The following is a 56,375-nucleotide window of genomic DNA, read 5'->3' on the forward strand; positions in this document are numbered from 1 at the left end:
GCGGGACTCCGCGACGACGACCGCGATCAGGTCGAGGCGGTGCTGGCCCGCGCTGCTGGTGCGGCCGCGTGTCATGGCATACGGACGGACGACGGGCCCGGCCTCGTCGTCGAACCAGTGTGTCTCCTGCGTCCCCTCACCGTCTGCGCTCATGCCGACCCACTACCCTCCGGCGGGATGTTCCGTGCGCGGAGCCGTCCCCAGATGTGCGCCCACCCGCTTGACCAGCAGAGTCATCTCGTAGGCGACGAGGCCGACATCGGAGTCCGCGTCCGCCAGGACGGCGAGACAGCTGCCGTCGCCGGCCGCGGTGACGAAGAGGAAGGCCTCGTCGAGTTCGACGATGGTCTGGCGGACCCCGCCCGCATCGAAGTGGCGCCCGACCCCCTTGGCGAGGCTGTGGAAGCCGGAGGCGACGGCGGCGAGGTGCTCGCTGTCCTCCCGGCTGAGGTCTTTGGAGACCCCTGTCGGCAGCCCGTCCCCGGAGAGCACGAGCGCCTTGTGGATGCTGGCGACACGCTCGACCAGGTCGTCGAGGAGCCAGTTGAGCTCCCGCGAACCACCGTTCGTGGTGTGCGCGGTGGTCTTCGGTGCGGTCATCGACCGTCCCCCTCAGAAGTCGTTCCCTGTGCTGTGCCGTCAGCGCTGTCTTCGCTCGCGGCGTTCTCCTCGCGGCCGCGCCGCCAGCCACGCTGGAGCGAGGCCATCCGGCTGCGTACCTCGTCGGCGTCCCGGTCGGCGGGCGTCGGGGAGAGGGTCTCGTCACGGGCCGTCGCGCGGTCGGCGCGCAGGTCGGGCCCGTCCTTCAACTGCGGTGCCAGGTTGGCCTGGCGTACCCGTCGGGGCAGGCCGCCGGCCGTGGCGTCGGGCTGTCCCGCGCCCGCGGGTTCGACGGCGTCGGGCGCGGCGGCCCGCGCGCGCCTGCGCGGCAGGTCGGTCAGGGGCGTCGGCGGGAGGTCGCGCACTGCGTCGCCGCCGCCCCGGTCGTGCCGCTCCCCCGGGTCCTGGGCGCCGCGGTCGAGCGCGGCGGGCCGGGTCCGGGTGACGGGCTTGCCGTGCGAGCTGACGAGTTTGGGGGCGCGGCGGCGCGGCAGCGGCACGAGGCCGTCCGGCAGCCCGTCGCGCTCCGTACCGTGGCCGCCGGCGGTGGGCTCGTCGGCCTGCTGGTGCTGTTCGCCGGGGAGGCCGGCGACCGGGCGGCGCGGACGGAACAGGGCCCCGCGCTCGCTGTCCTCGTCGCCCAGGGCGCCCGGGAAGTCGGTCAGGGTCATGTCGGCCGTGGCCAGCGGGGCCTCCAGCTCGATCGGCCCGTCGAGGACCGAGGCCGGCAGGCCGGGCAGGCCGTCGGAGGTGCCGAGCCCGGGGACGGCCGGGCGGCGCGCCGGGTCGGGCCGGTCGAGGCGGAACCCGGCGCCTTCCGTGTCGGGCGCGTCGGTGAGCAGCGCGTCCGGGATGAAGACGACCGCGGTCGTGCCGCCGTACGGGGACGGTTGCAGGGAGACGCGGACGTTCTGGCGCTGGGCGAGGCGGCTGACGACGAAGAGGCCGAGCCGGTCGGTGTCGGAGAGTTCGAACTCGGGGGTCTCGGCGAGCCGCAGATTGGCGTCGAGGAGGCCGTCGGGGGCCATGCCGAGCCCGCGGTCGTGGATCTCCAGGGTGAAGCCGTTCGCGACGCGTTCCCCAAGGACCTGGACGGCCGTGTGCGGCGGGGAGAACACCGTGGCGTTCTCCAGGAGTTCGGCGATCAGGTGGGTGAGGTCGGCGACGGCGGGGCCGGTCACCGCGATGCGGGGCAGGCGGCGGACCTCGATGCGCTCGTAGTCCTCGACCTCGGCCACGGAGGCGCGCACGATGTCCATGAGCTGCACGGGCTTGCGCCACTGCCGGGACGGGGCGGAGCCGGAGAGGATCACCAGGCCCTCGGCGTGGCGGCGCATGCGCGTGGTCAGGTGGTCGAGGCGGAACAGGTCGGCGAGTTCGTCGGTGTCGTCGGTCCTGCGCTCCATGGCGTCCAGCAGGGTCAGCTGCTTGTGCAGCAGGACCTGGCTGCGCCGGGCGAGGTTGACGAAGACCTCGGAGACACCGCGCCGCAGCTCGGCCTGTTTGACGGCCGCCTCGACGGCCGAGCGCTGCAGGGTGTTGAGCGCCTGGCCGACCTGCCCGATCTCGTCCTTGCCGTATTCGAGCCGCGGGGCCTCGGTCTCCACGTCGACCACCTCGCCGGCGGCGAGACGGCGCATCACGCCCGGCAGCCGGACACCGGAGGCCTCGTGGGCCTCCAGGCGCAGCCGGCGCAGGTCGCGGACGAGGCCGCGGCCGATGCGGACCGAGAGGAAGAGGGAGACGAGCAGGGCGAGAAGGCCGAGGACGCCGGCGACGCCGGCCCGCAGGAACACCTGGAGGGCGATCGGGCGGGCCCGGTCCTGGTAACGCTCGGCGGCCGCGGTGTCCCGGTCGGCCAGTGCGTCGAGGACCTGCTGTGAGGACCGGTCCCAGGCGGCCGCGGTGACGCCCTTGGGCGCGCCCGGTGTCCCGGTCACGACGGCCTTCTCGGCGGTGCGCAGCGGGTTGGTGTCGGGGCCGCTCCAGTACCGCTGGTAGCGGGCCCGTTCGTCGGCGGGCAGCATCGCGAGGTGTGTGTCGTACAGCAGGGTGCGCTGCGCGACCAGGTCGGAGATCTGGCGCAGCTCCTCCTGGCCGAGTCGGCCGGCGACGAGGCCCGAGCCGACCAGCGCGTCTTCCTGGGAGAGCAGTTCGCGGGCCTCGATGAGCCCGGCGACGGCCCGGCCCTGGCGTTCCACCGCGGAGTCGTCGAGGGCGGTGAGGCCGAGGAGGAAGTCGCCGGTGGGCGCGATCAGGCGGTTGTAGAAGTCCAGGGCCTGGGTCCGGGTGACGGTTCCTTCGTCGACGTTCCGGCGCAGCGACTCGATGCCTTCGAAGCCCTCGACGGCGGCGTCCAGGGCGCCGCGCGCGTCGCCGTTCAGGTCGGCGCGCAGGTCCGTGTCGGCGGCCCGCTGCCGGATGCGGGACATCTGTTCGTCGGCGGCCGAGCGCCGGGTGCGCAGGTCGGACTGGGCCTCGGAGGCACGGGGGTCGGCCAGGTAGACCAAAGTCTGGCGGCGTTCGGCCTGGAGGGCGCGGGCGGTGGAGACCAGCGGGTAGCCGAGCGCGTCGGCCGCCTTGCCCGCCGAGAGCAGCTGCATCGCGTCGCGCCCCGTGATCACCGAGGCGAAGGCCCAGATCGCCGTCAGCGACAGGAGCGGCACCAGCAGCAACGCCACGATCTTCCGGCGGATGGACTTCCCGCGAAAGCGCATGGCCTCCCCCAGATCGGCCCCGTGTGGTCAGGGGCACACATGTACGGCAACAAACGGCGCGAGCCTACTACTGAGACAGGAGCAACTCGAAGGCCTGTCCGGATGCTGTTTCCCCCCGCGCGGCCATGGGCGTCCCGAGTTGTCCGGGCATTGCGGGAGATTGCATCCCGGGATCGCCGCGCGGAACGTCGATCATTATCGGACGACTCACCACGGCAGTTGGCCGGAAACCTCTGCTTCCTGCCGCTACATCAGGGCAGTTGTCCGAATTCGGGAATCTTTCCGGGGCGCCGTCCGTCTTCCTCTCAGGATGTACGTGCAGCGCGGCGCCGGCACCGACAGGTGACATCAAGCGGAGCAAACCGGGCAGTCACTGTGCAGGCCGGTGCGGGGGCACCGGGTCGAGGGCCTGGGAGCGGCGGGGAGTGACGTGATGAGTGAGACGGCGGAGCGGCGGCAGCTGTGGGTCGAGGAGCCGGCCGAGCGGCGCCGGATGCCCGATCCGGTGCGTACGGCGGCGGTGCGGGCCGTCCTGATCAGCGCGATCACGCTGATCCAGGCGATGGTCGCCTTCCTGTGCACGCTCGCCGATTCCTGGCTGGCGTTCCCCATGGTGCTCAGCAGTGTGGCAAGCACGGTGGTGGCCACGTGGAGCGTGCTCGACGTCTGGGTCACGCGCCAGGTGTGGAACCAGCGGCATGGAGTCATCTCGGCCCCGGCCAGCACCGCGCGGCAGCTGCGCAAGGAGCGCCGCCGGGCCCGCCGGTCGGCGCGGCGGGCCCCGGAGGGGATACGGGGGCGCGGTGGGGCGGGGCAGCTGACGCATACGTGAGCCAGGTGGCGGGGGCGCGGCCGTCACGGCCCCCGCGCGCACCGGGGGCCTTCTCGCGTGGCTCCGGGGGCGGCCTCGTGCCGCCCGGCGGCCGGTCAGGCGTCCTGCGCGGCCGTTCCGGTCCGGGCGGCGGGCACCGTGGGCTCGGCGGGCTCGGTGGGGCGCTTGAACATCCGGGTCGCCGTGATCTCGCCGTGCACCGTCTCCCCGTCCGGATCCTGCTGCGGCAGCCCCGGGCGCAAGTGCTCTTCCACGCTGATGTACTTCAGTCCGGCCCGCAGGTCCGCGTCGTTGCGCAGCCGGATCACGAGCGGGAACTCGGCGAGCGCGGTCGTGTCGAACAGGCCCGTGGTGTACAGGAGTTGCACGCCGAGCGCGTCGGACACGGCGCGCTGCAACTCCAGGAGGTAGGTGGCGTTGGCGCGGCCGATGGGGTTGTCGAGGAAGAGCGTGCCCGCGTGGCGGTGCTTGTCGCGGCCCCGGTCGTTCGAGCGCAGCGCCGCCATCGTGCAGTACAGGGCGATGGCCGCGGTGAGCAGCTGGCCGCCGGAGAACACGTCGCCCATCTGTCCGACGGGCACCCGCTCGGCGCGCAGCACCGCGTCCGGTTTGAGGATCTCGACGGCGACGCCCTTGGGTTCCAGGGCGGCGGCGACCCCGCGCAGCAGCAGGGACATGCCGTCGCGGCGCAGGTCGGAGTTCTTCTTCACGGCCGCGCGGGTCGCCTCGTCGATGACCTCGCCGAGCCGCTCGGTGAGGGTGGCCTGGTCGGGCTCCTCGAAGCGGATGCGCAGGAACTCCTGCCCCGACCACTCCCCGAGCCCTTCGGGCAGGCGGGACAGGCGCTGGGCGGAGCGGAGCGTGGCCAGTGAGGACTCGACGAGGCCGCGCAGCCGGTCCACGATCGAGTCGCGGTTGCGCTCCAGCTGCGCCAGCTCGTCGGTGAGGACCCGCAGCCGGGGCGCGAAGGCGTCCGCCCAGCGCTGGGCGTGCTCCGGCAGCGCGGCGGCGGGCAGCTCGCGGATCTGCTGGCGGGCGGGTGTGCGGACCTGCTCGTAGCGGGTGGAGTTCGCGTGCCGGACGAGGATGTCGCTCGCCTCGCGGACGGCGGCCTCGGCAGCGGACAGGTCGGCCGCGCAGCCACGCAGCGAGCGGCGGGTCTCGGCGGCGGCGGTGCGGGCCTCCTCCAGCGTGCCCGGGTAGGGCTCCGGCTCCTCCTGCTCGTCGTCGGCGTGGTCGCGCAGCAGGTCGCGCAGGAGCGCGGCCGTCTCGTCGAAACCGCCGGTGCCGTCCTCGGCGGCACGGTGGGCGTCGAGGAGCTCGCCGTGGGCGGCGCGGGCGGTGCGCAACGCCTCGGTGCGCGCGGCGAGCTCGGTGGTGACGGTGCGCAGCAGGGTGCTCGCGTGCTCGGTGTCGGCGGGGACGAGGTCCTCGGGCAGCTCGGTGTGGGCCGTGCCGTCCTCGGGCGCGTGCCGCTCGGCCTCGCCGCGCAGCCGGCCGAGATGCTCGCTGGCGGTGGAGGCGCGGGTCTCCAGGAGCTGGACGAGTTCCTCGGCGCGGGCGGCGGCGGCCTGCCGGGACGGTCCGTCGGCCCCGTCGGACGATTCGAGCAGGGTGGCGGCGCGGGTGCGCACCTTGTTGCTGAGCCGGCCCAGTTCGGTGAGGGCGGCCGACTCGTCGCTCTCGGCGCGGGCCTGCTCGGCTCGCAGGTCGGCGCCGACGCCGACCTTCTCGTACAGCTGGGACGCGGCGCGGTAGGCCTCGCGCAGGGCGGGCAGCGACGCCTTGGGCGTCTCTCCTTCGGGTACGTCGTCGGGGGCGCCGGCGATCTCGGCGCGCTCGGCGCGCAGCGCGCGGACGGTGCGGCGGGTGTCGTCGGCGGAGCGCTGGGCGGAGCGGCGGTCCTCGTCGGCGGCGCGAGCGTGTTCCAGGCAGGTCTGGGCGCGGGCCTCCGAGGCGACCGCCTCGTCGGCGAGTTCGCGCACCTTGGCCTGCCAGGCGGCGCGTTCGCGCAGCCGGTAGGCGAGTCCGGCGAGGGCGTCGGCGGCGCGGCGGGCGCGCTGGGCGGCCTCCTGGCGCTCGTCCCGTACCCGGAGCGCCTCGGCGGCGGCCTCGTCGGCCTCCGCGCGGACGGTGCGGGCCTCGGCCAGTTCGGCCTCGGCCTCCTCGGCGAAGGCCCGGGCCTGCCGGGCGGCCTCGGCGAGTTCGGTGAGGCGGCCGGCCGGGCACCCGGCGCGCCAGGAGGTGAGGCGGGCGGCCAGCTCGCGGTCCTTGGCGAGCCGTCCGACGAGGGTGCGGATGGCTTCGTCGCGCTGGGCGGCGCGGACGCGCAGGGCCTGCCGTTCCTCGTCGGCGGCGTGCTCGTCGTGCATGGCCGGGTTCGGCGGGACGAGGAAGACGCCGTCGTCCGAGGCGTCCTGTGCCGGTGTCGGGGCGAGGAGCGCGGCCGCGGTGCCGACGGCGACGGTGGAGCGCGGCAGCAGGGCGGCGCCGGCGAGGACCTCCCGGGCCCGGGCGTGGGAGGCCGGGTCGGTGATGATGACGCCGTCGACCAGCTCGGGGCGGGCGGCGAGCACGCGCGCGTGGTCGACGGGGTCGACGGACTGGGCGAGGTAGCGCCAGCCGGGCAGGGCGGGGATGCCTTGTTCGCCGAGGTGCTCGACGGTGGCGAGCACGTCCGGTCCGGGCGGCAGCAGCCCGCCGTCGCCGAGCGCGCCGAGGATGCGGGCGTCGTCGGCGGCGGCGGTACGCAGTTCGAACAGCTGTCGCTCGGCGGCGGTGACGGAGTTGTCGAGCAGGGTGGCCAGGTCGTCGGCGGCCCGGTCGAGGTCCTCGGCGGTCAGCGGGGCGACGGGCCCGTCGGCCTCGGCCGGCCGGTCCGACGGGCCGTCCACGCCCAGCAGTTCGGCGAGGCGCTCCTCCCCCGCCAGGGCCGCGGCGGCCCGCTCCTCGCCCTGGTACGCCTGCTCCGCCGCGCCCGCGGCGTCGGCGGCGCGGGCCGCGGTCAGCTCGGCGCGGGCCTCCACGCCGGTGGCTTCGCGCGCGTGCTCGGTGGCGCGGTGGGCGGCTTCGCGGGCGGTGTCCCAGGCGGCTACGGCCGTCTTCTCCGCGTCGCTCGCGGCGAGGGCGGCGCGGGCCGGGTCGGCGTCGGGCGCGCTGTCGTCGAGCCAGCCGGCGCGGACGGCCTCGGCGGTCTCCTGCTCGACCTCGGTGAGGCGCTGACGCAGATGGCCGAGTTCGCTGCGGGCGCGCTGCGCCTCGGTGGCGGCGACGGTCGCGTCGCGGTGCGCGGTCTCGCCCGTCTCCTGGAGGACGGCGGAGCGTTCCTCCTCCTCGTTGGCGTGGCTCTCGGCCTTCTCGGCGGCGCTGTGCAGGGCCCGGACCAGTTCGGCCGCGGCCTGGGAGCGGGCGGCGAGCGCGGGCGCCGCGTCGCGCTCGGCCTCGCGGATGGCGGCGGCCACGCGCGCGGTGCGGTCGGCGGCGGCGCGGTGGCGCAGCACGGCCTCGGCGGCCTGCCACGCGGAGTGCAGGGTACGGGCGTCGGCCAGTTCGCGCTTCTGCGCGGCGGCGGCCTTCTCGGCGCCGGCGAGCGCCAGCGAGGCGTGCCGGTAGGCGAGTTCGGCCGCGATGAGGGCGCTGCGCTCGCGGGCGGACTCGGCCTCGGTGACGGTGTGCGCGGCGGCGGTGACCTGGTGGGCGAGGTCTCCGGCGCGCTCGCGCTCGACGCCCGCCCGGGCGGCCAGGCGCCGGGCGAGCGTGCGGGTGCGGCGCTCGGCGGCGGCATGGATGTCACGCGCGCGGGCCCGCGTGTGGGAGGCGTCGACGATCCGGGTGAGCAGATCGACGGAGCCGGCGGTGAAGTCGCGTTCGGCGATCAGCTCGGCCCGCCGCCCCAGCTTGTTGCCGAACCCGCCGACCAGGTCGGCCAGGCCGTCGGTGTCGCGGGTGTCGGTGACGGCGCGCAGCAGCAGGTCGGTGAAGTCGGAGTCCTTCTTGACCGCGAAGAGACCGGCGGCCTCCCCCTCGTCCGCGTTCATCTCGCGCTGGTAGCGGAAGAGTTCGGGGTCGAGTCCGAGGTCACCGAGGTGTTCGTTCCACCGGTCGTGGATCTCTTCCCAGTGGACTTCGAGGTGGGGGTAGGCCTTACCGGCCTCGGTCAGCGCGTCCCGGAAGCCCTTCATGGTGCGCCGGCGCCCCTGCGCGCCCGAGGCGCCCTCGGTGGTGGAGCGGACGGCCGTCGACTCGGCGACGGGCAGCGAGTCGAGGCTCATCCCGGGGCCCGGCCGGAACGAGTACCAGGCCTCCGCGAACTTCCGCGGGTCGTTCGAGACCTGCCGGCCGCGCCACTCGCTGGCCTTGCCGACGACGACGCACTCACCGGTGCGCGTGTGCTGCCATTCCAGGGCGACGTGTCCGCAGTCGTCGGCGAGGAGGAACTTGCGCAGCACACCGGAGCTGGCGCCGCCCAGGGTGTTGCGGTGGCCGGGCAGCATCACGGAGAAGATCAGTTTGAGCAGGACCGACTTGCCGCCGCCGTTCTCCAGGAAGAGCACACCGGCCGGCGCCGGGCGGCGCGGCGGGCCGACGGGCTCGTCCGCGAAGAACTCCGCCTGGGCGGGCGCGGGGTCGGGGACGGGCGCGCCGACGCCTCGCAGGTCGAGCACGGTGTCGGCGTAGCGCGCACCGGCCGGCCCGATGGAGTAGAGGCGAACCCGGGACAGCTCGTACATGGCGGACTCTCGTGGTAGGTGCGGACGTTCGAAGGGGCGGTCGGCGGCGGAGCGGCGGTCGGTCGGAGCAGTCGGGGAGATCGGGAGGATCGAGGAGTTCAGGAGTGGAAGGGCAGGCCCGCGTCGGCGAGTTCCACCGCGTCCTCGTCCATCGGCGGGACCAGGCTCGCGGAACCGTCGGTCACCGGTACCACCCCGAGCTCCAGGAGTTCGGCCATGGCGGCGGTGCCGGCCATGTCCCGGACCTGCAACTGATAGCGGGCGGTGGTGCGGTACGTGCCGCCGCCGTCGTCGCCGGTTCTCTGCAGGAACCCGGAGTCGGTCAGGAACGTGACGGCCTTGGCGACGATCCCGGTCGTCGAACCGGCCAGGCGGCGCGCGTCCTTGGTGGCGCCGGTGGCACTGCGCCGCGCCCAGATCCGCCAGGCCGCTTCGAGGCCGGGCGCGTCGGTGGCCGGGTCGGTGTTCTCGCCCTGCTCGTCGGCCCGCTCCTCCAGCTTGCGGCAGGCCTGGCGGACGAATCCGTCCACGCCGTTGACGCTGACGCGGCCGATGTAGCCGTCGTCGGCGAGGTCCTCGGGGCGGGGAAAGGCGAGCGCGGCGACAGCGAGGTGGGCGAGGCCGTGCAGGAACCGGTCGGTGGAGTCGGCGGCGGTGCGCCGCGCGTAGTCGCCCATGCGGACGGCGAAGACGGAGTCCTCGGCGGCGGTCACGGCCATGCCCGCGCGCGGGGAGACCTCCAGGACGACGAGTCCGAGGCCGGTGGCGACGGCGTCGGCGAGGCGCGCGAAGGGCGGGTCCTCGCGGTAGCGCCGCAGCAGTTCGCCGTACTCCTGGTCGCGCGAGGGGGCCAGCTTCGGCTGCAGGCCGAAGGAGACGAGCCGGGCCGCGTCGGCCGCGTCCGCGGGGGTGACCGGCGCCGGGGCCTTCGTGATGCCCGCCCCGGCGGCCTCGGGCTCGCCCCGTTCGGCGTGCTCTTCGGGGTACTCGGTCACGGGCGGTGCTCCTTGGTCGCTTCTCGGTGTGTCATGCGGCGCCCTCCGGGTCCGCCGCCCGTCCCTGGTACGTCACGCGGCCTCCGTCCGGCCGGCCGCCATCCCGGCGGCGTCGAGGAGGGCCGTGCCCACGATGAGGTCGGCGCCGCCGAACTCCGGGTCGTCGAGCTCGGTGCCGTCGTCGACGGCGAACAGCAGGGTGCCCTCGCCCTGACGGTAGGCGGTGCCGACCGGTGGACTGGCCGCGTGCACCGCCAACAGGGCGACCAGGTAAGGCAGTTCGCTGTCGCGCCGCCGCGCCTCGGCCAGCAGCCCCGACAGCCGGCGCGGCGCGTCCGCGGGCAGGTCGAGCAGCTCCTTGGCACTCGCGAGCTGCTCCTCGCTGAACCGGCTGTCGTCCGGGGTGGCGACGAGGTCCGGCTCGGGCATCTCCGCGCCGAGGTGCTCCCGCTCCAGGGGCGGGGTCAGCAGTATGTCGACGAGGTCGCCGACCCGTACGGAGACGGGGGTGCGCAGTCCGGTGCCGTGCGCGAAGAACGCGTCGGTCACCTTGCGGGCGCGCTCCACCGGCAGCGGCAGCAGGGGCGCGACGAGCTGTCCGTACAGGTCGAGGCCGGCGCGCGCGGACGGCGTGGCGAAGGCCTGCCGGTCCTGCTCGGCGCGGAACAGGGGGCCCGCTTCGAGGAGGCGGGACTGCAGCTGCGTATGGCGGCGGATGCAGTCCTTGACGATGTCGACCAGCTCGGCGGCGCGCCGCTTCTGCTCGGGGTCCTCGGACTCGTCCCTGGCCTTGCGGATGTTCGTCAGGATCGCGTTCTCGTGGCGGTAGCGGTCGGCGACGTGGTCGAGCGCCTCGGCGATCATGTCCGGGACGGCCCGCAGCCAGTCCACGGCGCGGACATTGCGCCGCGTGGCGTCCAGGGCCTTGCGCAGCGTCTCCGAGTACTGCACGGTCCGGTACCGGGCCTGCTCGGCGGCGAGTTGCGCGTCCGCGAGGCGCCCGCGGCTGATCAGGACCTCCAGCTTCACCTCGGCGGCGATCTGGGCGCTGGTGACGTCGGTGTCGAGGGCGCCCACCAGTACGTTGACCGCTTCGTCGGTCGTGCGCAGGTAGACGCTGCCGCCGGGCCCGGGGACTTCCTCGATCAGCTTGAAGTCGTAGTCGCGCCGCACGTAGGAGCCGTCCGTCGCGAACGTGCCGTACACGGCGCGGAAACCGCGGTCCACCGTGCCGACGTTGATCAGGTTCTCCAGGACCCAGCGGGCGACGCGCTCGTGCTCGGCGGCGGGCCGCTGCGGCGCCTGCGCGGCGATGCGCGGCTCCAGGCGGGCCACTATCTGCTCGTGGTCGGCGCCGGTGTCGAAGTCCATGTTCAGGGTGACGAGGTCGATCGCGGAGAGTGCCACCTCGGCCATGCCGTACGTCGAGTACTCGCCCGCGAGGTTGGCCTTGCGCACGTCGAGGTCGTGCAGCGGGGCGGTGCAGGCGAGCGCGCGCAGCCGCCGCGCGAGCCCTTCGTCGGCGGCCGGCCCCGGCGCGGGGCGCGGCCCCGCGCTGAGCTGGGGCGGAACGGATTCCGTGGTGGCAGGCGAAGTCACGGAGCACAGACTAGGCGCTGGGTCTGACACCGGTCGAAACGACGCAGATGCGACGGGGGCGCCGGGCGGTCACCGGCCGGCCGGGACCCGCCGCCCGTACGCCTCGACGAGCCCGTCGCGGGAGTCGTCGAGGTAGTCGGCGAGCAGCGTCTCGGCGGCGTCCTTGTGCCCTTGGCGCAGCATCTCGACGATCCGCAGGTTACGGGCGAGGTAGGGCTCGTGAAGGCCGCGCGGGTCGTCCACGACGTGGAAGGCGAGCCGCAGCTCGGCCAGGACGCTGCGCATCAGCTCGTCGGTGCGCTCGCTGCGGGCGAGGGCGACGAGCTCGCGGTGGAAGTGGATGTTGGCGGTCGACACGCCCTTCCACTCCCCGGCCGCGGCGGCGCGCTCGCCGTCGGCGACGGCCTCCGCGACCGTGTCGAGCGCGTAAGGGGGTTCGCCGAGCGAGCGGACGACGGAGCATTCGATCATGCGCCGGATCCGGTAGATGTCCTCGACGTCGTCGACGCTCAGAACGCGGACGAAGACACCGCGGTTGAGCCGGTGTTCGAGCAGCCGTTCGTGGGTGAGGAGCCGGAAGGCCTCGCGCAGGGTGTTGCGCGAGACGCCGAGGGCGCCTCCGATGCTGTCCTCCGACAGGCGCGTCCCGGGAGGGAAGAAGCCGTCGGCGATCCGGCTCCTGAGGATGTCCGCGACGCGCTCGGCGGTGCTGGTGCGCCCCAGGAGGGGGCGGTCGTCGGCGAGTGCGTGCAGTTCTTCCGTGGCCACGGCCGCATTCAAGCGCACATGGAGGGACGAAACAACATGGGTATCGCGGGATCGTTCAACGATATGTGTCGATAGGTACCTCGCTCACCGCGCACCGCGGGGCCGTCACACCGCACCCCTCCCGGGTGTGCGCGCCGGTGCTTCGTGGGAGGCCAGGAAGGCCCGGACCGCGGTGTCCCAGCCGAAGCAGGCGGCACGCGCGCGTGCCGCCTGGCGGCGCCGGCGCACCGGCCGGCCCAGGACCTCCTGGACGGCGGTCGCGAACGAGGCGCCGCTGTCCCCCGCCACGGCGCCCGCCGCCCCGACGACCTCGGGCAGCGGCCCCCGGCAGGGTCGGGACGCGGCCCTGGGGGCTCTCCACGTCGGAGAAGCGGTGCCCTGGCACGATCAGCACGGGAACGTGGCCGGCCGCCGCGTATCCGGCCCCCAACTCGCGCAGCGCGGTGCGCAGTCCGCCGGAGGGGGCCGCCACGAAGTTCGCGAGCCGGACGATGCACAGGCCCCCGCTCATGCCGCGACCACCGTCCTGGCCCGCAGCACGTCTGCGTAGTGCTCCACGAGCTGGTCCCCGACGGCCTCCCAGCTCCGTCCGGCGACAGCCGCGCGGCCGGCGGCTCCGTAGGCGGCCCGCAGCGCCGGGTCGGCGGCCAGCGACCACACGGCGTCCCGTACGGCGTCCGCGTCGCCCGGCGGCACCAGCAGCCCGGTCCTGCCGTGGGCGACGAGGTCCAGGGGCCCGCCGACGGCGGGGGCGACCACGGGCACCCCGCTGGCCATGGCCTCCTGCACGGTCTGGCAGAACGTCTCGAGCGGGCCCGTGTGCACGAAGACGTCCAAGGAGGCGAAGATCCGGGCGAGTTCGTCGCCGGTCCGGCGGCCGAGGAAGACGGCGCCGGGCAGCGCGCCCTCCAGTGTGTCGCGGCTCGGCCCGTCCCCCACGACGACGACCCGCGCGCCGGGCAGGCCGCAGGTGCGGGCCAGCAGTTCCACGTGTTTCTCGGGCGCGAGCCGCCCCACGTAGCCGACGAGCAGCTCCCCGGCGGGCGCCAGCTTCGCGCGCAGCGCCGGATCGCGCCGCCCGGGCCGGAACCGGTCGCCGTCCACGCCACGCGGCCACAGCCGGACCCGGGGCACCCCGTGTGCCTCCAGGTCGCGCCGGGCGGCGCTGGACGGCGCCAGGGTCAGGTCGGCCGCGGTGTGCACGCTGCGGATGCGGCGCCAGGCCGCGGCCTGGCCCGTCCCCAGGTACGTACGCGCGTAGCCGGCCAGGTCGGTCTGGTGGACGGCGACGGCGGGGATGCCGCGCCGGGCCGCGGCCGCCACGCCGCGAGCGCCGAGGACGAACGGGCCGGCCAGGTGGACGACGTGGGCCCGGTGCGCGGCCACGGCCCGCAGGACGCGGCGGGTGGGCAGCGCGACCCGGACCTGCGGGTAGCCGGGCAGCGGCAGGGAGGGCACCCGGACCACCGGGCAGGGCGCGCCGGCGTCCGCCTCGGGTCCGTCGGCGGTGGCCGGAGCGACGACGAGGGGTTCGTGGCCGCGGGCGGCCAGATGCCGCGCGGTCTGCAGGGCGCAGTGCGCCACCCCGTTGATGTCGGGAGGGAAGGACTCGCTCACGATGACGACACGCATACCCGTGTTGTCGCCCTGCCGGACGTGCCCACGCCACCGTGGATCTTTCCTGCCGGGGAACGTCCCGTGAGCGTTGCGCCGCCCGGCGAAGGGCGGGCGACCGGCGCGAACAGCGGGCGACGGGAGGCGGCCGGACGGCCACCTCCCGTCCGTCAGCCGGTCACAGGGCCGGGGCGTCGGGGCCGATCCTGGCGCGGACGGCGGTCTGTACCTCGGCCTCCTCGGCGGGGTCCGCGGCGAGGCGGCGCAACTGGTCGACGACGCGGCTGTCACCGGTCTCGGCGTGGCGGGCGGCGACCTCGCGGGTGGATTCCTCGCAGTCCCACAGGCATTCGACGGCGAACCCGGCGGCGAAGGAGGGGTCGGTGGCGGCGAGGGCGCGGGCGGCGCGCCCGCGCAGATGGGAGGAGGCCGTCTCGCGGTAGACGTGGCGCAGGACGGGGGCGGCGCAGGCGATGCCGAGCCGTCCCGCCCCGTCGACGAGGGGCCACAGAGTGGGGGCGTCGGGGCCGTCGCCGCGCACCGCCTCACGCAGGGCCCAGAGCACCAGCTCGCTGTCCTCGGCGCCGCCCCGGCAGGCGAGCACGCGGCCGGCGGCGGCGCCGAGCACGTCCGGCCGGCGGGCCCAGCGGCGGGCCCGCTCCACGGCGGCGAGACTGCGCATCCGTTCGAAGGAGTCGAGGGCCGCGTCCACCACCACGCGCGCGGGTGACGCGACGGCGGCCTCGATGAGGTCCAGCACCGCGGGGTCGTGGGTGTCGGCGAGGTAGCGCAGCGCGGTGCAGCGCGCGCCGTCCGAGCCGTCCCGGGCGGCCCGCACGATCTGCGCGCGGTCCTCGGATCCGGCGACCGCGGTGAGGCAGCGCGCGGCGGGCACGTACAGGACGGCGCCGCGCTCGAAGCCTTCCTGGGCCCAGTCGAAGACGGCCTGCACGCTCCATTCGGGGCGGGGCCCCGCGGGGGTCAGCTGCCGCTGCCAGCGGTCGAAGGACCCCGCTTCCTGGGCCGCACGCACGCGTGCCGCCACATGAGGACGGGGGTCCTCGGCCCACAGCCGCCACGGCCGCGGCTCGAAGGCGTCGCGGACGGCGGCGGCGAGTTCGGCCTCGTCCTGCACCGGGAAGCGGGCGAGGACCGGCTCGGCGAGGGCACGCAGTCCCGCGTCGTCGTCGCGCAGGGCCAGCTCGTCCAGGGCCCAGGCCCAGTTGCCGCCGAAGGCCGCGTACCTGCGCAGCAGTTCGAGGGCGTCCCGCCTGCCGTACGAGGCGAGGTGGCCGAGGACCGCGAGCGCGAGCCCGGTCCGGGTCTCGTCGGTGTCGACGAGGTCCTCGGGATCGAAGAGGTGCCGCTCGATCTCCCCGAGCCCTCCGTGGAGGTCGAGGTAGAGGCGGGCGTAGTACAGCGAGCGGTTCTCCACCTGCCAGTCGTGGCGGGGGTCGCTCAGCACACAGTGATCGAGAGCCGCGAGCGCCTCGTCCCGCGGTGCCGTCAGCGCGTGCAGGGTGCCGTCGCCGCGGCCCCGCTGCAGCAGGCCGAGCAGCGTACCGCTGGGCGCTATGACCGGTTCGAACATGGGAAACAGCCTCACATCAAGCGTCGACGCAACCGGGAATCCGCTACTACCTGGCCACGCGACAACACGTCGGAGCGCCCGCCGTCTTCTGCTTGCTGTAGACCATCTCTCTGCCTCTCGTCCAAGGCCCGGTGCGGGCCGTTCACGGACCGCACGGCACGTGGGCACCACCTGCCCCACCGTCGCGTCCGTAAATCACGCCGTCATCATGACCCAGCGGTTCCGCCCGCCGCGACCACATTTCCGGCACCCCCGTCATGCCTGGTCAGAGCGGGTGCTTCAGAAAGCACCGAAGAGTTCGACGAGCTCCAGCTTGCCGAACATGCGGGCGGTGTCGACGGCCGACGGCGTCCCCGCCGAGGGGTCCGCGCCCCCGTCCAGGAGCGCCCGGATCACGCCCTCCTCGCCCTTGAAGACGGCCCCCGCGAGCGGGGTCTGCCCCTTGTCGTTGGCGCGGTTGGCGTCGGCCCCGCGCGCGAGCAGCGCGCGGACCGCCTCCGCGTGGCCGTGGTAGGCGGCGAGCATGACGAGCGTGTCGCCCCGGTCGTTGGTGAGGTTCGCCGGAACGCCCGCGTCCACATAGCCCACGAGCGCCTCGGTCTCGCCCCTGCGGGCCAGATCGAAGATCTTGGTGGCCAGCTCCACGACCTCCGGGTCGGGGGCTTCGCTCATCGGACGGACCGCCTTTCACCTACGTACGGGTACGGCCCGTGCGGCCGTACGAGTGAATCGACAGAGTACTGCCCGCCGGTGCACATGAGCCGACCCGGCCGCGGCAAAGATCACCCCCGATGCGGAGCGGCGTCCCGGACGACGGGGCGAGGCGGCGCGGCTCACCAGCCGCCCGTCAAATGGGTGAAAACCACAAAATGCCACCCATTTGCACCTTTTGTCGTATGGATACATGCTGTGAGCCTGGAAGAACTCATGGTGACTGTCCCCGCATCAACCAGGAGAACCTCATGATCCTGTCCATCTCGGGCGTCGTGCTGCTCGGCATCATCGTCTTCTTGTTCTTCCGCAAGGACGGCCTCAAGGCCTCGCACGCACTCGTCTGCGCCCTCCTCGGCTTCTACCTGGCGGGTACGGCCATCGCCCCGAGCATCAAGGCGGGCGGCGCGAGCCTCGCCAGCCTGCTCGGCGGGATCAAGTTCTGACGGCCCACCCACCCGCACCCATCCTCAGGAGACCGACGTGGCCAGGCGCCCCCTCCCCCGCATTCTGAGCAACGGCAGCGCCTCGATCGCCCGAAGCCGGGAACTGGCGCGGACGGCCGCCGACAGCGCCACCGACGTCCTCCATCCGCTCATCACGATCACCCGTGGACTGCGCCGCCTGGTCGCCGCCGGGCGGCGCAGGTGGGTGGAGACCCCCAAGGAGCGGCGCGGGCCGCTGCTCTTCCTGGTGGGCGCCGTGGTCCTGGTCATGGTGTTCCTCCCGTACGGGCCGTTGCTGGCGTTCGTCACCCTGATGGCGGCGGCCGCCTGGAAGGGGCGCGACCCCAAGCCCGAGGAGCCGAGCGGTCCCGACGAGTCACAGGTCCAGCGGCTGTCCTCGCTCTACGAAGCGCTTGTCCCGTACTTCTCCGTCCCGGAGGACCCCAGCCCCCTGTACGCCCACGGCGGCGAGTGGGAGAAGGCATTCGAGGCCTACGACTTCGACGGCGACGGCCGTTTCGGGCGGCTGTCGATCCGCTACCCCGCCTACTTCACCGATGGCGAGGCCGAGTCCCGGGCCCGCATCGAGCAGCTGCTCAACGCCAAGCTGGGCCGGGGCCGCGAGTACCACTTCGGGTGGGACGAGGAGGCCAACCACCTGACGGTGACCGTCCTCGCTCCGCTGCCCACGGACATCGCCGCCCAGCGGTTCGTCACGTCCCCCGGCGAGACCGTCCTCGGCTTCACCGACGAGACCGGTGTGCAGCGCACCCTGCCCGTCATGGACGGCGAGGAGCAGCGCGACGTGCCCCCGGTCGTGTGGCGCACCGGCATCCGCTCCACCGAGCCCCACCTGCTGGTCGTCGGCCAGCCCGGCAGCGGCACCAGTTCGCTGCTGCGCTCGATCGCGCTCCAGGCCCTGCAGCACGGTGACGTCCTGGTCATCGAGGGCAGCGGGACCGGCGACTACGCGTGCCTCGTCGGACGCGCCGGTGTCCTCACGGTGGAGTCCGGCCTCGGCGGCGCCCTCGCCAGCCTCGAATGGGCCGCCCACGAGACCGAGCGCAGGCTGATCGCGGCGAACCGGGCACGTCAGTCCGGGCACCCCGCCCCGGACGACATCAAGCGGCCCCTGTGGATCCTGCTCGACCGGCCCACCGCCCTCGGCCACCTCGCGGCGGCGGACGGCCGCACCGACCCGCAGACCCTGCTCCAGGTCCCGCTGCGGCACGGGCGCGCGGCGGGCGTGACGGTCGCCGTCGCCGAGCAGTTCGACGCGCTCCCCGCCCTCGACGAGGCGGTCGGCCAGCACACCCGCGCGCGCGTGGTGCTCGGTCCGGCCTCGCCCGCGGAGCTGCGGGACGTCCTGGGCGCCCTGCCCCGCACGACCCCCACCTCGGATGTCCCGCCCGGCCGCGGCTACGCCCGCCTGGGCACCGGAGAGGTCCACCGGCTCCAGGTGCCGGCCACCCCGGACCCGTACGACGAGGCGACGAGCGAGGCCCACCGGCAGGCGGTCATCGCCCTACTGCCGGACCGGGCGACCCCGGACGCCGCCGCGCCCGCCCCCGCCGCTCAGACACCGCCCCCAGCGGCAGCGCCGCCCGTCGCCGCACCCGTACGGGCCGACGCGGCGAACGACAGCCCTGAGCCGCTCCCCCGGGAGGCCCAGACGCGGGAGCCGGCCCCGGCAGGGCCCCAGCCACAGGAAGCCACTCCGGAGGCGGCGGCCCGCACACCGGAGACCGCGACTCCCGCAGAGGCCCGCGCGCCCGAGTCGGTCCCCGCGGACGCCCTCACCCAGGGAACGGCCCCGACAGCGGACCGGACACCGCAGGCAGCCCGGGCCGCCACCCACACACCGCAGAGGGCCCGTGCGGAGGCCCACACACCCGAGACAACCCCGGCGGAAGCCCTCACACCGGAGCCAGCCCCGACGGAAGCCCCCCTGCGAGAGACCTCCCCGACAGGAGTCCGTGCGCCCGAGGTGGCCCCGGAAGCGGCCCGCACGCCGCAGACCGTCCCGGCGGAGGCTCGCACCGCGGCGACGGCAGAGGCCGCCGCACCCGATGCGCCCCCAGTCGACACCCGTACGCCCGAGACCGTCCCCGCGGACACCCGCACCCCGGAACCCGTCCCGCACGGCGCCGAAGCGCTCGCCGAGCGGTAGGGCGGTGGGTGTCAGGCGATCAGGGTGCGGGGGACGTCCCCGCCCGCGCTCTGGCCCTCGCTGACCAGTCGGACCGCCGTCGCCAGGCGCGTGGCCGCCTCGTCGGCCACCGCGCCGCCGACCGTGAACGGCAGCCGCACGTAGCCCTCGAAGGCGCCGTCGACCCCGAACCGCGGTCCGGACGGCACCCGCACCCCCACCCGTTCGCCCACCTCCGCGAGCCGTGAGCCCGACAGACCGCCCGCCTTCACCCACAGGGTCAGCCCGCCGTCCGGCACGTCGAACTCCCAGGAGGGCAGCTCCCGCCGGACCGCCGTGACCAGCGCGTCCCGGTTCTCCCGGGCCTGGTCGCGGCGGAGCTGCACGGCCGCCTCCCAGCCCCCGGTGCTCAGCAGCCAGTTCACGGCCAGCTGTTCCAGCACCGGCGTACCCAGATCCGCGTAGGCGCGCGCGGCGACCAGGCTGCGGATGACGTCCGGGGCGGCCCGCACCCAGCCGATCCGCATGCCCGCCCAGAACGCCTTGCTCGCCGAGCCGACGGTGATGACGGTCGAGCCGCCGGGGTCGAAGGCGCAGACCCGGCGCGGCATTACGTGGTCCGGGTCGAAGTGCAGCTCGGTCATGGTCTCGTCGACGACGAGCACCGTGCCGGCCGACCGCGCGGCGTCCACCAGCGAACGGCGCTGGTCCTCGTCGGCGAGGGCCCCGGTCGGGTTGTGGAAGTCGGCGACCACGTAGGCGAGCCGGGGCGAGGCGTCGCGCAGGACCTGCCGCCACCGGTCGAGGTCCCAGCCGGTCAGGCCGTCCGCCATGGCGACGGGGACGAGCCGCAGCCCGGCCTCGCGCATCAGCTGGAGGATGTTGGCGTAGCTGGGAGACTCCACGGCGACCCGTTCGCCGCGGCCCGCGAAGAGGTGGCAGATGGCGTCGATGGCCCCCATCGCGCCGGTCGTGACCATGATCTGTTCGGGCATCGTGGCGATCCCGTGCGCGGTGTAGCGCTCGGCGATCATCGCGCGGAGCGCGGGCAGGCCGGCCGGGTAGTCGCCGTGCGTGTGGGCGTACGGCGCGAGCTCCTCCAGGGCGCCCTGGACGGCCCGGGTCAGCCAGGGTTCGGGCGCGGGCAGGGCCGCCGTGCCGAGGTCGATCATCGAACCGAGCGCTTCCGGCGGCAGGGGTTCGAGGCCGCGAGCCGGGAGCGGGTTGCCCGCGGGGACGGCGGTCCAGCTGCCCGCCCCTCTGCGGGACTCCAGGAACCCCTCGCCGCGCAGCGCCTCGTAGGCCGCGGCGACCGTCGTCCGGCTCACCGAGAGCGCCTGCGCCAGTTCGCGTTCGGCCGGGAGCCGGGCGGCGACCGGGACGCGGCCCTCCAGGACGAGGAGCCGGACACCGTCGGCGAGCGCACGATAGGCGGGCGGACGGCGCCCCGAGGAGCCCGCCGGACGCGGCTGCTGCTGCGAGGTGAGCAGCCGGGCGAGCTGCGCCGACCCCATCGCCGAAGTCCACTGCGCCATGCGAATCAGTCCACCTATCCGGAATTGGCCATGGTTGACGTCTGCGTCGGAGCCACAGAGTGTCATGGGCCAGGCCACTACCACCACAGGGGGATCCCGTGTCCGCTTCGCCGCCCACACCGTCCGGCGGCCGTGCCGTGCGCCGGCTCGTCCAGCTGTACGTGGGGCTCGCGCTGTACGGCGCCAGTTCGGCGCTGCTCGTGGAGGCCGGGCTCGGCCTGGAGCCGTGGGGTGTCCTGCATCAGGGGCTCGCCGAGCTGACGGGCATCTCCATCGGCGTCGTGTCGATCATCGTGGGCGCGATCGTGCTGCTCCTGTGGATCCCGCTGCGGCAGCGCCCGGGGCTCGGCACGGTCTCGAACGTCTTCGTGGTCGGGCTCGCCATGGACGCCACCCTTGCGGTGGTGCCGTCCGTGCACGCCTACGGGGTGCGCGTTCCGCTGCTGGCCGCGGCGATCGTGCTCAACGGGATCGCGACCGGCCTCTACATAGCGGCCCGGTTCGGCCCGGGTCCGCGCGACGGCCTCATGACCGGCCTGCACCGGCGCACCGGCCGCTCGATCCGCCTGATGCGCACCGCCGTCGAGGTCACGGTGGTCGCCACCGGCTTCCTGCTGGGCGGCACCATCGGCGTGGGCACGGTCGTGTACGCCCTCGCGATCGGTCCGCTGGCCCAGTTCTTCCTGCGCGCCTTCACCGTCCCCGCCCCGGCCGCCGCCCCGACCGTGGTGGCGGGCGCGGAGCCGCGGCGGGCGATACTGCCCCGGTGACCGACCCCGTACGCCACCCCTACCTCGACCACCCCGGTCCGCTCGCCCTCGCCCACCGCGGCGGGGCGGCGGACGGGCTGGAGAACACCGTCGCCGCCTTCCGCCGCGCCGTCGGCCTCGGCTACCGCTACATCGAGACCGATGTGCACCGCACCGCCGACGGCCGGCTCGTCGCCTTCCACGACGAGACGCTCGACCGGGTCACCGACGGCAGCGGCCGGATCGCCGACCTCCCCTGGGACGAGGTGCGCCGCGCGCGCGTGGCGGGCAGCGAGCCGGTGCCGCTCTTCGAGGAGCTGCTGGAGACCTTCCCCGACGTCCGCTGGAACGTCGATGTCAAGGCGGAGTCCGCGCTGCTCCCCCTCCTCGGTCTGCTCCGCCGTACGCGCGCGTGGGACCGCGTCTGCGTCGGCTCGTTCTCGGAGCCCCGCGTCGCCCGGGCCCAGGCGCTCGCGGGCCCGCGCCTGGCCACGTCGTACGGCACCCGCGGGGTGGTGGGCCTGCGCCTGCGGTCGTACGGGGTGCCGGCCGCGCTGCGCCGCTCCGCCGTGTGCGTGCAGGTGCCGGTGGCGCAGTACGGGATCCGGGTGGTCGACCGGCGCTTCGTCCGGGCCGCCCACGCGCGCGGGACGCAGGTCCACGTCTGGACGGTCAACGACGAGGCCGAGATGCGGCGGCTGCTCGACCTCGGGGTCGATGGCATAGTTTCCGATCACATCGAGACGCTGCGCGATGTTCTCGTGGACCGGGGCACCTGGGTCTGAGGGCCGCGGCGCGGCGGCGGGCCACGGGGACACAAGGGGACACGGGTGGGGACCGACACCGTGCGGGGGGCGGCGTCCGAGGCGGCCGCCCGCGCCGAGCGCCGGCGCGAGCAGCGCGGCTGGTACTTCTACGACTGGGCCTGTTCGGTCTACTCGACGAGCGTCCTGACGGTGTTCCTCGGCCCGTACCTCACCTCGGTCGCGAAGGCGGCGGCCGACGCGGAAGGCTTCGTGCACCCGCTCGGCATACCCGTCCGGGCGGGGTCCTTCTTCGCGTACACGGTCTCGCTCTCGGTGCTCCTGTCGGTCTTCCTGATGCCGCTCGCGGGCACCGCCGCCGACCGCACGGGCCGCAAGAAGCCGCTGCTGGCGACGGCCGCGTACGTGGGCGCCGCGGCGACGGCGGGCATGTTCTTCCTGGACGGCGAGCGGTATCTGCTCGGGGGCGCGCTCCTGGTGGTCGCCAATGCCGCGCTGGCCGTCTCGATGGTGCTCTACAACTCCTACCTGCCGCAGATCGCGCCCCCGCAGGAGCGCGACGCCGTCTCCTCGCGGGGATGGGCGTTCGGTTACGCCTCGGGCGCCCTCGTGCTCGTGGCGAACCTGTGGCTGTACACGTCCCACGCCACCTTCGGTGTCTCGGAGTCGACGGCGGTGCGCATCTGTCTGGCCTCGGCGGGCGTGTGGTGGGGCGCGTTCACTCTGGTGCCACTACGCCGTCTGCGCGACCGGCGCCCGGCGCACGCGCCGGGCGCGCCGGTATCGGGCCCGCGTCAGTTCCTGGCCACGGTGAAGGGGATGCGCCGCTATCCGCGGACGCTCTCCTTCCTTCTCGCCTATCTCGTCTACAACGACGGCGTCCAGACGGTGATCTCGCAGGCGTCCGTGTACGGCTCCGAGGAACTGCGGCTGGGCCAGTCGACACTCATCGTGGCGGTGCTGCTCGTCCAGGTCCTGGCGGTGGTCGGGGCGCTCGCGATGGGCCGTCTGGCCCGCGCCTACGGCGCCCGGCGCACGATCCTCGGCTCCCTCGTGGCCTGGACCGTGACGATCGGGGCGGGGTACTTCCTGCCGAGCGGCTCGGCGACGTGGTTCTTCACCCTGGCGGTGGGTATCGGCCTCGTTCTCGGGGGTACTCAGGCCCTGTCCAGGTCACTGTTCTCGCATCTGGTTCCGGCCGGGAAGGAGGCGGAGTACTTCTCCGCGTACGAAATGAGCGACCGGGGCATGAGCTGGCTGGGGCCCCTGGTGTTCGGCCTCGCCTACCAGCTGACCGGGAGTTATCGGGACGCCATCGTGTCCCTGGTGGTCTTCTTCGTGCTCGGTTTCGTCCTGCTGGCCCGGGTCCCGGTACGGCAGGCGGTACGCGACGCGGGGAATCCCGTACCGGCCCGGATTTAGCCCCTGAGGGCAAAGGCCGGTAGTGTACGCGGTTGGCCTGCCAGGCGTACCGTTACTGCACGTCAAGAATGTGAGACGCCAGGTGACATCTGGCGTCAGATGTGACAAACCGGGCGTCGGTGGGTACAACAAGGGGCGGCTACGACGGCGACGCATGACCCGGAACGGGAATCTTTACCGCCGACCGGACGTTGACCGGATGACGACGACAGCGACACCTGTCCTGTGGGCGACAAGCCCGGGAGGCACGATTCATGAGTGAGCGAGCTCTTCGCGGTACCCGCCTCGTGGTGACGAGCTACGAGACGGACCGCGGCATCGACCTGGCTCCGCGCCAGGCCGTGGAGTACGCATGCGAGAAGGGACATCGCTTTGAGATGCCCTTCTCGGTGGAGGCCGAAATTCCGCCGGAGTGGGAGTGCAAGGTCTGCGGGGCCCAGGCACTCCTCGTGGACGGTGACGGCCCTGAGGAGAAGAAGGCCAAGCCGGCCCGTACGCATTGGGACATGCTGATGGAGCGGCGCACCCGCGAGGAGCTCGAAGAGGTCCTTGAGGAGCGTCTGGCCGTCCTGCGTTCGGGCGCGATGAACATCGCGGTCCACCCGAGGGACAGCCGCAAGTCGGCCTGACCCGAAGGCTCGGCGTGACGTGAGACGGCCGGGGCCGGACACACTTGGTGTGTCCGGCCCCGGCCGTTTTGCGCTGTGCGCGTGCGGACGGGCGCGCCCGCGGCGCCTCAGGACGGCATGATCGGCGGGCGCGGGCCCGTGCCGTCGCCGCGGCCCGCCGGGCGCTCGTCCTCCCGGACGACCTCGCCCTGGATCACCGTGCTGCCGCCCGGCCGGTCCCGGCGGGCCTGCTGGAACGCGGCGCCGAACGCGCCCTGGGTCGCCGTGGTCATCCGGCGCTGGACGGCGCGCTCCGTGGAGCGGCTCAGCGCGGCGCGGACCGGCGGGACGAGCAGCAGCAGGCCGAGGGCGTCCGAGACGAACCCGGGGATCATCAGGAACAGGCCGGCCAGCATCAGCAGTCCGTTGCCCTGCGGGCGCTGCTCGCCCTCCTCCACGGCGCCCGTCCGGTGGCGCTGGAGCGTCTCGCTGAGGTTCTGGAAGGCGCGGCGCCCGGCTGCCTTGATCACGACGGCGCCGAGCACGAAGCCCGCCACCAGGAGCAGGCAGAGCGCGAAGCCACCGACGGCTCCCGCCACCACCGTGAGCAACCAGATCTCCAGGACCACCCACGCCGCGACGGCGAGCGGGAGGAACGTGCGGAGCCGGGAGCGCCGGCCCCCTGCGGGCTGGTTGCGGGGCGGAGTACCAGTGGTCATGTCCCCAGTGTGCCTGGGGACACGTGCGCGTGACGTAAGCGGAGGATCAGGAGGGGCTCAGGGGCGGCTGGAGGGGCCTTGCGCGGGGCGGCCGAGGATCTTGCCCACGCGCTCCCCCACGCCCCACGTGGTGACCCGCCACAGGGCCTCCACGACGATGTCCTTGCTCATCTTGGAGTCGCCCAGCTCGCGCTCGACGAAGGTGATGGGGACCTCGACCACGTGGTAGCCGGCCTTCACGGCGCGGCGCGCCAGGTCGACCTGGAAGCAGTAGCCCTGCGAGGCGACGTCGCCGAGGCCGAGACCTTCGAGGGTCTCGCGGCGGAACGCGCGGAAACCGCCGGTGACGTCGCGGATCGGCACGTCCAGCAGGAAGCGGGAGTACGTGGAGCCGCCGCGGGAGAGGAACTCGCGGGACTTGGGCCAGTTCACGACGCGCCCGCCGGGCACCCAGCGCGAGCCGAGCACGAGGTCGGCCTGCTTGAGCGCGGTGAGCAGCCGCGGCAGCTCCTCCGGCTGGTGGGAGCCGTCGGCGTCCATCTCGACCAGAACCCCGTACCCCTGCTCCATGCCCCAGGCGAAGCCGGCCAGGTACGCGGCGCCGAGACCTTCCTTGCCGGTCCGGTGCAGCACATGGACGTGGTCGTCCGCGGCGGCCAGCTCGTCGGCGAGCTTGCCCGTGCCGTCGGGGCTGTTGTCGTCGGCGACCAGCACGTGGGCCGCGGGCACCGCGGCCCGTACGCGGCCGACGATGGAGGTGATGTTCTCCGCCTCGTCATAGGTCGGAATGATCACCAGGGTCGTACCCAGAGGGCCGAACCCGCGCCCGCCGCCGTCGCTCACAGCTTCCCCTTAGAACTTCAGTACACAAGGGGACCAGCTTAGCGAGCGCCGCGGATCGGCCTGACACTGCGGATCGGGGCCGGACGTCCTTCGGGCCGACCTGGGGCCCGCTGGCTGCGGGTCGACCGAAAGCCGTTGTCTACTGAACGTCCGGGCCCCACCCGGGTCGCACCTCGCCGACCGGCCGGAACGTTCCGGCACCCCGTGGCGCGGGCGCCGGACTGCGTTCTACGACTGCCTGGTTCGCCCGGTCGTACGACAGGTGGTGGACCCGGCCGAACCTACCCGCCGACCGCCGCGGTCTGTCAACACCCCTTCGACCTGCGTCTCTTTCAGAAGACGCCTGGTCAGGGCCGAGGATTCGCAGGTCGTACGGGAGGGAACGGGACCGGGGCCGACCGCGCGCCGCCCCGGTACATCACTCGTCCGGCCCTACGAAGACCGGCTGTCCGGAGACCACCGTCCGCAGACAGACGGGGAGTTGGGCGCCGGGCGAGAGATCCGGCAGGCCGGGCGTGCCGGAGCGCGGGTCGGTCGACCAGCGGGCCACCCGGTCGTCGGGGGCCTGCACGATCAGCTCGTCGGTGCGCCAGACGGCGTAGTCCGCGGGGGCGCCGGGGACCAGGACACCGGCGTCGTCGCGGCCGACGGCGCGCCAGCCCCCGCGCGTGTGGGCCGTGAAGGCGGCGCGCACGGAGACCCGGTGTCCCGGCGTGCGGTGGAAGGCGGCGGCGCGCACGGTGCCCCAGGGGTCCAGCGGGGTGACCGGGGCGTCGGAGCCGAAGGCGAGGGGGACGCCGGCCCGCAGCAGGGCCGCGTACGGGTTGAGTGTGCGGGCCCGTTCGGCGCCGAGGCGGTCGGCGTACATGCCGTCCTCACCGCCCCACAGCGCGTCGAAGGCGGGCTGCACGGAGGCGGTGAGGCCGAACTCGGCGAAGGCGGCGATCGTCTCGGGCGTCAGCATCTCGGCGTGCTCGACGCGGTGCCGGGCGGCGCGGACGCGGGCGAGGCCGACCTTCTCCGCGGCCGCGCGCAGCCCCTCGACGACCGCGCTCACGGCGGCGTCGCCGATCGCGTGGAAACCGGCCTGGAGCCCCGCCTCGGTGCAGGCGACGAGGTGAGCGGCGACGTCCTCGGCCGTCAGGTACGCGGTCCCGGTGTGGGCCGCGTCCTTGTAGGGGGCGTGCAGACAGGCCGTGTGCGAGCCGAGGGCGCCGTCCACGAACAGGTCGCCGGCCGCGCCGAGGGCGCCGAGGCCGCGGACCCGTTCGATGTCGCGGTCGGCCCAGTACCCGGCGACGCGCGGACCCGGCTCCGAGCGGGCCAGGTCGAGCAGGCCGGTGAAGTCGTCCTCGGAGGAGATGTCCGGGCCGCCGCACTCGTGGAGCGAGCCGATACCGAGGGACGCGGCGTGGCGCAGGGCCGCGCGCTGGGCCTCGGTGCGCTGCTGCGGCCCCACGGCGCCCAGGGCGGCGGCGCGCACCGCGTGGTGGGCGTCGCGCGTCAGGGGCCCGTCCTGGACGTACCCGGGCCGGGCGGTGACACCGGGGACCAGATCGAGCAGGGCGGTGCTGACGACGGCGGAGTGCACGTCGATGCGGGAGAGGTAGAGAGGCCGGCCGCCGGTGGCCTCGTCGAGTTCGGCGCGCGAGGGCGGGCGGTCCTCGGGCCAGCGGGCCGCGTCCCAGCCGTGCCCGAGCAGGACCCGGTCGGTGGGCCGGGCCGTGGCGAACTCCCGTACGAGGGTGAGGGCTTCGGTGCGGGAGCGCGCGGCCGTGAGGTCGAGCCCGGTGAGGGCGAGCCCGGTCGACGTGGTGTGCACGTGCGCATCGGTGAACGCGGGGGTGACCAGGGCCCCGTCGAGGTCGAGGACCTCGTCGACGCCGTCCGCGAAGGCGTCCGCCGCGCCTTCCGAACCGACCCACGCGACGTGTCCTGCTTCCACCACCATTGCGGTGGCGAAGGGATCGGCGGGGCTGTGGACCTCGCCGCGCCTCAGGAGGACGGTGCGGGTGCTGGTGGGCGTGCTCATGAGGGGCATTCTCCCGCGCCGGGTGCCGCGCGCGGGCGCCGGGGTCCCTTTTGTCGGTCCGCCCCGCAGGCCGGAGGGGGGCGGCCTCAGATGCGGGGCGGCCGTGCCTCGTAGGGGGTCGACAGGACGACGGTCGTGCGGGTCGAGACGCCGGCCAGCGAGCGGACCCGGGCCAGCAGGTTCTCCAGTTCGTGCGGGGTCTCCACCCGCACCTTCAGGATGTAGTTCTCCTCGCCGGCCACGCTGTGGCAGGCCTCGATCTCGGGGACGCCCGCGAGCCGCTCCGCGATGTCGTCGGGGGCGCTCGGGTCGAACGGCTTCACCGAGATGAACGCGGTGAGCGGCAGCCCCACCGCCTCGGGGTCGACGACGGCGGCGTACCCGCGGATCACGCCGCGCTGTTCGAGGCGGCGCACGCGCTGGTGCACGGCCGACGTGGACAGGCCCGTGGCCTTGCCCAGGTCGGTGTAGCTCATCCGCCCGTCCTTGACGAGCAGTTGCACGATCTGTCGGTCGAGCTCCTCCATGGGCCAGAACCTACAGGTCCCGTGATCGCCCCGGATACCTGAAGGACACCCGGACCGCGCCCGGGAAGGCCCTCACGCGTACCGCCCGCACGGCATCCGCAATCGGAGTGTGACGAAGACCACATGGTTCCGGCCGTGTCCGTTCCGGTGAAGCGGTTACCTCGCGGGCCGGACGGGAAGTGCTTGCTGTGGTCGAGGCCGCGGTTCCTGGTCGGCCCACCCGAGGGGGAGATTCCCATGCAGAGTACGAAGCGTTCCGGACGCACGGCCACGCGCCGGTCCAAGCAGACGACGGTCGCGTCCCAGCCGGAGGGTGTCGAACCCGACGTCTTCGACACGGAGGACAGCGAGGCGTACGACGCCTACGACACCTTCGAGATGTACCGGGTGCTGTGCCCGGACTGCGCCCAGCCCATCGCGCTCCTGGCGGACGAGGACGTCCTGCCCGAGCACGCGCTGTGCGCGTCACCGTGGAACCCGTTCGGCCTCACCGTCTGCGCGGGCACCGGCCGCGCCGCCGCCGAGGCGCGCCCCGCGGACGAGCTGACGGGCGCTCAGGAGCAGGACACGTCGCTGCTGTTGACGCTCCCGCAGGGGCTCGACTGGCGCACCCAGCCGTTCTCGCACGTGGGCGGAGCCGCCTCGCGTCCGATCCGGGTGCCCGTGCAGGTGAGCCGCCGGGCCGCCTGACCTACCCCGCACCCTCCCAGTACCTGCCCTGCACCATGGCCCGCAGGCTGCCGTGGTGCAGGATCAGCGTGTCCGGATCCGCGGGAACGGCGGCCTCGCCGAAGTGCACCTGCCGGTAGGCGATGCGGAGCATGACGACGGCGTGCCGCAGTGCCGCGTAGAGCGTGTAGAACTCCATGTCCCGCGGGGTCCGGCCGGTGAGTTCGCCGTAGCGGGCCTCGACCCGGTCGCGGCGCAGGAAGCCGGGCAGTCCTCGCCGGCCGGAGCTCTCCGTCAGGTCCTGGAAGAAGCGGTGCAGGTAGATGGTCCAGCCGAGGTCCACCTCGCGCGGGGCGAGCGCCGCCATCTCCCAGTCGAGGATCGCGGCCGGTGTGAACCCGTCGTAGACGATGTTGCCGATCCGGGCGTCGCCCCAGTTCAGGACGGGGTCCGTCTCCTCATCGGGCCACAGCGACGCCAGCCGGTCGAAGGCGCTCTCGATGAGGGGTGAGCGCGGCCGGCCCTCGACCACCCAGGCGTAGTGGGCGCGCTGGGCCGCCACGTGCCGGCGCAGCGGGCTGCCCGCACCGGGCAGGGTGAGGAACCGCGCCTCGGCCGCGGGCACGCCGTCGTGCAGCCGGGCCAGCAGCCGCAGGGTCTCCTCTTCGAGGCGTGCCCGCTCGGCGTCCGTGGCGTCGTGCAGCCAGTTCCCGCCGTAGGTGTACGGCATGACGTCGGGCGGGACGCGGCCCGCCACCCGTTCCATCACGAAGAAGGGCGCGCCGAGCGGGCCCGCGTCCTCCTCCAGCCAGAGCACGCGCGGTACCGGCAGACCGGTCCGCTCGGCGACGAGGCGCATCGTGCGGTACTGGCGCGGCATGTCGTAGACCGGGAAGACCGGGTACGCGGCCGGGTCCGCGGCCAGCCGCAGCACGCAGGCCCGCAGCGGGGGCCGCGGGTGGTCGAGGTCGAAGAGGAGGGTCTCCCCGGACATGCCGTTGGACTCGGGGACGGTGACACGCACGGCCCGCGCGCCGGGCAGCCGGTGGTCCAGCCAGGCGGTGAGCCTGCGGGCGATCTCCTCGGGGTCGCGGGTGGAGGTGCGGGGGCGCGGTGCTGGGGCCATGGCCGGACTCCCTTTCCGTACCGGGTGAGCGCGGGCCCTGCCGGGTGGTCACGGGCGGGCGGGGGCCACCGAGTCGAAGCCGGTGAAGCCGCTCGGGTCGTGGCGGCCGAAGCTGCCGTGCTCGAAGATGCCGTGGCCGACCTGGCCGCCGAGGGTGAAGCGGGCGGCGTGGTCGCTCACGCCGTAGGCGGCCAGGGGGTGTGCCGCCGGGTCGGAGAGGTCGTAGACGCGGCGGTCGGTCCAGCCGGGGCCGCGCCAGGTGCCGTGCTGCCAGTCCTCGGCGGGCGGATAGCCCGCGCCGACGGCGAGCGGGGAGGAGGTGAGGATCTCCACGCCCAGGTCGAGAGGGGTGCCGTCCGCCGGGTCGGTGAGGTGGACGACCGCGCCCGAGGGGTGGCGGGTGCCGGGGCGGTAGGCGATGTCGGCCCGGGGCCAGCCCAGTTGGCGGTCGCGGTGTCCCTCGCGGACCAGGGTCGCGTCGTTCAGGGTGCGGTAGCCGTCCGCGTCCTCCTGCACCACGACCATCAGGAAGCGGTCGTCGAAGCGGACCGGTGCCCAGATCCAGTGGAAGCCCTCGGTGGGACGGTCCTCGGCGAACCGGCCGCCCTCCTCGCCGGGCACGGGGCGGACGCCCCAGCTGCGGTCGCGGGTCCCGGTCCAGCCGCGCACCTCGCTCTCGCGGCCACCGGCGCGCAGCCGGCCCTCGGCCCGGCCGGCCTGGACGAACCGCTTGCCCTCCAGGGTCAGCCGGGCGCCGCGGCGCTGGGTGTGGTGGGGTTCCCACAGCGCCGGGAAGTCGGCGCGCCACGTGATCTCGTACGCGAGCCCGTCCGGGTCGTCCGGGTCGGCGGCGCAGGTCAGGCGGAAGTCGTGGAGCGGGCGTTCGACCTCGATGCGCAGCGGGCCGACCGCCATCCGCATGCGGTTCTCGTCGCTCAGCGCGTCCGAGGCGCGGGTGGCGTAGAGGGTGGAGCCGGTGCGCAGGGTCGCGTACGCGTCGATGACACCGAGGTTGGGGTAGACGCCGAGGCCGAGGATGAGCAGGAACTCGCCCTCGGTGTCGAAGAGATGGAAGATGCAGCGGTCGTAGGCGTTCCGGTCGCTGGTGGCGACGTGCCGCATCGACAGCGGCACTTGGTGCACCGGGTACTCGTCGAACGCGACGGGTCGCTCGTCCTCGGCCACGGCATCCCTCCGGAGGCGTACGGCAGTTGACGTCCGCCGGACCGAGTGCGGCGGCCCCGGCCGGGTATTTGACGGTACGTCAGCTCTGCGGCGGTGGCCAGACGGGCGACGGGCGAGCTGCCTCCGGTGAGGTCGCGAACGCACAGCCGATTACGGGGATCGGTGACCCGGGCCGGTCCCCGTCCGTTCCCCTGGCATGACCTCGACGCAGACACCGGCCTCCGCACCCACCGGCCGTCGCAGGCACGGCCTCGTCCCCGTCCCCGCAGAATCGGTTCGGCAGCCGCAGCAGGCCTATCCGTCGTATCAGACGTACGCACCGCAGCAGGGCTATCAGCCGGCGCAGCAGACGTTCCAGCCCCATGCGGCGCACCAGCCCCCGCCGGCCCCGCAGGCCCCGGTCCAGGACCCGCCGCTCTACCGCGCCCTGCTCGCCGCCTGGGCCGAGCGCGGCAGGACCCTGCCGGGGCACCACGACCCGGAGTGGGTGCGGCTCGTGGCGCCCCTCGTGCGCACGGGGCAGTTCAGCGGGACTCAGGACCCGCGAGGTGACGGGCGATGACCATGCGCTGGATCTGATTGGTGCCCTCGACGATCTGGAGCACCTTCGCCTCCCGCATGTAGCGCTCGACCGGGAAGTCGGCGGTGTAGCCGTACCCGCCGAAGACCTGCACGGCGTCCGTGGTCACCTTCATCGCCGCGTCCGTGCAGAGCAGCTTCGCCATGGCGGCCTGCTTGGAGAACGGCCGGCCCGCGTCCCGCAGCCGCGCCGCCGACAGGTACAGGGCCCGGCCCGCCTCGACCTGCGTCGCCATGTCCGCGAGCAGGAACCGCAGGCCCTGGAAGTCGGCGATGGGCCGCCCGAACTGGTTGCGCCCCTTCGCGTACGCCACCGCCTCGTCCAGCGCCGCCTGCGCCACGCCGATCGCGCAGGCCGCGATGCCGAGCCGGCCGGAGTCGAGCGCGGAAAGGGCGATCTGGAAGCCCTGCCCCTCGTCGCCGATCCGGCGCGCGTCGCTGACCCGTACGCCGTCGAAGTGGACCTGCGCGGTCGGTGAGCCCTTCATCCCCATCTTCTTCTCCGGCGCCGCGGCGCTCAGCCCCTCGGCGTCGCCGGGGACCAGGAAGGCCGTGATGCCGTGCGCGCCTTCGCCGCCGCTGCGGGCCAGCACGGTGTAGAAGTCCGCGACGCCACCGTGGGTGATCCACGCCTTGGTCCCGGAGAGGACCCAGTCGTCGCCGTCGCGCACCGCCTTCGTGCGCAAGGAGGCGGCGTCCGAACCCGAGGACGGCTCGGAGAGGCAGTACGCGCCCAGCAGCCCGCCGCCGAGCATGCCGGGCAGGTACTCCGTCCGCTGCTGCTTGGTGCCGAAGTTGGCGAGGGCGTGGCAGGAGAGCGAGTGCACGCTCACGCCGAGACCGACGGTCAGGCGCGCGGCCGCGAGTTCTTCGAGGACCTGGAGGTAGACCTCGTAGGGCTGGTCGCCGCCGCCGAACTCGGCCTCGTAGGCGAGGCCCAGCAGGCCCGACGAGGAGAGCAGGGTGAACGCCGCGCGCGGGAAGCGGCTCGCGTCCTCGTCCTCGGACGCGCGCGGGGCGATCTCCCGCCGCGCGATGTCGCGGACCAGCGCCAGCAGGTCCCTGGCCTCGTCCGTCGGCACCTGACGCTCGACTCCTGGCTCCGGCATGGCGACGCTCTCCTCTGGTCGGGCACGGCGGCGGCGCGCGCGGGGTGGGGCGGCGTCGCCGGGTGGTCACTACCGGGCCGATGCTGCCCGTCCGGGTCTCGGAAGGGCCTGACCAGCGGCTGCGGCGTGTTGAGTATTCCCGAGAAAGAGCCCCGCGTCACCAGTTAACGACCGCTTACTCCAGCTTTTTCGCCGCGCCCGCCGTCAGACCGGAGTGCGGGCGGAAGCGCGGGCGGCAAATTGGTTCGGACCATTGACCCACTGGTCTAGTCCTCCTACTGTTCCGTTCAACGACTTACCGCGTTCATGTCAGTCCCGGCGGACGCGCGGAAGCCGTGCTCCACGCAGGTCCACAGCACCACCTCCCCCATGTCCTCCCTCCCCCACGAGGAGACACGATGCTCAGACCGCACCTCCCCCACGCGCGCCTCACCTCGCTCACCGCCGCCGCGTGCTGCGCGGCACTCGGCGCGGGACTGCTCGTCTCCGCCGGCAGCGCGAGCGCCCAGCCGGAGCGCGCCTCCGCACCGGCCGCGGCCGGTTCGAAGGTCGTCGGCTACTTCACCGAGTGGGGTGTCTACGACCGGAACTACCACGTCAAGAACGTCGAGACGTCCGGCTCCGCAGCCAAGCTCACCCACATCAACTACTCCTTCGGCAACGTCCAGGGCGGCAAGTGCGCCATGGGCGACTCCTACGCCGCGACGGACAAGGCCTACACCGCCGACCAGTCCGTGGACGGCGTCGCCGACACCTGGGACCAGCCGCTGCGCGGCAACTTCAATCAGCTGCGCAAGCTGAAGAAGAAGCACCCGAACCTCAAGATCCTGTGGTCCTTCGGCGGCTGGACCTGGTCCGGCGGGTTCACGGAGGCGGCGAAGAACCCGGCCGCGTTCGCCCAGTCCTGCTACGACCTGGTGGAGAACTCCAAGTGGGCCGATGTCTTCGACGGCATCGACATCGACTGGGAGTACCCCAACGCCTGCGGCCTGACCTGCGACACCAGCGGGCGCGACGCGTACAAGAAGCTGATGGCGGCGCTGCGCGCGAAGTTCGGCAGCGGCGCGCTGCTCACCTCCGCCATCCCGGCCGACGCCTCGGCGGGCGGCAAGCTGGACGCCACCGACTACGCGGGCGCCGCCCAGTACGTCGACTGGTACAACCCGATGACGTACGACTACTTCGGCGCGTGGGACGCCAAGGGGCCGACCGCCCCGCACTCGCCGCTGAAGGCGTACACCGGGATACCGAAGGCCGGGTACAACACCGACGCCACGATCACCAAGCTGAAGGCGGCGGGGGTGCCCGCCTCGAAGCTGCTGCTCGGCATCGGCTTCTACGGGCGCGGCTGGACCGGCGTCACCCAGGACGCGCCCGGCGGCACCGCGACCGGGCCGGCCGCCGGCAAGTACGAGCAGGGCATCGACGACTACAAGGAGCTGAAGACCAAGTGCCCCGCCACGGGCACGGTCGGCGGCACCGCGTACGCGCACTGCGGCACGAACTGGTGGAGCTACGACACCCCGGCCACCATCGCGGGGAAGATGACCTACAAGAACCAGCAGGGCCTGGGCGGCACCTTCCTGTGGGAGCTGTCCGGCGACACGGCGAACGGTGAGCTGATCAAGGCCGTGAGCTAAAGGCTGTCGTACGACGCGAGGGGCGGGGCCCGGTCGTCCGGGTCCCGCCCCTCGCGTGTCGTCAGGGGTGGCTCAGGTCACATCAGACCGGTCTGCGTGACGAGCATGGCCAGCACCACGACGAGGGCCCAGCCCATGAAGTGTTCGAGGATCTTCGGGCCGTCCTCCTGCGGGCCGCCGGTGCGGGCACGCGAGGCGGCGGGGGCCTGGCTGGCTACGGAGCTTGCGGTCATGGGTGTCTCACTCACTGGGATCATGGCGTGGTCGTGATGGGCCCGGCGCCACGGGCCGTCCGACGGTCCTGGGTCCCCTCCCGGCGCCCCTACCACCTTGCCACCGGAACGCCGGTGCGCGGCCGAGACCTTGGTCACGCACAACCGGCCCGGGACGTGGCGCGTCCCACACTGCGACGTGTTTCCTCCCGACCGGAAGGACCTCGATGCGCACGTACCGGACCCCCCGACGCAGCGGCCGTCTCGCCGCCGCCGCGCTCACCGTCGCCGCGGCGCTGACCGGCCCGGCCGTCGCGCAGGCCGCCGGCGCCTCCCCCGCGCCCACGCCGGGCGCCCCCGGCCTCGGCGACCCGATGTTCCCGCTCGACGGCAACGGCGGTTACCGGGTCCGCCACTACACGCTCGACTTCGACTGGCAGGCGCCGCGGACCCCGTTCGCCGCGTCGACGACGATCAGGGCCACGGCCACCCAGGCACTCTCGCGGTTCGACCTGGACTTCGCGGGCAACGAGCTGCGCTCGGTCACCGTGAACGGCAGCCCCGCGCAGACCCGGCGGGACGGCGACGAGCTCGTCGTCACGCCCAAGTCCGCGCTGCGCGCGGGCACTTCGTTCACCGTGCGGGTCGACTACGTCGCCGATCCGACGCAGAGGCGCCACCGCGACGACGCGATCGAGGACTACGGCTGGATACCCACGCCCGACGGCACGGTCCTGTACCCGCAGCCCGACGGCGCCAAGATGATCTTCCCGGCCGACGACCACCCGAGCCGCCGGGCCCCTTACACCTTCCATGTCACGACCCCGGCCGGTCTGGAGGCCGTCGCCAACGGGCGGCTCGTCGACCGTGCCACGCGCCCGGACGGCCGGGTCCGCTGGACCTACGACTCCGAACAGCCGGTCGCCGCCCAGCTCGTCCAACTCGCCATCGGGGATTTCACGTTCGTCGACCGTACGGGGCCGGGCGGGCTGCCGTTGCGCGATGTCGTCCCGCCCGCCCTGGTGGCCGCGACCCAGCCGTACCGCGACCTCACGCCCGGCCATCTGGCATGGCTGCAGAAGCAGTTGGGCCCCTTTCCCTTCCACCGCTACGGCGTCCTGGTCGGGGACACGGACCTCGGCGTGGCGCTGGAGACGCAGACGCTGTCGCTGCTGCCGAAGGCCGACCTCCTCGGCACGCAGGTCGATGCCGAGCGCGATCTGCTCCACGAGCTGACCCACCAGTGGTTCGGCGACAGCGTCGCCCTGGCCACCTGGTCCGACCTGTGGCTCACCGAAGGGCACGCCCGCTTCTACGAGCGGCTCTACTCCCAGGAGCACGGCGGCGACAGTTTCGAGGCCGCCATGAGGACCGCGTACGAGAGCCACGACCAATGGCGCCGCGACTACGGGGCGCCCGCGGAGCCCACCGAGCCGAACCTCTTCAAGCGCATGCGCTACGACGGCTCCGCGCTGGTCCTGTACGCGCTGCGGGAGAAGGTGGGCGCGGAGACGTTCCAGCGCATCGAGCGGGCCTGGGTCACGACGTACCGCGGCCGGACGGCCTCGACCGCCGACTACATCACGCTGGCCTCCCGGGTCGCGGGTGAGGATCTGGCGGGCTTCCTGCACCCCTGGCTGTACGGGGCGACGACCCCGCCGATGCCCGGCCACCCCGACTGGGTGGTGGCCCCGGTCGTCACGGGCTGATCCGGGGCGCCGCGCGGTCCCTCCGGCGCAGGGACCGCGCGGCATCCGCTCAGCGCACGCCCACCGCCGCCAGCGCCTTGCGCTGCCCGGCGCTCGGGTGGGCCGGGAAGTACAGGTAGCAGACCCCGCCGGTGCCGGAGACGACGGCGCCCGAGGCGTTGTGGCGCTTCGTGCGCAGCCAGATCGTCTCCCACTCCGCCCGCTTGTAGACGCGGCGCACCGCCGCGTCGCTCGGCGACGCCGGGTCGTTGGCGATCACGTCACCGTCGGCGGTGAAGCCGATCACCGTCATGAGGTGGCCGGAGGTGCCGTACCCGGCCCCGGTCAGCTCCTCCTTGAGGAACGACTGGGACGTTATGGCCGGGATGCCGGCCGCGATCAGGGTCTCCAGGTCGCTCAGCGAGGAGAGGCGGGTGACGACGCCCTGCAAGTCCTTGTAGGTCGCCGCGTACGCCGCGTTGAACGGCCAGTTGCCGCAGCCCTCGTACTGGTAGTCGTAGGTGAACCGGGCCGCGTGGCAGACCTGCGGGTCGGCGTAGGACGGGTCGACCCAGGCCAGCTGCCGGGCGGTGGGCCTGCGGCCCCAGTACTCGATGATCATCTGCGAGGAGGTGGGGCTGCACCAGGCCTCGCCGCCGTTGTCGTACTGGGGGTACTGGCCGGAGTGGATGTTCTGCGAGTAGCGCGGGACGGCCAGCTCCTTGGCGAGGCCGGGAGCGGAGGCGGGGACGGTGAACCGGTCCGGCACGTCCGAGCCCATCGCGCCGAGCCGCCAGACCGTCGGCGCGGCCTTCGAGCCGGGGGCGCGCAGCAGCCGCAGCCGCAGGCCGTACGAGACGAGCCGCAGGCCCGAGGCCGCGTCGTCGATGGAGAACGTGTCGGTCCAGATGCTCGACTTGCCGTCGCTCTGGTCGTCCACCGAGGTCCGGCGGATGTCGACGTCCTTGTCGTCCCCGGCCGTCCAGCGGCCCAGCACGTACCAGGGCGTGCGGGTCCCGTCGGTGTACGTGCCCCGCAGCTCGACCTGGATCCAGGTGCCCGGCGGGGTGTGCGCGTTCCACGAGGCGATGACCTCGGTGGCGGGGACCCGCAGGCGGTGGACCGGGGAGAGCCACTCGGCGTACTCCCACTGCGCCGTCCTGTTCAGGTGCGGGTCGGTGTACGTGGTGCGTCCCGCGGCCTTGGCGAGGGTGACGCCGGGGCGGGCGCCCGCGACGACACGGGTGCCCTTGCCGGTGCCGGAGCGCCAGTCGGCCTGCGTCGTCCAGGCGTGGTTGTCCACGGGGCGGGCCGGGGCCTTCGTGCGCGGGCCGGCCGGGCCCGGCGCGGCGTGCGCGGCACCGGCCGCGGCCGTGCCGGCGGCGAGGGCGGCGCCCGCGGCGGCGGCGAGCACGGTTCTGCGGGCCGGACCGGAGTGTGGAGCGGATCGGGTCATCGGGTGGTTCCCCCAGTCGACGGAGCGGTGGACGGTGCGGACGGGGCCGGCCCATGGCCGGGTGGGGCGGTGCGCCCCCTGCGGTGCGCCAACTATGGCCGCTGCGACAGGATTTCCACCAGCGTTCCGGAGCGCGCCACGCCACCAATATTGGTCTCCACCACTGGAATGACCTGCAGCGGCGCGCCCGAAACCTCGGGGGAAGGCCCGGCGTACCCTTGCCGCCGTGACCTACCAGCACGTGCCCCTCGACCAGTACGCCGACCGGGTGCGCCGGCTGCCCGCCTCCTGCGGACCCGTGCGCCTCGTCGGCATCGACGGACACGCCGGTTCCGGCAAGTCGACGCTGGCGGCCCGGCTGGCCGAGGCGCTCGGCGGGGCGCCCGTGCTGCGGCTGGACGACATCGCGAGCCATGACGCCCTCTTCGCCTGGACGGACCGGCTGCGCGCCCAGGTGCTGGAGCCGCTCGCCCGGGGCGAGACGGCGCGGTACGCGGTCTACGACTGGCAGGCCCGCCGCTTCGGCGCCGCGCGCTCGCTGCCGCCCGCCGAGGTGATCCTCGTCGAAGGGGTGGGCGCCGGCCGGCGCGCGCTGCGGCCCCGCCTGGCGCGGCTGCTGTGGATGGAGCTGGCGGACGAGACCTCCTGGGCGCGCGGGCGGGCCCGGGACGGTGCGGCCCAGCGGGACTTCTGGGACGGCTGGATCCCAGCGGAACGCGAGCACTTCGCGCGGGATCCGTCCCGGCCGTTCGCCGACGCGCTGGTGCGGGAGTGCCGCACGGGGTACGAGATGCGCGAGGGACCCGGCGACGCTCCGCCCGACCCCTCGGATGTCACTCAAAGTGAGGAACCGCCAGCGGTGCGCTGACCCCGGCCGAACAGCCTTCCGCCACTTTCCCCGAGTGCCTCAACTCTGCTTGACCGAGGGGCCGGACAGGACTTACGTTCTCAATGTGCGGCCTTTCGGGGTCGCCCGAAGACGCGAAGCCCCCGGTCGTTCCCCCGTGATCGGGGGCTTCGTTCTGCCCGCGGACCCCTTTTCCGGCCGCGCTGCGGCGCCCGCCGCTCACCCAGGGTCACCGGAGCGCGCCGCGCTCCCCCCGCGCGCGATCCCGGCCTTTCTGCCCTGCGCGCCGCGATCCGGCCCCGTCGCGCCCTACGGCTGACCAGGCCCCCGCGGGTACGATGCTGTCGGTGCGGCCAAGGACGGCTCGCTGTCCGCATAGTGTCAACTCCCGTCCATGTCAGAGCGGTTCATCGGGGGCACGGTTTGTGGGGGACGTGATGGACTTCGGCACCGGCGCGCCGACGGGCCCGGCCGACCTCGCCTGGCTGCGAGGCGTCGACGCGTACACGATGGGCGCGTACCCGCAGGCGGAGGAGGAGTTCCGGGCCGCCGTGCGGATGGACCCGGGGATGGCCGACGGCTGGCTCGGGCTGCACGCGCTGCGCATCGACACGACGACGGCGCTGCTGCGGATGTTCCGCCACCGCGACCGGTTCGGGGAGCAGCGCACGCGCCACCGGCGCACGCTCAACTCCTGGTACTGGCTGGGCTGGTGGGTGCAGCCGGTGCTTGAGCACCCGCGCGATCTGCTCCTCGCGCACGCCTCGCACTGGCTGGACGGACGCCATGTGCCGGAGCTGGACCGGGCGCTCGCGACGCTGCCGCCGGCCGACGCCGATCCGCAGGTGCGCTTCCTGCACGCCTGCCGGGCGTACCTGGTCAAGGACTGGGACCAACTGGTGCGGCAGACCGAGGCGTTGCTCGACGATCCGATGCTCGGCATCGAGGCGGGCCTGTTCGGCGGGATGGCGCGGGTGCGCCTGGAGATGTACGGGCAGGCGGAGCCGCTGCTCTCCTCGGCCCTGATGCGCTGCCGCAGCGAGCAGCCGCAACGCAAGGAGCTGCGGTACTGGCTGGCCAGGGCGCACGAGGGCACCGGCCGTTCGGCGGCCGCGATGCCGCTGTACCGGGCGGTGCACCGGGTCGATCCGGCCTTCATGGACACCTCGGCGCGGCTCGCGGCGATCGCCGAGGGCGACGGGTACGGGGACTTCGCGGACGGCCCCGACCTCACCCCGATGACGCTGACGGGGTATCAGGACGGCCCGGAGAGCGGGGAGTCGGTGGAACCGCTGTACGCGGGCGACGGCCTGGGCCTGAAGGTCACCGAGCCGGACCTGCCGCCGCCGGGCGGCGCGGGCGCCGGCGACCCCGACATGGTGCGGGAGAAGGCGGTGGTGCCGGTCGAGGTGCCGCTGCCCGCGGGTCCGGCCGATCCGGTGCTCCTGGAGGAGGCGCTCTCCGAACTGGAGCTGATGGTCGGCCTGGAGCCGGTCAAGCGCCAGGTCAAGGCGCTCTCGGCGCAGCTCAACATGGCGCGGCTCCGCGCCGGGCAGGGGCTGCCGGTCCAGCCGCCCAAACGCCACTTCGTCTTCTCGGGCCCCTCGGGCACCGGCAAGACGACGGTCGCCCGGATCCTCGGCCGTGTCTTCTACGCCCTCGGTCTGCTCGGCGGGGACCACCTCGTGGAGGCGCAGCGGGCGGATCTGGTCGGCGAGTACCTGGGCCAGACAGCGGTGAAGGCGAACGAGCTGATCGACTCCGCGCTCGGCGGGGTGCTCTTCGTCGACGAGGCGTACGCGCTCTCCAACTCCGGCTACGGCAAGGGCGACGCGTACGGCGACGAGGCGCTCCAGGTGCTGCTGAAGCGGGCCGAGGACAACCGCGACCACCTCGTGGTGATCCTGGCCGGCTACCCGGAGGGCATGGACCGGCTGCTCGCGGCCAACCCCGGTCTGTCCTCGCGCTTCACGTCGCGGGTCGACTTCCCCTCCTACCGCCCGCTGGAGCTCACCTCGATCGGCGAGGTGCTGGCGGCGGAGAACGGGGACGCGTGGGACGAGGAGGCGCTCGACGAGCTGCGCTCCATCGCCGGCCACGTGGTGGAGCAGGGGTGGATCGACGAACTGGGCAACGGGCGGTTCCTGCGGACGCTGTACGAGAAGTCGTGCGCGTACCGGGATCTGCGGCTCACCGGGTATCTGACGGAGCCCTCCCGGGACGACCTGGCCACGCTGCGGCTGCCGGACCTGATGCAGGCCTACGGAGAGGTGCTCTCCGGGCGGGGGCCGCAGGACCCCTCCGCGATGTAGGGGTCCTGCGGCCGTCACGCGTCTAGGTGAGCGCCCCCTGCTTCTCGCGGGCGCCGGGCAGCTGGGGTTCGTCCCGGTGCGCCGGATCGCGCACCTCGCCGACCAGCAGCTCCAGGACGTCCTCCAGGGCGACCAGACCGAGGACGCGGCCCGCCGCGTCCGCCACCTGGGCCAGGTGGGTGGCCGCCCGGCGCATCACCGTCAGGGCGTCGTCCAGGGGCAGTTCGGCCCGCAGCGTCGTCATGGGGCGCCAGACCTGCTGCGGGACGGCGCGGTCCGTGCCGGGGCCCTCGATCAGGTCGAGCACGTCCTTGACGTGCAGGTAGCCCATGAAGGCGCCGCCGTCCGCGCAGACCGGGAACCGCGAGAAGCCGGTGCGGGCCGTCAGCGCGATGATCTCCGCCGGGGTGACCGAGGGGCCGACCGTGACGAGGTCGGAGCGGTTCAGCAGGACGTCGGTGACCGGGCGGGAACCCAGCTCCAGGGCGTCCTCCAGGCGCTCCTGCTCCTCGGGGCCGAGCAGGCCCGCCTGGCCGGAGTCCTCCACCAGGCGGTTGAGCTGCTCGCTGGTGAAGACCGCCTCGACCTCGTCCTTCGGCTCGACCCGGAAGGCCGTGAGGATCAGGCGGGCGCAGGCGCCGAGCGCGAGCGTGACCGGCTTGCACAGCCGTGCGAAGGCGACGAGCCCCGGGCTGAACCAGAGCGCGGTCTTCTCCGGAGCCGCCATCGCCAGGTTCTTCGGCACCATCTCGCCGATGACGAGGTGCAGGGAGACCACCGCCGCGAGGGCGATGACGTAGCCGAGCGGGTGGATCATGCCGTGCGGGACGTGGACCGCCTCGAAGAGAGGTTCAAGGAGCGCCGCCACCGTCGGCTCGGCCACCGCGCCCAGCGTCAGCGAGCAGACGGTGATCCCGAACTGGGCCGCCGCCATCATCTGCGGCAGGTGCTCCAGGCCGTACAGGACCTGGCGGGCCCGCTTGCCGGGCAGCGGCTCGATCTGGCTGCGGCGCACCGAGACCAGGGCGAACTCCGCCCCGACGAAGAATCCGTTGGCCAGCACCAGCAGGATCGCGAAGAAGAGTTGCAGCGCGCTCATCGGACCGCCTCGGCAAGGGCCTGCGGGGCGTCGGCCGTCTTGACGATGCGCACCCGCTCGGCGCGGTAGTGGTCGACCTGGCGTACGGCCAGGCGCCAGCCGGGCAGTTCGGCCCGGTCGCCGGGGGCGGGGATACGGCCCAGGAGGTCGGCGACCAGGCCGGCCACCGTCTCGTAGGGGCCTTCGGGGACGTCGAGTCCTATCCGGCGCAGGATGTCGACGCGGCAGCTGCCGTCGGCGTCCCAGGCGGGCCTGCCGTCCTCGGGCGGGGCCGCCGCCAGTTCGGGCAGGTCGAGCTGGTCGTGCTCGTCGCGCACCTCGCCGACCAGCTCCTCCACGATGTCCTCCAGGGTGACGACCCCGGCCGTGCCGCCGTACTCGTCGACGACGACGGCGATGGGCTGCTCGCTGCGCAGGCGCGCGAGGAGCGGCTGGACGGGGAGGGTCTCGGGGACCATGAGCGGGGTCTGCGCGATCCGGGCGACGGGCGTGCGCAGCCGCTCGTGCGCCGACATCGCCAGGGCGTCCTTGAGGTGGACCATGCCGATGACCTCGTCGATCCGCTCCCGGTAGACGGGGAAGCGGGACAGGCCGGTGGCGCGGGTCAGGTTGACCACGTCCTCGGCGGTCGCCGAGGACTGGAGCGCGCTGACCTTCACGCGCGGCGTCATGACGTGCTGCGCGGTCAGCTCGCCGAGGGAGAGCGTGCGCACGAACAGGTCGGCCGTGTCCTGTTCGAGGGTGCCCGCCTGCGCGGAGTGGCGGGCCAGGGAGACCAGCTCGCCGGGGGTGCGGGCGGAGGCCAGCTCGTCGGCGGGCTCGACGCCGAGCAGCCGCACGAGGCGGTTGGCCACCGTGTTGAGCAGGGCGATGACCGGGCGGAAGAGGCGGGCGAAGGCGTGCTGGGGGCCCGCCACGAACCGGGCTACCTGGAGCGGCCGGGAGACCGCCCAGTTCTTCGGGACCAGTTCGCCGACCACCATCTGCACGGCCGCCGCGAGCAGCATGCCGAGGACGACGGCGATACCGCGTGCGGCGCCCTCGGGGACGCCGACGGCCGTGAAGGGGCCGCGCAGCAGCTCGGCGAGGGCCGGTTCGGCGAGCATGCCCACCACCAGGGAGGTGATGGTGATGCCCAGCTGGGTGCCGGAGAGCTGGAAGGAGAGTTCCTTGAGGGCGGCCACGACGGTGCGGGCGCGCTTGTCGCCGGCGTCCGCCGCTTGTTGGGCGTCCTGGCGCTCGACGGTGACGAGCCCGAACTCGGCCGCCACGAAGAATCCGTTGGCGAGGATCAGGAGGAAGGCTGCCGCGAGGAGCAGCAACGGGATGGTCATGCCGCCGCCTGGGAGGACGTGCGCGCGCGGGGCGCGCTATGTCGGGTGGGGGCGGCGCAGGTACTGCCGGACGATCCGTCCATCGCTGGAGGGAGTCACTCCTTGGTTAGCAGGGGCCCCCGGTCGCCCGTCCGGGCGCGTCAGGGGTGGGGCGGCTCACGGTGCGCGCCCCGCCACCAGATTAAATTAGGCGGGGGCGCGCGCGTCAGGGGCCGGGGCCCTGAGTCAGCCCTGGACTCCGGTCCGGGCCTCGCTCAGGGCGCGCAGCGCCTTGGCGTCGCGGATGGCGCTCTGCCGGGCGATGCCGGGCTGGATGCCCAGGGCGGCCAGGCTGGTGCCGTCGCTGAGGTCCAGGAAGACCCAGGGGTCGCCGGGGCGCAGGTTGACCTGGACGATCTCCGCCCAGGCTAGGCGGCGACCGCGGGCGATGTTGACGACCGTGACCCCGTCCTCGTCGGCGACGATCTTGGGCCGCGCGAGCAGCCCGAGCACGCCCCAGAAGAGGGCCGCGGTGAAGACGAAGCTGACCTTCTCCGCCGGGCTCATGGTGTCGAGGACCAGCGCGATGACGGTGATCACGACGAAGCAGGCCGCGCCGAGCACGTGCAGGACGGCGCGGGTGCGGCCGGGCCGGAAGGTGACGGGCAGGTTCACGGGGTCGGGCATGGCTCGCGGTCCTAGAGGCGGCAGGCGTGGATGGCCGTGGTGAGGATGGCCCGCGCGCCCAGGGCGTACAGGTCGTCCATGATGCGCTGGGCGTCCTTGGCGGGGACCATGGCGCGCACGGCGACCCAGCCCTCGTTGTGCAGCGGGGAGACGGTCGGCGACTCCAGGCCGGGGGTGAGGGCGACGGCCCGCTCCAGGTGCTCGGCGCGGCAGTCGTAGTCCATCATCACGTAGGTGCGGGCGACGAGGACGCCCTGGAGGCGGCGGAGGAACTGCTGCACCTTGGGCTCGGTCTCCGCGTCGGAGCCCTCGCCCTTGCGGCGGATGACGCACGCCTCGGACGTCATGATCGGCTCGCCGAAGACCTCCAGGCCCGCGTTGCGCAGCGAGGTGCCGGTCTCCACGACGTCCGCGATCGCGTCCGCGACGCCGAGTTCGATGGCGGTCTCCACGGCGCCGTCGAGGTGCACGACGGCGGCGTCCACGCCGTGTTCGGCGAGGTACCGGCCGACGATGCCCTCGTAGGAGGTGGCGATCGTCTTGCCCGCCAGGTCGCCGAGGTCCTTGACGGCGCCGGGGCGGGAGGCGAAGCGGAAGGTGGAGCGGGCGAAGCCGAGCGGCAGGATCGTCTCGGCGTTCGCGCCCGAGTCGATCAGCAGGTCCTGGCCGGTGAGGCCGATGTCGAGCTTGCCCGAGGCCACGTAGATCGCGATGTCCTTGGGGCGCAGGTAGAAGAACTCCACCTCGTTGCCCGGGTCCACCGTGACGAGTTCCTTGGATTCCTTGCGCTGGCGGTATCCGGCCTCATGCAGCATCGCCGACGCAGGTCCGGACAGTGAACCCTTGTTGGGGACGGCGATGCGCAGCATGAGGTCGGATTCCTTTGCGTGAGGGTGAGTGGGGCGGGCGCGGGGGCCGGCTCAGAGGTGGGCGTACACGTCGTCGAGGGAGATGCCGCGGGCGACCATCATCACCTGGACGTGGTAGAGCAGCTGCGAGATCTCCTCGGCGGCAGCTTCCTTGCCCTCGTGCTCGGCCGCCATCCAGACTTCGGCGGCCTCCTCGACGACCTTCTTGCCGATGGCATGGACACCCTTGCCGACCAGCTCGGCGGTGCGGGAAGTGGCGGGGTCGCCGGTGGCGGCCTTCTGCTGGAGCTCGGTGAAGAGCTCCTCGAACGTCTTATTGGACATGGTGGTCCTTACTTTACGCGGCTCTCCCCGGGCCCTAACGCCAGGGCTCGGCGACGGTACGCAGCGTGGTGGCGGTGGCCACGGCCGCGGTGACCGCTTCGTGCCCCTTGTCCTCGCGGGAGCCCTCGATGCCCGCGCGGTCCAGGGCCTGCTCCTCGGTGTCGCAGGTCAGCACGCCGAAGCCGACGGGCACGCCGGTGTCGACGGAGACCTGGGTGAGGCCCTGGGTGACGCCCTGGCACACGTACTCGAAGTGCGGGGTACCGCCGCGGATGACGACGCCGAGCGCCACGATCGCGTCGTAGCCGCGGCCCGCGAGGACCTTGGCGACGACCGGCAGCTCGAAGCTGCCCGGGACGCGCAGCACGGTCGGCTCGCTGATGCCCAGTTCGGTCAGGGCGCGCAGGGCGCCGTCGACGAGTCCGTCCATGACCTTCTCGTGCCACTGGGCGGCGATGACGGCCACGCGCAGGTCGCCGCAGTTCTTCACACTCAGTTCGGGGGCACCCTTGCCGCTCACGCGCTTCTCCTCGTACGTGCGTAGATGAAGTAGATGGATAAGGGAGTTGGTCGGGTTACTGGTTGGTGCAGGCGGACGTGGTGGGGGCGTCCAGCCAGGGCAGGTCGTGGCCCATCCGGTCCCGCTTGGTGCGCAGGTAGCGGAGGTTGTGCTCGCCCGCGGTGACCGGCATCGGCTCGCGGGCGGTGACCGTCAGGCCGTGCCGGGTGAGGGCGTCGACCTTGTCGGGGTTGTTGGTCATCAGGCGCAGGTCCCGCACGCCGAGGTCGGCGAGGATCTGGGCGCCGGCCGCGTAGTCCCGGGCGTCGGCGGGCAGTCCCAGCTCCAGGTTGGCGTCGAGGGTGTCGCGGCCGCGCTCCTGGAGCTCGTAGGCGCGCAGCTTGGAGAGCAGGCCGATGCCGCGGCCCTCGTGGCCGCGCAGGTAGACGACGACGCCGCGGCCCTGTTCGACGATGCGGCGCATGGACTCCTCCAGCTGGGGGCCGCAGTCGCAGCGCATCGAGTGGAAGACGTCGCCGGTGAGGCACTCGGAGTGGATGCGCACGAGGACGTCCTCGCCCGCGCCCACGGAGCCGTGGACGAGGGCGACGTGCTCGACGCCGTCGACCGTGGAGCGGTAGCCGTAGGCGGTGAACTCGCCGAAGGCGGTCGGAAGTTGGACCGTGGCCTCGCGCTTGACCGTGGGCTCCGCGGAGCGGCGGTAGGCGATCAGGTCCTCGATGGAGATGATCGTCAGGCCGTGCTTGCGGGCGAACGGGATCAGCTCGGGCAGGCGCAGCATGACGCCGTCCTCCCCGGCGATCTCCACGATGGCCCCGGCCGGGCGCAGCCCCGCGAGCCGGGCGAGGTCGACGGCGGCCTCGGTGTGGCCGTTCCTGGTCAGGACGCCGCCCGCCCGGGCGCGCAGCGGGAAGACGTGGCCGGGGCGGACGAAGTCGCCGGGCCGCGCCGTGCCGCTCGCGAGGAGGCGGAGCGTGGCCGCGCGGTCGGCGGCGGAGATGCCGGTGGTGACGCCGTGCGCGCCGGAGGCGTCGACGGAGACGGTGAAGGCGGTCTTCATCGACTCCGTGTTGTCGCCGACCATCTGCGGCAGGTCGAGCCGGTCCAGCTCCTCGCCCTCCATGGGGGCGCAGATCAGGCCGCGGCACTCGCTCATCATGAAGGCGACGATCTCGGGCGTGATCATCTCGGCGGCGACGACGAGGTCTCCCTCGTTCTCCCGGTCCTCGTCGTCGACGACCACGACGGGCCGGCCCGCGGCGATGTCGCGCAGGGCCTGCTCGACCGGGTCGAGTCCGAGGGCGGCGTCGGCGGACACGTCGTACAGATGGGCTGCGGTGCTCATGCGTGGGCTCCTTCGAACGCGGGGGCGGTGGCCGCGGCGGCGCGGGAGCGCAGCCACCAGTCGCGCATGCCCCACAGGACGAGCGCGCCGTAGATGACGTAGACGAAGCCGGAGAAGGCGAAGCCGTTGGCGAAGTTCAGCGGGACGCCGACGAGGTCGACGAGGAGCCAGGCGAACCAGAACTCGACCATGCCGCGCGCCTGCGCGTACATGGCGACGACGGTGCCGACGAAGATGTACGCGTCCGGCCAGGGGTCCCACGACAGCGTCGGGACCGCGGTGAACAGGGCGCCGACGGCGAGGGTGCCGAGCGCCGCGGCGCCGACGAGGGCGCCGCGCTCGCGCCAGGTGGCGAACCGGACGGCGATGGAGCCGTCCTGCGCCCGGCCCGCGCCGCGGTTCCACTGCCACCAGCCGAAGAGGGCGACGACGATGACGACGAGCTGCTTGCCGGCGCTGCCCGAGAGGTGGGCGGTGGCGAAGGCGGTGAGCAGGATCGCGCCGGAGACCAGCTGTGCGGGCCAGGTCCACAGGGAGCGGCGCCAGCCGAGGGCGAGGGCGATCAGGCCGATCGTGTTGCCGATCATGTCCGACCAGAGGATGTGCTGATCGAAGACGGTGAACGCTTGCGTGTTGAGCCAGTTCACTTGGTGCCCCCCTGAGCGCTGCCCCGGCCGCTTTCCTGCGTGCTGCCCTGGTAACCGAGCATCCGCTCGACGTATTTCGCGAGGACGTCGACCTCGATGTTGACCGGGTCGCCGGGCTGCTTGCGGCCGAGCGTGGTCAGGTCGAGGGTGGTGGGGATGAGGCTGAGGGTGAAGTAGTCGGCGCCGGCCTCGACGACGGTCAGGCTCACGCCGTCGACGGTGATGGAGCCCTTCTCGACCACGTACCGGGCCAGTTCCGCGGGGAGCGAGATCTTGACGATCTCCCAGTGCGCGGAGGGCAGGCGCTCGATGATCGTGCCGGTGCCGTCGACGTGGCCCTGCACGATGTGGCCGCCGAACCGTCCGTCGGCGACCATCGGCCGCTCCAGGTTGACGCGGGAGCCCGTGGTCAGCGCGCCGAGGCTGGAGCGCTTGAGGGTCTCGGCCATGACGTCCGCCGTGAACCAGTCGCCGCCGTGCTCCACGACGGTGAGACAGACTCCGTTGACCGCGATGGAGTCACCGTGCTTGGCGCCTTCGGTGACGACGGGGCCGCGGACGCGGAAGCGGGAGGCGTCATCGAGGTTCTCGACGGCCGTGATCTCGCCCAGCTCTTCGACGATTCCGGTGAACACTTCCCGGGTCCTCCCTCATGGGGCGTGGACTCCGGGGCACTGTCGTGCGACGACGACAGGAACGGACGGGTCAGGACACCGGGAGCGACACCGAACGGCGGGACCAGCCACGGACGTGGCACGGCACCCGCAACAGACGGCGACGCACACCATGGAGGTGTCCGCCCGCCGCGCACTGCCTCCCATCCGGACTTTAACCGTCGGTCCAGGAATTTCACCTGGTCAACCGGCCACTGGACGTGACCGGGTCGCGGACTGTAACCGCCGGTTCGGACTTTCACCGACCCCGGAGTGCGCTGCTTCTGGTACACGGCCAGTGTGCCACGTCCGGTCGGTGTGCATGCTGTGGGCTGACTCACAGGATCTCGTCATGGTGTGCGCCGGATGCCGGGAATACGGGCGCCGCGCCCCGGAACACCGGCGGGACCGCCTGGTGAGCGGCCCGGGCCCGGGAGTTCTGGCAGGCTGAGCGCGTGATGACTTCGCCAGAACCCGGCCCGCCGGTCGAGGAGTTCGAGAGCCTGCGTCCACGGATGTTCGGGCTCGCCTATAGGTTGCTCGGCTCCGCGGAGGAGGCGCAGGACGCGGTCCAGGACGCCTATCTGCGGCTGAGCGCCACCGAGCCGGGTGCGGTCGAGCACCTCGGCGCCTGGCTCGCCAAAGTCGTCACGAACCTCTGCCTCAACCGCCTCACCTCGGCCCGCGTGCGGCGGGAGCAGTACGTGGGGCCCTGGCTGCCCGAGCCCGTCCTCACCTCGGACGGCGCGCTGGGCCCGCTGGAGTCCGCCGAGCGCCGCGACTCCGTCTCCTGCGCCCTGCTGCTGCTCCTGGAGCGGCTGACGCCGACGGAGCGGGCCGTCTACGTGCTGCGGGAGGCGTTCGCGTACGGCTACCGGGAGATCGCCGGGGTGCTCGGCCTCGGCGAGGCGAACTGCCGTCAGCTGCACCGCCGGGCCGCGGCCCGTGTCGCGGCGCCCGACCCGCGGTTCGCGCCGTCGCCGCGGGTCCACCGTGAGCTGGTGGAGGCGTTCGTCACGGCCGCGCGCGCCGGTGACCTGAGCGCGCTGGAGCAGACGCTGGCCGCCGATGTCAGCTGGTGGGGGGACGGCGGCGGCAAGGTCTCCGCCGCGCGGCGGCCGGTCGAGGGGCGCGAGAAGGTGCTGCGGTTCCTGGCCGGTACCCGGGAGCGGTTCGCGGCCGGCCTGGACTTCGGCGTGGCCGAGGTCAACGGGGTGGCCGCGTTCGTCGCCCGCGCCGGTGACACGGTGTTCGCCGTCGTCTCCTTCGAGGTCCGCGAGGGCGCCATCGTGACCGCACAGGCCGTCCTGAACCCGGACAAACTGGCGTTCGTGGGCCGGCAGCTGGCCGCCGCCTGAGGCGGCCGGCCGGAGAAAGTGTCCCGCGGCTGTCACATGGGCGCCGCCTGCCCGGTTCTGAGCTGATGACGGGCGCTCCACCAGGGGGCGTCCCGCGTCCGAAGGAGCTGATGCAGCGGTGACCACGATCCTGGTGACCGGGGGTACCGGAACGCTCGGCCGGCTCGTCACCGAGCGGCTGCGCGACGCCGGGCACGAGGTACGGGTGCTGAGCCGGCACGCCGAGCCGTACGCGGTGGACCTGCGGGAGGGCGGGCCCGGGCTGGTCCGGGCGGTCGACGGGGTGGACGTGATCGTGCACTGCGCGTCGACGCCGCGCGGCGGGGACGAGCGGGCGGCGCGCCATCTGATCGCGGCCGCGCGGGCGGCCGGGGTGGGGCACCTCGTCTACATCTCGATCGTCGGCGTCGACCGGGTGCCGCTCGGTTACTACCGGGCGAAGCACGCGGTGGAGCGGCTGGTGGCGGAGTCGGGGCTCGGCTGGACGGTGCTGCGTGCGACGCAGTTCCACGAGCTGCTCCACACGATGCTGCGGGGGTTCGCGAAGTCGCCGGTGATGCTGCTGCCCGCGGGCGTCGGCGATCAGCCGGTCGAGGTGGCGGAGGTGGCGGACCGGCTGGCCGAACTGGCGCTCGGCTCCCCCGCCGGCCGGGTCGCCGACCTGGGCGGCCCCGAGGTCCGTACGTTCCCGGACCTGGCCCGCGCGTACCTGCGCGCGGCGGGCAGGCGCCGCCTGGTGCTCAGCGTCCCGCTGGCGGGCAAGACGTACCGCGCCTTCCGCGAGGGCGGCCACCTGGCGCCGCACCAGGCGGTGGGGAAGGGGACGTTCGAGGAGTACCTGGGCAGGCGCGGGGGGCGCTGAGTGTCCGGGGCGCGTTGGGCGGGGAGGGCGCCGCCCGTCAAGAGGGGGCGCCAGGTCCGGTGAACCCCGCGCCCGTCACGGCACCGGCGCGGGTCCCGGGCCGAAGAGTTCCTCCTGCGCCGCCTCGCGCGCCATCAGGAGCGCCCCGCGCAGCACCGCGCCGCCGCCGAGCGCGCCCGCCCGCACCTCCGTCGCCAGCGGCGACATCGCGGCCAGCCGCTCCGCGACCCGGCGTGCCAGCAGATCGCCCCCGGCCCGGCCGACCTCCCCGGCCAGCACCACGCAGCCGGGGTCGAGCACGGCGACCACGGCGGCGGCGCCGAGGACGACCCGGTCGGCCAGGGCGTCCAGGAACCCGTCCGCGCCCGCGTCCACAGCGGCCCGCACCACGCCGGCCGCCCGTTCCACCGGCTGCCCGGCCTCCACCAGGCCGTGCGCGGCGGCCAGTTCGAGGAGCGCCGCCGATCCGGCCAGGGAGTGGAAGCCGCCGTCGCAGCCGGTCGCGGAGGGCAGCCCGGCCGTCCCCGGCACGGGCAGGAACCCCACCTCGCCGGTCCCGCCCGACGCGCCGCGCCGCAGCTTCCCGTCGAGCACGACCGCGGCGCCGATACCGAGGCCGAGCCAGAGCAGCACGAACGTCTCCCGGTCCCGGGTGGCGCCGTCGCGCTGCTCCGCGAGGGCCGCGAGGTTCGTCTCGTTCTCCACCAGCACCCGCGCGGGTAGCCGCTCCTGGAGCGCCGCGACCAGTTGCCGGTGCCACTGCGGCAGGCCGGAGGAGTCCCGCAGTTCGCCGGAGGCCGGGTCGATCAGACCGGGGGCGCCCACGCCGACCGTGTGCAGCCGCTCGGCGCCGGCCTCCTTCGCCGTGCGCTCCAGCAGGGCGACCGCGCGCTCGACGGCGGCCCCGGTCTCCTCGCCCTCCTCGACGGGCAGCTCCGCCCGGGCGAGCACCGCGCCCAGCAGGTCGGCCACGACGAGCCGGACGCCCTCGGTGCGCACGTCGAGCGCGGCGAGGTGCGCGCGGTCGGCGACGATCCCGTACAGCCGGGCGTTCGGGCCGCGCCGCTGGGCGCCGGCCTCCCCGACGACGGAGACGAGACCGGAGGCGGTGAGCCGCTCCACGAGGTCGGCGACGGAGGGCCGGGAGAGCCCGGTGAGGTCTTTCAACTGGCCTGCCGTGAGCGGGCCTTGATCCTGGAGAAAGCGCAGCGCAAGCCGGTCGTTGATGGCTCGGGCGGTCCTCGGCGATGCGGGCATGGCCGGATCCTACGCCGAAACGGACTAACTATCAGGCAGGGTTCCTGATAGTTTACGGCGGCGCCACGTCGCGGCGGGGCGCCTGGCACAGGCAGGGGTACGCACGGCACCGGCAGCGGGTGCGCGCACCGGGACGGACGGGGAGGGGCCCACCGGATGAGTGAAGTGACCTACACGCGGGGGAACGTGAAGCGGGCACGCTACGCCGTCGCGGCCGTCTTCTGCGTCCACGGGGCGGTGACAGGCTCCTTCGCGACGCGCGTGCCGTGGATCCAGGACCACGCGGGCGTGAGCGCGGGCCAGCTCGGCCTCGCGCTCGCCTTCCCCGCGATCGGCGCCTCGGTGGCGATGCCGCTGGCCGGCAGCGTGAGCCACCGGTTCGGGGCCCGCACCGCGCTGCGCGGACTGCTCGCCCTGTGGACCCTCGCCCTGGTCCTGCCCTCGCTCGCCCCGAACCTGCTCACGCTCTGCGCCGTGCTCTTCGTCTACGGCGCGGCGGCCGGGATGTCGGACGTGGCGATGAACGCGCTGGGGGTGGAGATCGAGACCCGGCTCGACAAGTCGATCATGTCGGGGCTGCACGGCATGTGGAGCGTGGGCGCCCTCGTCGGATCGGCGGGCGGCACGCTCGCGGCGCACCTGGGCGCGGACGCGCGGCTGCACCACCTGCTGGCGGCGGCGGTGCTCACGACGGCCGGGCTGGTCGCCTGCCGGTGGGTGCTCGACCTGCGGCCCACGGAGGACGAGGAGCCGCCGCCGCGGTTCGCGCTGCCGCCGAAGTCCGCCCTGCTCATCGGCGCCGTCGGCTTCTGCGCCGTCTTCGCCGAGGGCGCCAGCCTGGACTGGTCGGCGGTCTACCTGCGCGACGTGCTCGACACCTCGGCGGGGCTCGCCGCCGCCTGCACCACCGCGTTCACGCTCACCATGGCCGTGGCCCGGATCGCCGGGGACGCCGTGGTGGACCGGTTCGGCGCGGTGCGCACCGTGCGGGTGAGCGGCGTCATGGCCACCGCCGGCGCGCTGCTCGTGGTCCTGGCCCCGAATCCGCCGGTCGCGATGGGCGGGTTCGGCCTGCTGGGTCTCGGCATCGCGGTCGTCGTGCCGCTCGCCTTCGCGGCGGCCGGGCGCAGCGGCCCCAACCCGAGCCAGGCCATCGCGGGCGTCGCCACGATCACGTACACCTCGGGGCTGATCGCCCCGTCGGCCATCGGGACGGTCGCGGACGCGACGAGCCTGGTCGTCTCGTTCGGTCTGGTGACGGCGTTGACCTGCGGCCTGATGGTCTTCGCGGGGGTGCTGCGCGGCGCCGACCGCGTCAGCGCGGCGCGGCCGGACCCGTCCCTGGCCCGCGCCACCACCGACTGACGCCGCCCGCACGCTCCGCGGGGCCCCCGGCGTGGTTGCCGGGGGCCCCGCGGACGCGGCTCACCCGGCGATCGAGTCCAGCTGCTCGGCCGCGGGCCGCAGCTCCCACAGGTCACCGCCGGGTGGCGCCTCCAGCTCTGGCACGGCCCGGCGTGCGGCCGCGTCCCCCGCGTCGGCCGCCGCCCGGACGACGTCGCTCGCCGCGAAACGGTGGAACTCCAGCTCCGGATGGGGCCAGGCGCTCGCGCCCGTCGCCGCCGGCAGCAGATAGTCCACCGCCTTGAACAGGCTCTGCCCCTGCGGCCCCCGATACCGCCACAGATCGACGCCGACGTGCCGGCCGATCGCGGCGAGCCGGGTGTACGCGACGAGGTCGAAGGTCGAGTAGTGCCAGCTGCGGGTGCGCGCCAGCTCCTGCGGCTGCGTGCCGTCGCCCGCGATCTGGGCGTCGACGCGCGCGGGGCCGGCCGCGCGGACGGTGCGGCGGGCCAGAGCCGTGTCGCCGGTGGCGTACGCGAGGGCGGCGACCTGCATGTCGTAGAAGGTGCCGTGGTTGTTGTCGGCGGCCCCTTCCTGTTTGCCGAAGTCGCTGTGCACCAGCCAGTCGAGGAAGTCCTCGTTCCACTCCCCCATCCCCGCCCGGTCGCTCCTCGTCCAGCCCGGGGCGCCGGTGGCGAGCAGGGCGGCGGCGTCGACGACGCTCGTGTACGACTGCGAGAAGTCGATGACGCCGATGGCGCGGCCGTCGTACTTGCACGGGATGAACTGGGCGTGGTCCAGGTTCGGGTTCATCTTCGTGGCGGCGTCGAGGAACCAGGTGCGCAGGATCTGCCCGGCCTTGACGGCGTACTGCTTCTTTCCCGTGTAGTACCAGGCGAGCGCGAGGTCGTAACTGGAGTCGAAGACCTTCTCGACGTCCTGCCGGTCGGTGCCGGTGTCGACCTCGGGGTTGCGCTGCCCGTCGCGCTGTTCGTACGGGCAGCCCCAGGGGTTGTCGGGGGTCGGGCTCGTGGTGGGCCACCAGTAGGGAGCCTGGCTCAGGTAGTCGTGGACGTCGCCGCCCGGGGCGGGCTTCGGTTTGTCGACGACGGTCCAGGGGCCCTGGCCGAGCCAGCGGTCGGCGCGCGCCGTCAGCTCCCGGGCGGCCCGGGCGAGCCGGGGGTCGCCGTGGGCGAGGCGGAGCCGGGTCTGCTGGAGGCGGACGCCGTCGAGGACGGCGGTCCGGGGGACGGGCTCACGGGTACTGGCGCCCGCGGCCGGTATCAGGACGGCGGTCAGCGCGGCGGTGGCCGCGAGGAGGGCGCCGAGGCGCATCCGGGGTCTTGCACGCATCACACGGCTCCATTCAGACACATATCTGAACGATGTTCACGGACAAGTCCGTGTGAGGGTAGACCTCCAGCCCCTCGGCAACAAGAAGCGCGGCAGCGGCGGACCGGCCGTGCGACGAGGGCAGCGGGAGCGCGCACGTGCGTGCCTCTACCATGAGGCGATCGTTTCGAGCCACAGAAAGCAGAACTCACATGGACCTCGGCGTGCGCTGGAAACTGCACGGCGACGGGCGCACCCCGGCCCCCGGAGCCGTCGTCCGCCCCGACGAGCGGCTGTCCTGGCCCCGCACGATCGGACTCGGCGCCCAGCACGTGGTCGCCATGTTCGGCGCCTCGTTCGTCGCGCCGGTCCTGATGGGCCTCGACCCGAACCTCGCCATCATGATGTCCGGCGTCGCCACGGTGATCTTCCTGCTCGCCACGCGCGGCCGGGTCCCCAGCTACCTGGGCTGCTCCCTCTCCTTCGTGGGGGTGGCGGCCGTGATCCGGGCGCAGGGCGGTTCCAGCGCCACCGTGACCGGCGCCGTCCTCGTCGTCGGCGTTGTGCTCTTCCTCGTGGGGGTCGCGGTCCAGCGGTTCGGGGCCCGGATCATCCACGCCGCGATGCCGCCGATCGTCACCGGCGCGGTCGTCATGCTGATCGGCTTCAACCTCGCGCCGGTCACCGCCTCCACGTACTGGCCCGCCGACCAGTGGACCGCGCTGCTCGTGATGCTCTTCACCGGCCTGGCCGTCGTCTGTCTGCGCGGCTTCTGGTCCCGTATCGCCATCTTCCTCGGCCTGCTCTTCGGCTACGCCGTCTCCTGGCTCCTCGACCTGGTCTTCGGCAAGATCCACTCGGTCGACGGCGGTACCGAGGCAGTCGACCACTGGCGCCTGGACCTCTCCGGCGTCGGCCGTGCGGACTGGGTCGGCCTGCCCTCCTTCCACGGCCCGTCCTTCCAGTGGTCGGCGATCCTCGTCGCCCTGCCCGTGGTCATCGCGCTGGTGGCGGAGAACGCCGGGCACGTCAAGGCGGTCGGCGAGATGACCGGGGAGAACCTCGACAGCAGGCTCGGCACCGCGATCTCCGCGGACGGCGCCGCCTCGATCCTCTCCACCGCAGTCGGCGGCCCGCCCAACACCACGTACTCCGAGAACATCGGCGTCATGGCCGCGACCCGCGTCTACTCCACGGCGGCCTACTGGGCGGCGGCCGGATTCGCTCTCCTCTTCGGCCTGTGCCCCAAGTTCGGCGCGATCGTCGCGGCGATCCCCGGCGGCGTCCTCGGCGGCATCACCGTCATCCTCTACGGCATGATCGGCCTGCTCGGCGCCCAGATCTGGATCAACGCCGGGGTCGACCTGCGCAACCCGCTGAACCTGGTGCCGGCGGCCGCGGGCATCATCATCGGCGTCGGCAACGTCTCGCTGAAGTTCACCGACACCTTCTCCCTCAGCGGCATCGCCCTCGGCACGATCGTCGTGATCACCGGCTACCACGCCCTGCGCGCGCTGGCCCCAGCGCACCTCAAGTCGCAGGAACCGCTGCTGGATTCGGGCACCTCCGCCTACGACGAGGACGCCGGGACCCCGCGCCGGCCGGCCGGGTCCTAGCAGTCCCTACGGGCCGGGAACCGCGGGCCGTTCGCTCGTTCTGGGGAAGCGCCCGGCCAGCCGACACCCCCGTCCCCCCGGGGCTGGGACCCTTCGTCCATGGCGCAGTCGGAACGCTTCGCAGGTACGTACAGCCCGGCCGCACCCGGGGTCGACGCGGTGCTCGCGCGGATGCGCGCCCTCGACCTCGACCTGCCGCCCCGGGACGGCGTGGCGGTCTTCAACCGGGTCTACCTCTCCGTCACGGAGGCGGTCGACCGGGCCATCGCGGGCGGCGGCACCCGCGGCTTCCGGGACCGGGCCGCCGCCGTCACGCTGGACGTCCGGTTCGCCGAGCGCTACCTCGCGGCGGTCGACGCGGCGGCCCTCGGCGCC

47 protein-coding genes, 3 pseudogenes and 1 riboswitch (1 of these 51 running past the window's edge) are annotated in these 56,375 nt (G+C 73.6%); of the genes and pseudogenes, 18 read left to right on the forward strand and 32 right to left on the reverse strand.

All coding sequences use genetic code 11. The annotated features are described in order from the left end of the window. The 3 genes from ABZY33_RS15000 to ABZY33_RS15010 all read right to left on the reverse strand — a co-directional run. Positions 1 to 153 (reverse strand): DUF742 domain-containing protein (locus ABZY33_RS15000; RefSeq protein WP_356492056.1); only part of this gene is annotated, 153 nt, incomplete at its 3' end. Positions 154 to 162: 9 nt separating this feature from the next. Beyond that, on the reverse strand, positions 163 to 600 hold the full coding sequence (locus tag ABZY33_RS15005) for a roadblock/LC7 domain-containing protein (RefSeq protein WP_356491984.1): 438 nt from the start codon (positions 598 to 600) through the stop codon (positions 163 to 165). Beyond that, complete coding sequence (locus ABZY33_RS15010; RefSeq protein ID WP_356491985.1) at positions 597 to 3,317, reverse strand: nitrate- and nitrite sensing domain-containing protein; 2,721 nt, start codon at positions 3,315 to 3,317, stop codon at positions 597 to 599. Before ABZY33_RS15010 ends, ABZY33_RS15005 begins: the two co-directional genes overlap by 4 nt. Positions 3,318 to 3,750: 433 nt before the next feature. Between ABZY33_RS15010 and ABZY33_RS15015 the strand changes: the two genes are divergently transcribed. Next, a complete protein-coding gene (locus ABZY33_RS15015; RefSeq protein ID WP_356491986.1) occupies positions 3,751 to 4,149 on the forward strand; it encodes a hypothetical protein in 399 nt (132 codons plus the stop codon). A 95-nt stretch (positions 4,150 to 4,244) separates the two neighbouring features. Here the strand turns inward: ABZY33_RS15015 and ABZY33_RS15020 are convergent, their stop codons facing one another. The 8 genes and pseudogenes from ABZY33_RS15020 to ABZY33_RS15055 form a co-directional block, all read right to left on the reverse strand. Then, entirely contained in the window at positions 4,245 to 8,879 is a 4,635-nt protein-coding gene (locus ABZY33_RS15020; protein WP_356491987.1) for a hypothetical protein, read from the reverse strand. Positions 8,880 to 8,977: 98 nt separating this feature from the next. Beyond that, on the reverse strand, positions 8,978 to 9,814 hold the full coding sequence (locus tag ABZY33_RS15025; protein WP_356492057.1) for a hypothetical protein: 837 nt from the start codon (positions 9,812 to 9,814) through the stop codon (positions 8,978 to 8,980). A 132-nt stretch (positions 9,815 to 9,946) separates the two neighbouring features. After that, entirely contained in the window at positions 9,947 to 11,473 is a 1,527-nt protein-coding gene (locus tag ABZY33_RS15030; protein WP_356491988.1) for a hypothetical protein, read from the reverse strand. Positions 11,474 to 11,542: 69 nt separating this feature from the next. Continuing rightward, the gene (locus ABZY33_RS15035) at positions 11,543 to 12,241 is read right to left on the reverse strand and encodes a GntR family transcriptional regulator (RefSeq protein WP_356491989.1); all 699 of its coding nucleotides are present in this window, start codon (positions 12,239 to 12,241) and stop codon (positions 11,543 to 11,545) included. 322 nt (positions 12,242 to 12,563) lie between these two features. Beyond that, positions 12,564 to 12,752: pseudogene (locus ABZY33_RS15040) on the reverse strand (glycosyltransferase family 1 protein); the annotation flags it as partial. Continuing rightward, entirely contained in the window at positions 12,749 to 13,873 is a 1,125-nt protein-coding gene (locus ABZY33_RS15045) for a glycosyltransferase family 1 protein (protein WP_356491990.1), read from the reverse strand. The pseudogene ABZY33_RS15040 and the gene ABZY33_RS15045, both read right to left, overlap by 4 nt. Positions 13,874 to 14,033: 160 nt before the next feature. After that, the gene (locus ABZY33_RS15050; protein WP_356491991.1) at positions 14,034 to 15,446 is read right to left on the reverse strand and encodes a HEAT repeat domain-containing protein; all 1,413 of its coding nucleotides are present in this window, start codon (positions 15,444 to 15,446) and stop codon (positions 14,034 to 14,036) included. Positions 15,447 to 15,725: 279 nt separating this feature from the next. Next, entirely contained in the window at positions 15,726 to 16,118 is a 393-nt protein-coding gene (locus ABZY33_RS15055; RefSeq protein WP_356491992.1) for an ankyrin repeat domain-containing protein, read from the reverse strand. 290 nt (positions 16,119 to 16,408) lie between these two features. Between ABZY33_RS15055 and ABZY33_RS15060 the strand changes: the two genes are divergently transcribed. Both ABZY33_RS15060 and ABZY33_RS15065 read left to right on the forward strand, forming a co-directional pair. Further along, positions 16,409 to 16,603, forward strand: coding sequence for a hypothetical protein (locus ABZY33_RS15060; RefSeq protein ID WP_324767692.1), 195 nt, complete (start codon positions 16,409 to 16,411; stop codon positions 16,601 to 16,603). A gap of 37 nt (positions 16,604 to 16,640) precedes the next feature. Further along, positions 16,641 to 18,152: pseudogene (locus ABZY33_RS15065) on the forward strand (hypothetical protein); the annotation flags it as partial. A gap of 632 nt (positions 18,153 to 18,784) precedes the next feature. Here the strand turns inward: ABZY33_RS15065 and ABZY33_RS15070 are convergent. Beyond that, on the reverse strand, positions 18,785 to 20,287 hold the full coding sequence (locus ABZY33_RS15070) for a PLP-dependent aminotransferase family protein (RefSeq protein WP_356491993.1): 1,503 nt from the start codon (positions 20,285 to 20,287) through the stop codon (positions 18,785 to 18,787). A gap of 137 nt (positions 20,288 to 20,424) precedes the next feature. Between ABZY33_RS15070 and ABZY33_RS15075 the strand changes: the two genes are divergently transcribed. From ABZY33_RS15075 to ABZY33_RS15090, 4 genes are all read left to right on the forward strand, one after another. Further along, on the forward strand, positions 20,425 to 21,057 hold the full coding sequence (locus tag ABZY33_RS15075; protein ID WP_356492058.1) for a hypothetical protein: 633 nt from the start codon (positions 20,425 to 20,427) through the stop codon (positions 21,055 to 21,057). Next, positions 21,054 to 21,821, forward strand: a complete 768-nt coding sequence (locus tag ABZY33_RS15080; RefSeq protein ID WP_356491994.1) for a glycerophosphodiester phosphodiesterase — start codon at positions 21,054 to 21,056, stop codon at positions 21,819 to 21,821. The genes ABZY33_RS15075 and ABZY33_RS15080 overlap by 4 nt, the downstream gene beginning before the upstream one ends. Positions 21,822 to 21,866: 45 nt before the next feature. Next, complete coding sequence (locus tag ABZY33_RS15085) at positions 21,867 to 23,222, forward strand: MFS transporter (protein WP_356491995.1); 1,356 nt, start codon at positions 21,867 to 21,869, stop codon at positions 23,220 to 23,222. Between the two features lie 254 nt (positions 23,223 to 23,476). Then, positions 23,477 to 23,851 (forward strand): RNA polymerase-binding protein RbpA, encoded by a 375-nt coding sequence (locus ABZY33_RS15090; protein ID WP_003977404.1) that lies wholly within the window; start codon positions 23,477 to 23,479, stop codon positions 23,849 to 23,851. Positions 23,852 to 23,958: 107 nt separating this feature from the next. On the opposite strand, the gene fxsA is transcribed toward ABZY33_RS15090, so the two are convergent. The 4 genes from fxsA to ABZY33_RS15110 all read right to left on the reverse strand — a co-directional run bounded on the left by fxsA (position 23,959) and on the right by ABZY33_RS15110 (position 27,951). After that, complete coding sequence (gene fxsA, locus ABZY33_RS15095; protein WP_356491996.1) at positions 23,959 to 24,549, reverse strand: FxsA family membrane protein; 591 nt, start codon at positions 24,547 to 24,549, stop codon at positions 23,959 to 23,961. Positions 24,550 to 24,606: 57 nt separating this feature from the next. Next, positions 24,607 to 25,392 carry a polyprenol monophosphomannose synthase gene (locus ABZY33_RS15100; protein ID WP_356491997.1) on the reverse strand — a complete coding sequence of 262 codons (786 nt, stop codon included), beginning with the start codon at positions 25,390 to 25,392 and terminating at the stop codon, positions 24,607 to 24,609. A 418-nt stretch (positions 25,393 to 25,810) separates the two neighbouring features. Further along, entirely contained in the window at positions 25,811 to 27,424 is a 1,614-nt protein-coding gene (locus tag ABZY33_RS15105) for an amidohydrolase (protein WP_356491998.1), read from the reverse strand. Positions 27,425 to 27,510: 86 nt separating this feature from the next. Further along, positions 27,511 to 27,951, reverse strand: a complete 441-nt coding sequence (locus ABZY33_RS15110; RefSeq protein ID WP_324767677.1) for an Lrp/AsnC family transcriptional regulator — start codon at positions 27,949 to 27,951, stop codon at positions 27,511 to 27,513. Positions 27,952 to 28,188: 237 nt separating this feature from the next. Between ABZY33_RS15110 and ABZY33_RS15115 the strand changes: the two genes are divergently transcribed. Beyond that, complete coding sequence (locus tag ABZY33_RS15115) at positions 28,189 to 28,641, forward strand: hypothetical protein (protein ID WP_356491999.1); 453 nt, start codon at positions 28,189 to 28,191, stop codon at positions 28,639 to 28,641. A gap of 1 nt (position 28,642) precedes the next feature. Here ABZY33_RS15115 and ABZY33_RS15120 read toward each other — a convergent pair whose 3' ends face one another. Together ABZY33_RS15120 and ABZY33_RS15125 are read right to left on the reverse strand one after the other, a co-directional pair. Then, positions 28,643 to 29,746, reverse strand: a complete 1,104-nt coding sequence (locus ABZY33_RS15120) for a phosphotransferase family protein (RefSeq protein WP_356492000.1) — start codon at positions 29,744 to 29,746, stop codon at positions 28,643 to 28,645. A 48-nt stretch (positions 29,747 to 29,794) separates the two neighbouring features. Then, entirely contained in the window at positions 29,795 to 30,868 is a 1,074-nt protein-coding gene (locus ABZY33_RS15125; RefSeq protein WP_356492059.1) for a hypothetical protein, read from the reverse strand. 442 nt (positions 30,869 to 31,310) lie between these two features. Here ABZY33_RS15125 and ABZY33_RS15130 point away from each other — a divergent pair. Continuing rightward, positions 31,311 to 31,493, forward strand: a pseudogene (locus tag ABZY33_RS15130) (hypothetical protein); the annotation flags it as partial. Here the strand turns inward: ABZY33_RS15130 and ABZY33_RS15135 are convergent. Next, on the reverse strand, positions 31,456 to 32,619 hold the full coding sequence (locus ABZY33_RS15135) for an acyl-CoA dehydrogenase family protein (protein WP_356492001.1): 1,164 nt from the start codon (positions 32,617 to 32,619) through the stop codon (positions 31,456 to 31,458). The pseudogene ABZY33_RS15130 and the gene ABZY33_RS15135 overlap by 38 nt on opposite strands. 398 nt (positions 32,620 to 33,017) lie before the next feature. On the opposite strand from ABZY33_RS15135, the gene ABZY33_RS15140 reads away from it, so the two are divergent. Continuing rightward, complete coding sequence (locus ABZY33_RS15140) at positions 33,018 to 34,259, forward strand: glycoside hydrolase family 18 protein (RefSeq protein WP_356492002.1); 1,242 nt, start codon at positions 33,018 to 33,020, stop codon at positions 34,257 to 34,259. 77 nt (positions 34,260 to 34,336) lie between these two features. Here the strand turns inward: ABZY33_RS15140 and ABZY33_RS15145 are convergent, their stop codons facing one another. After that, the gene (locus tag ABZY33_RS15145; RefSeq protein WP_356492003.1) at positions 34,337 to 34,492 is read right to left on the reverse strand and encodes an SCO1431 family membrane protein; all 156 of its coding nucleotides are present in this window, start codon (positions 34,490 to 34,492) and stop codon (positions 34,337 to 34,339) included. Positions 34,493 to 34,698: 206 nt separating this feature from the next. Between ABZY33_RS15145 and ABZY33_RS15150 the strand changes: the two genes are divergently transcribed. Beyond that, the gene (locus ABZY33_RS15150) at positions 34,699 to 36,180 is read left to right on the forward strand and encodes a M1 family metallopeptidase (protein ID WP_356492004.1); all 1,482 of its coding nucleotides are present in this window, start codon (positions 34,699 to 34,701) and stop codon (positions 36,178 to 36,180) included. 49 nt (positions 36,181 to 36,229) lie between these two features. Here ABZY33_RS15150 and ABZY33_RS15155 read toward each other — a convergent pair whose 3' ends face one another. After that, a complete protein-coding gene (locus tag ABZY33_RS15155) occupies positions 36,230 to 37,615 on the reverse strand; it encodes a peptidase C39 family protein (RefSeq protein ID WP_356492005.1) in 1,386 nt (461 codons plus the stop codon). Between the two features lie 226 nt (positions 37,616 to 37,841). Here ABZY33_RS15155 and ABZY33_RS15160 point away from each other — a divergent pair, with 226 nt between their 5' ends. Together ABZY33_RS15160 and ABZY33_RS15165 are read left to right on the forward strand one after the other, a co-directional pair. Next, positions 37,842 to 38,483 (forward strand): hypothetical protein, encoded by a 642-nt coding sequence (locus tag ABZY33_RS15160; protein ID WP_356492006.1) that lies wholly within the window; start codon positions 37,842 to 37,844, stop codon positions 38,481 to 38,483. A 416-nt stretch (positions 38,484 to 38,899) separates the two neighbouring features. Further along, positions 38,900 to 40,774: an AAA family ATPase gene (locus tag ABZY33_RS15165; RefSeq protein WP_356492007.1), complete on the forward strand. Its 1,875-nt coding sequence runs from the start codon at positions 38,900 to 38,902 to the stop codon at positions 40,772 to 40,774. Positions 40,775 to 40,796: 22 nt separating this feature from the next. Here ABZY33_RS15165 and ABZY33_RS15170 read toward each other — a convergent pair whose 3' ends face one another. From ABZY33_RS15170 to ABZY33_RS15210, 9 genes are all read right to left on the reverse strand, one after another. Beyond that, positions 40,797 to 41,873, reverse strand: a complete 1,077-nt coding sequence (locus tag ABZY33_RS15170; RefSeq protein WP_356492008.1) for a hemolysin family protein — start codon at positions 41,871 to 41,873, stop codon at positions 40,797 to 40,799. Beyond that, positions 41,870 to 43,207 carry a hemolysin family protein gene (locus ABZY33_RS15175; RefSeq protein ID WP_356492009.1) on the reverse strand — a complete coding sequence of 446 codons (1,338 nt, stop codon included), beginning with the start codon at positions 43,205 to 43,207 and terminating at the stop codon, positions 41,870 to 41,872. Before ABZY33_RS15175 ends, ABZY33_RS15170 begins: the two co-directional genes overlap by 4 nt. A 225-nt stretch (positions 43,208 to 43,432) precedes the next feature. Further along, positions 43,433 to 43,873, reverse strand: a complete 441-nt coding sequence (locus ABZY33_RS15180; RefSeq protein WP_356492010.1) for a PH domain-containing protein — start codon at positions 43,871 to 43,873, stop codon at positions 43,433 to 43,435. Between the two features lie 11 nt (positions 43,874 to 43,884). Further along, positions 43,885 to 44,742 (reverse strand): ATP phosphoribosyltransferase, encoded by an 858-nt coding sequence (hisG, locus tag ABZY33_RS15185; protein WP_356492011.1) that lies wholly within the window; start codon positions 44,740 to 44,742, stop codon positions 43,885 to 43,887. 51 nt (positions 44,743 to 44,793) lie between these two features. Beyond that, entirely contained in the window at positions 44,794 to 45,066 is a 273-nt protein-coding gene (locus ABZY33_RS15190; RefSeq protein ID WP_324775649.1) for a phosphoribosyl-ATP diphosphatase, read from the reverse strand. 34 nt (positions 45,067 to 45,100) lie between these two features. Then, positions 45,101 to 45,586, reverse strand: a complete 486-nt coding sequence (gene ribH / locus ABZY33_RS15195) for a 6,7-dimethyl-8-ribityllumazine synthase (protein ID WP_356492012.1) — start codon at positions 45,584 to 45,586, stop codon at positions 45,101 to 45,103. 55 nt (positions 45,587 to 45,641) lie between these two features. Further along, positions 45,642 to 46,931 (reverse strand): bifunctional 3,4-dihydroxy-2-butanone-4-phosphate synthase/GTP cyclohydrolase II, encoded by a 1,290-nt coding sequence (locus ABZY33_RS15200; protein WP_356492013.1) that lies wholly within the window; start codon positions 46,929 to 46,931, stop codon positions 45,642 to 45,644. Next, positions 46,928 to 47,578 (reverse strand): nicotinamide mononucleotide transporter family protein, encoded by a 651-nt coding sequence (locus tag ABZY33_RS15205; protein ID WP_356492014.1) that lies wholly within the window; start codon positions 47,576 to 47,578, stop codon positions 46,928 to 46,930. The genes ABZY33_RS15200 and ABZY33_RS15205 overlap by 4 nt, the downstream gene beginning before the upstream one ends. Continuing rightward, positions 47,575 to 48,213, reverse strand: coding sequence for a riboflavin synthase (locus ABZY33_RS15210; RefSeq protein ID WP_356492015.1), 639 nt, complete (start codon positions 48,211 to 48,213; stop codon positions 47,575 to 47,577). The genes ABZY33_RS15205 and ABZY33_RS15210 overlap by 4 nt, the downstream gene beginning before the upstream one ends. A 168-nt stretch (positions 48,214 to 48,381) precedes the next feature. After that, a riboswitch (FMN riboswitch) is annotated at positions 48,382 to 48,512 on the reverse strand. A 177-nt stretch (positions 48,513 to 48,689) separates the two neighbouring features. Here ABZY33_RS15210 and ABZY33_RS15215 point away from each other — a divergent pair. Next, the gene (locus ABZY33_RS15215) at positions 48,690 to 49,589 is read left to right on the forward strand and encodes an RNA polymerase sigma-70 factor (protein WP_356492060.1); all 900 of its coding nucleotides are present in this window, start codon (positions 48,690 to 48,692) and stop codon (positions 49,587 to 49,589) included. Positions 49,590 to 49,707: 118 nt separating this feature from the next. Further along, entirely contained in the window at positions 49,708 to 50,451 is a 744-nt protein-coding gene (locus ABZY33_RS15220) for an NAD(P)H-binding protein (RefSeq protein WP_356492016.1), read from the forward strand. Positions 50,452 to 50,526: 75 nt separating this feature from the next. Here ABZY33_RS15220 and ABZY33_RS15225 read toward each other — a convergent pair whose 3' ends face one another. Beyond that, positions 50,527 to 51,708 (reverse strand): ROK family transcriptional regulator, encoded by a 1,182-nt coding sequence (locus ABZY33_RS15225; protein ID WP_356492017.1) that lies wholly within the window; start codon positions 51,706 to 51,708, stop codon positions 50,527 to 50,529. Between the two features lie 156 nt (positions 51,709 to 51,864). On the opposite strand from ABZY33_RS15225, the gene ABZY33_RS15230 reads away from it, so the two are divergent. Beyond that, positions 51,865 to 53,073: an MFS transporter gene (locus tag ABZY33_RS15230; protein ID WP_356492018.1), complete on the forward strand. Its 1,209-nt coding sequence runs from the start codon at positions 51,865 to 51,867 to the stop codon at positions 53,071 to 53,073. A 60-nt stretch (positions 53,074 to 53,133) separates the two neighbouring features. Here ABZY33_RS15230 and ABZY33_RS15235 read toward each other — a convergent pair whose 3' ends face one another. Beyond that, the gene (locus tag ABZY33_RS15235) at positions 53,134 to 54,405 is read right to left on the reverse strand and encodes an alginate lyase family protein (protein WP_356492019.1); all 1,272 of its coding nucleotides are present in this window, start codon (positions 54,403 to 54,405) and stop codon (positions 53,134 to 53,136) included. A gap of 191 nt (positions 54,406 to 54,596) precedes the next feature. On the opposite strand from ABZY33_RS15235, the gene ABZY33_RS15240 reads away from it, so the two are divergent. Both ABZY33_RS15240 and ABZY33_RS15245 read left to right on the forward strand, forming a co-directional pair. Continuing rightward, positions 54,597 to 56,000 (forward strand): solute carrier family 23 protein, encoded by a 1,404-nt coding sequence (locus tag ABZY33_RS15240; protein WP_356492020.1) that lies wholly within the window; start codon positions 54,597 to 54,599, stop codon positions 55,998 to 56,000. Between the two features lie 99 nt (positions 56,001 to 56,099). Further along, positions 56,100 to 56,375 carry the 5' portion of a DUF5995 family protein gene (locus ABZY33_RS15245; RefSeq protein ID WP_356492021.1) on the forward strand. It continues 441 nt past the right edge of the window, so only the first 276 of its 717 coding nucleotides appear in the window; its start codon is at positions 56,100 to 56,102; its stop codon lies off the right edge, out of view.

The sequence above is a fragment of the Streptomyces sp. NPDC006552 genome, from assembly GCF_040611655.1.
In the GTDB taxonomy this organism is placed as follows: domain Bacteria; phylum Actinomycetota; class Actinomycetes; order Streptomycetales; family Streptomycetaceae; genus Streptomyces.

Bases quoted from the DNA above. Each gene is read 5' to 3' on its own strand.
- ABZY33_RS15060 (WP_324767692.1), top strand. From the start codon at position 16,409: ATGATCCTGTCCATCTCGGGCGTCGTGCTGCTCGGCATCATCGTCTTC.
- ABZY33_RS15155 (WP_356492005.1), bottom strand. From the start codon at position 37,615: ATGACCCGATCCGCTCCACACTCCGGTCCGGCCCGCAGAACCGTGCTC.
- ABZY33_RS15230 (WP_356492018.1), top strand. From the start codon at position 51,865: ATGAGTGAAGTGACCTACACGCGGGGGAACGTGAAGCGGGCACGCTAC.
- ABZY33_RS15150 (WP_356492004.1), top strand. From the start codon at position 34,699: ATGCGCACGTACCGGACCCCCCGACGCAGCGGCCGTCTCGCCGCCGCC.
- ABZY33_RS15235 (WP_356492019.1), bottom strand. From the start codon at position 54,405: ATGCGTGCAAGACCCCGGATGCGCCTCGGCGCCCTCCTCGCGGCCACC.
- ABZY33_RS15215 (WP_356492060.1), top strand. From the start codon at position 48,690: ATGACTTCGCCAGAACCCGGCCCGCCGGTCGAGGAGTTCGAGAGCCTG.
- ABZY33_RS15070 (WP_356491993.1), bottom strand. From the start codon at position 20,287: ATGGCGCAGTGGACTTCGGCGATGGGGTCGGCGCAGCTCGCCCGGCTG.
- ABZY33_RS15115 (WP_356491999.1), top strand. From the start codon at position 28,189: ATGCAGAGTACGAAGCGTTCCGGACGCACGGCCACGCGCCGGTCCAAG.
- ABZY33_RS15170 (WP_356492008.1), bottom strand. From the start codon at position 41,873: ATGAGCGCGCTGCAACTCTTCTTCGCGATCCTGCTGGTGCTGGCCAAC.
- ABZY33_RS15005 (WP_356491984.1), bottom strand. From the start codon at position 600: ATGACCGCACCGAAGACCACCGCGCACACCACGAACGGTGGTTCGCGG.
- ABZY33_RS15090 (WP_003977404.1), top strand. From the start codon at position 23,477: ATGAGTGAGCGAGCTCTTCGCGGTACCCGCCTCGTGGTGACGAGCTAC.
- ABZY33_RS15110 (WP_324767677.1), bottom strand. From the start codon at position 27,951: ATGGAGGAGCTCGACCGACAGATCGTGCAACTGCTCGTCAAGGACGGG.
- ABZY33_RS15020 (WP_356491987.1), bottom strand. From the start codon at position 8,879: ATGTACGAGCTGTCCCGGGTTCGCCTCTACTCCATCGGGCCGGCCGGT.
- ABZY33_RS15010 (WP_356491985.1), bottom strand. From the start codon at position 3,317: ATGCGCTTTCGCGGGAAGTCCATCCGCCGGAAGATCGTGGCGTTGCTG.
- ABZY33_RS15165 (WP_356492007.1), top strand. From the start codon at position 38,900: ATGGACTTCGGCACCGGCGCGCCGACGGGCCCGGCCGACCTCGCCTGG.
- ABZY33_RS15050 (WP_356491991.1), bottom strand. From the start codon at position 15,446: ATGTTCGAACCGGTCATAGCGCCCAGCGGTACGCTGCTCGGCCTGCTG.
- ABZY33_RS15145 (WP_356492003.1), bottom strand. From the start codon at position 34,492: ATGACCGCAAGCTCCGTAGCCAGCCAGGCCCCCGCCGCCTCGCGTGCC.
- ABZY33_RS15240 (WP_356492020.1), top strand. From the start codon at position 54,597: ATGGACCTCGGCGTGCGCTGGAAACTGCACGGCGACGGGCGCACCCCG.
- ABZY33_RS15200 (WP_356492013.1), bottom strand. From the start codon at position 46,931: ATGAGCACCGCAGCCCATCTGTACGACGTGTCCGCCGACGCCGCCCTC.
- ABZY33_RS15140 (WP_356492002.1), top strand. From the start codon at position 33,018: ATGCTCAGACCGCACCTCCCCCACGCGCGCCTCACCTCGCTCACCGCC.
- ABZY33_RS15175 (WP_356492009.1), bottom strand. From the start codon at position 43,207: ATGACCATCCCGTTGCTGCTCCTCGCGGCAGCCTTCCTCCTGATCCTC.
- fxsA (WP_356491996.1), bottom strand. From the start codon at position 24,549: ATGACCACTGGTACTCCGCCCCGCAACCAGCCCGCAGGGGGCCGGCGC.
- ABZY33_RS15190 (WP_324775649.1), bottom strand. From the start codon at position 45,066: ATGTCCAATAAGACGTTCGAGGAGCTCTTCACCGAGCTCCAGCAGAAG.
- ABZY33_RS15125 (WP_356492059.1), bottom strand. From the start codon at position 30,868: ATGCGGCACGTCGCCACCAGCGACCGGAACGCCTACGACCGCTGCATC.
- ABZY33_RS15055 (WP_356491992.1), bottom strand. From the start codon at position 16,118: ATGAGCGAAGCCCCCGACCCGGAGGTCGTGGAGCTGGCCACCAAGATC.
- ABZY33_RS15135 (WP_356492001.1), bottom strand. From the start codon at position 32,619: ATGCCGGAGCCAGGAGTCGAGCGTCAGGTGCCGACGGACGAGGCCAGG.
- ABZY33_RS15015 (WP_356491986.1), top strand. From the start codon at position 3,751: ATGAGTGAGACGGCGGAGCGGCGGCAGCTGTGGGTCGAGGAGCCGGCC.
- ABZY33_RS15105 (WP_356491998.1), bottom strand. From the start codon at position 27,424: ATGAGCACGCCCACCAGCACCCGCACCGTCCTCCTGAGGCGCGGCGAG.
- ABZY33_RS15120 (WP_356492000.1), bottom strand. From the start codon at position 29,746: ATGGCCCCAGCACCGCGCCCCCGCACCTCCACCCGCGACCCCGAGGAG.
- ABZY33_RS15225 (WP_356492017.1), bottom strand. From the start codon at position 51,708: ATGCCCGCATCGCCGAGGACCGCCCGAGCCATCAACGACCGGCTTGCG.
- ABZY33_RS15180 (WP_356492010.1), bottom strand. From the start codon at position 43,873: ATGCCCGACCCCGTGAACCTGCCCGTCACCTTCCGGCCCGGCCGCACC.
- ABZY33_RS15045 (WP_356491990.1), bottom strand. From the start codon at position 13,873: ATGCGTGTCGTCATCGTGAGCGAGTCCTTCCCTCCCGACATCAACGGG.
- hisG (WP_356492011.1), bottom strand. From the start codon at position 44,742: ATGCTGCGCATCGCCGTCCCCAACAAGGGTTCACTGTCCGGACCTGCG.